Origin of the sequence: Qaidamihabitans albus, assembly GCF_016464705.1 — a bacterium.
Taxonomy (GTDB): domain Bacteria; phylum Actinomycetota; class Actinomycetes; order Mycobacteriales; family Pseudonocardiaceae; genus Qaidamihabitans; species Qaidamihabitans albus.
In genome coordinates, this window is the sequence record NZ_JAEHOB010000012.1 from 1 (window position 1) to 57671 (window position 57671).

Annotated in this window: 49 protein-coding genes and 1 pseudogene (1 of these 50 running past the window's edge); 26 read left to right on the plus strand and 24 right to left on the minus strand. The window is 69.9% G+C overall.

Annotated features, from left to right (window positions below; genetic code table 11):
* Positions 1–139: 139 nt before the first annotated feature.
* Entirely contained in the window at positions 140–1213 is a 1074-nt protein-coding gene (locus tag JAP66_RS21540) for an ABC transporter substrate-binding protein (RefSeq protein ID WP_199433635.1), read from the minus strand.
* Between the two features lie 448 nt (positions 1214–1661).
* Between JAP66_RS21540 and JAP66_RS21545 the strand changes: the two genes are divergently transcribed.
* From JAP66_RS21545 to JAP66_RS21565, 5 genes are read left to right on the plus strand one after another with little or no spacing between them, the layout of a single operon-like run.
* On the plus strand, positions 1662–2129 hold the full coding sequence (locus JAP66_RS21545) for a Rieske (2Fe-2S) protein (RefSeq protein ID WP_199433636.1): 468 nt from the start codon (positions 1662–1664) through the stop codon (positions 2127–2129).
* On the plus strand, positions 2126–3241 hold the full coding sequence (locus JAP66_RS21550; protein ID WP_199433637.1) for an amidohydrolase family protein: 1116 nt from the start codon (positions 2126–2128) through the stop codon (positions 3239–3241). The genes JAP66_RS21545 and JAP66_RS21550 overlap by 4 nt, the downstream gene beginning before the upstream one ends.
* Positions 3238–4317, plus strand: coding sequence for an amidohydrolase family protein (locus tag JAP66_RS21555; protein WP_199433638.1), 1080 nt, complete (start codon positions 3238–3240; stop codon positions 4315–4317). Before JAP66_RS21550 ends, JAP66_RS21555 begins: the two co-directional genes overlap by 4 nt.
* A gap of 29 nt (positions 4318–4346) precedes the next feature.
* Complete coding sequence (locus JAP66_RS21560; RefSeq protein WP_199433639.1) at positions 4347–5225, plus strand: alpha/beta fold hydrolase; 879 nt, start codon at positions 4347–4349, stop codon at positions 5223–5225.
* Positions 5226–5256: 31 nt separating this feature from the next.
* On the plus strand, positions 5257–6246 hold the full coding sequence (locus JAP66_RS21565; protein ID WP_199433640.1) for a LysR family transcriptional regulator: 990 nt from the start codon (positions 5257–5259) through the stop codon (positions 6244–6246).
* A 6-nt stretch (positions 6247–6252) separates the two neighbouring features.
* Here JAP66_RS21565 and JAP66_RS21570 read toward each other — a convergent pair whose 3' ends face one another.
* Positions 6253–6435: a hypothetical protein gene (locus JAP66_RS21570; protein WP_199433641.1), complete on the minus strand. Its 183-nt coding sequence runs from the start codon at positions 6433–6435 to the stop codon at positions 6253–6255.
* Between the two features lie 252 nt (positions 6436–6687).
* Between JAP66_RS21570 and JAP66_RS32985 the strand changes: the two are divergent.
* The 5 genes and pseudogenes from JAP66_RS32985 to JAP66_RS21585 all read left to right on the plus strand — a co-directional run.
* Positions 6688–6918 (plus strand): annotated as a pseudogene (locus JAP66_RS32985) (ATP-binding cassette domain-containing protein); the annotation flags it as partial.
* A 110-nt stretch (positions 6919–7028) separates the two neighbouring features.
* Positions 7029–7454 (plus strand): ABC transporter ATP-binding protein, encoded by a 426-nt coding sequence (locus tag JAP66_RS32990; RefSeq protein ID WP_307849664.1) that lies wholly within the window; start codon positions 7029–7031, stop codon positions 7452–7454.
* A 52-nt stretch (positions 7455–7506) separates the two neighbouring features.
* On the plus strand, positions 7507–8292 hold the full coding sequence (locus tag JAP66_RS21580; protein ID WP_235999231.1) for an ABC transporter substrate-binding protein: 786 nt from the start codon (positions 7507–7509) through the stop codon (positions 8290–8292).
* Positions 8240–8491 carry a TroA family protein gene (locus tag JAP66_RS32265; RefSeq protein WP_235999232.1) on the plus strand — a complete coding sequence of 84 codons (252 nt, stop codon included), beginning with the start codon at positions 8240–8242 and terminating at the stop codon, positions 8489–8491. The genes JAP66_RS21580 and JAP66_RS32265 overlap by 53 nt, the downstream gene beginning before the upstream one ends.
* Positions 8488–10620, plus strand: coding sequence for an iron ABC transporter permease (locus tag JAP66_RS21585; RefSeq protein WP_199433642.1), 2133 nt, complete (start codon positions 8488–8490; stop codon positions 10618–10620). Before JAP66_RS32265 ends, JAP66_RS21585 begins: the two co-directional genes overlap by 4 nt.
* 17 nt (positions 10621–10637) lie before the next feature.
* On the opposite strand, the gene JAP66_RS21590 is transcribed toward JAP66_RS21585, so the two are convergent.
* The 3 genes from JAP66_RS21590 to JAP66_RS21600 form a co-directional block, all read right to left on the minus strand.
* Complete coding sequence (locus tag JAP66_RS21590; RefSeq protein WP_199433643.1) at positions 10638–11324, minus strand: TetR/AcrR family transcriptional regulator; 687 nt, start codon at positions 11322–11324, stop codon at positions 10638–10640.
* 54 nt (positions 11325–11378) lie between these two features.
* Positions 11379–12374 carry an aldo/keto reductase gene (locus JAP66_RS21595; protein WP_199433644.1) on the minus strand — a complete coding sequence of 332 codons (996 nt, stop codon included), beginning with the start codon at positions 12372–12374 and terminating at the stop codon, positions 11379–11381.
* A 530-nt stretch (positions 12375–12904) separates the two neighbouring features.
* A complete protein-coding gene (locus JAP66_RS21600) occupies positions 12905–13066 on the minus strand; it encodes a hypothetical protein (protein ID WP_199433645.1) in 162 nt (53 codons plus the stop codon).
* Positions 13067–13818: 752 nt separating this feature from the next.
* Here JAP66_RS21600 and JAP66_RS21605 point away from each other — a divergent pair.
* On the plus strand, positions 13819–14403 hold the full coding sequence (locus JAP66_RS21605; protein ID WP_307849665.1) for a hypothetical protein: 585 nt from the start codon (positions 13819–13821) through the stop codon (positions 14401–14403).
* A gap of 27 nt (positions 14404–14430) precedes the next feature.
* On the opposite strand, the gene JAP66_RS21610 is transcribed toward JAP66_RS21605, so the two are convergent.
* The 3 genes from JAP66_RS21610 to JAP66_RS21620 form a co-directional block, all read right to left on the minus strand.
* Positions 14431–15966 (minus strand): acyl-CoA synthetase, encoded by a 1536-nt coding sequence (locus JAP66_RS21610; protein ID WP_199433646.1) that lies wholly within the window; start codon positions 15964–15966, stop codon positions 14431–14433.
* 78 nt (positions 15967–16044) lie between these two features.
* Positions 16045–17172 (minus strand): DUF5938 domain-containing protein, encoded by a 1128-nt coding sequence (locus JAP66_RS21615; RefSeq protein ID WP_307849666.1) that lies wholly within the window; start codon positions 17170–17172, stop codon positions 16045–16047.
* A gap of 31 nt (positions 17173–17203) precedes the next feature.
* Positions 17204–18007, minus strand: a complete 804-nt coding sequence (locus JAP66_RS21620) for an SDR family NAD(P)-dependent oxidoreductase (protein ID WP_199433648.1) — start codon at positions 18005–18007, stop codon at positions 17204–17206.
* Between the two features lie 208 nt (positions 18008–18215).
* Between JAP66_RS21620 and JAP66_RS21625 the strand changes: the two genes are divergently transcribed.
* Positions 18216–18881, plus strand: coding sequence for a TetR/AcrR family transcriptional regulator (locus JAP66_RS21625; protein WP_199433649.1), 666 nt, complete (start codon positions 18216–18218; stop codon positions 18879–18881).
* A gap of 50 nt (positions 18882–18931) precedes the next feature.
* Here the strand turns inward: JAP66_RS21625 and recD are convergent, their stop codons facing one another.
* The 3 genes from recD to recC are packed head-to-tail and all read right to left on the minus strand — an operon-like array spanning position 18932 to position 27284.
* Positions 18932–20743, minus strand: a complete 1812-nt coding sequence (gene recD / locus JAP66_RS21630) for an exodeoxyribonuclease V subunit alpha (protein ID WP_199433650.1) — start codon at positions 20741–20743, stop codon at positions 18932–18934.
* Positions 20740–24018 carry a UvrD-helicase domain-containing protein gene (locus JAP66_RS21635; protein ID WP_199433651.1) on the minus strand — a complete coding sequence of 1093 codons (3279 nt, stop codon included), beginning with the start codon at positions 24016–24018 and terminating at the stop codon, positions 20740–20742. Before JAP66_RS21635 ends, recD begins: the two co-directional genes overlap by 4 nt.
* A complete protein-coding gene (gene recC / locus JAP66_RS21640; protein ID WP_199433652.1) occupies positions 24015–27284 on the minus strand; it encodes an exodeoxyribonuclease V subunit gamma in 3270 nt (1089 codons plus the stop codon). Before recC ends, JAP66_RS21635 begins: the two co-directional genes overlap by 4 nt.
* A gap of 792 nt (positions 27285–28076) precedes the next feature.
* Between recC and hisS the strand changes: the two genes are divergently transcribed.
* A complete protein-coding gene (gene hisS / locus JAP66_RS21645; protein ID WP_199433653.1) occupies positions 28077–29363 on the plus strand; it encodes a histidine--tRNA ligase in 1287 nt (428 codons plus the stop codon).
* A 1276-nt stretch (positions 29364–30639) separates the two neighbouring features.
* Here hisS and JAP66_RS21650 read toward each other — a convergent pair.
* On the minus strand, positions 30640–31563 hold the full coding sequence (locus JAP66_RS21650) for a LysR family transcriptional regulator (RefSeq protein WP_235999233.1): 924 nt from the start codon (positions 31561–31563) through the stop codon (positions 30640–30642).
* A gap of 102 nt (positions 31564–31665) precedes the next feature.
* On the opposite strand from JAP66_RS21650, the gene JAP66_RS21655 reads away from it, so the two are divergent.
* From JAP66_RS21655 to JAP66_RS21675, 5 genes are all read left to right on the plus strand, one after another.
* Positions 31666–32832: a 2-methylaconitate cis-trans isomerase PrpF family protein gene (locus JAP66_RS21655; protein WP_199433655.1), complete on the plus strand. Its 1167-nt coding sequence runs from the start codon at positions 31666–31668 to the stop codon at positions 32830–32832.
* A gap of 13 nt (positions 32833–32845) precedes the next feature.
* Positions 32846–33973 carry a type 2 periplasmic-binding domain-containing protein gene (locus JAP66_RS21660; RefSeq protein ID WP_199433656.1) on the plus strand — a complete coding sequence of 376 codons (1128 nt, stop codon included), beginning with the start codon at positions 32846–32848 and terminating at the stop codon, positions 33971–33973.
* A gap of 105 nt (positions 33974–34078) precedes the next feature.
* A complete protein-coding gene (locus tag JAP66_RS21665) occupies positions 34079–36097 on the plus strand; it encodes a tripartite tricarboxylate transporter permease (protein WP_199433657.1) in 2019 nt (672 codons plus the stop codon).
* Between the two features lie 3 nt (positions 36098–36100).
* A complete protein-coding gene (locus tag JAP66_RS21670) occupies positions 36101–36640 on the plus strand; it encodes an AbrB family transcriptional regulator (protein WP_199433658.1) in 540 nt (179 codons plus the stop codon).
* Positions 36637–37155 carry an AbrB family transcriptional regulator gene (locus tag JAP66_RS21675; protein ID WP_199433659.1) on the plus strand — a complete coding sequence of 173 codons (519 nt, stop codon included), beginning with the start codon at positions 36637–36639 and terminating at the stop codon, positions 37153–37155. Before JAP66_RS21670 ends, JAP66_RS21675 begins: the two co-directional genes overlap by 4 nt.
* Positions 37156–37177: 22 nt before the next feature.
* Here the strand turns inward: JAP66_RS21675 and JAP66_RS21680 are convergent, their stop codons facing one another.
* Positions 37178–37876 (minus strand): GntR family transcriptional regulator, encoded by a 699-nt coding sequence (locus JAP66_RS21680; protein ID WP_199433660.1) that lies wholly within the window; start codon positions 37874–37876, stop codon positions 37178–37180.
* An 87-nt stretch (positions 37877–37963) separates the two neighbouring features.
* Here JAP66_RS21680 and tcuA point away from each other — a divergent pair, with 87 nt between their 5' ends.
* The 4 genes from tcuA (at position 37964) to argS (ending at position 43117) form a co-directional block, all read left to right on the plus strand.
* The gene (gene tcuA / locus JAP66_RS21685) at positions 37964–39442 is read left to right on the plus strand and encodes an FAD-dependent tricarballylate dehydrogenase TcuA (protein ID WP_199433661.1); all 1479 of its coding nucleotides are present in this window, start codon (positions 37964–37966) and stop codon (positions 39440–39442) included.
* Positions 39432–40511 (plus strand): isocitrate/isopropylmalate dehydrogenase family protein, encoded by a 1080-nt coding sequence (locus JAP66_RS21690; protein ID WP_199433662.1) that lies wholly within the window; start codon positions 39432–39434, stop codon positions 40509–40511. Before tcuA ends, JAP66_RS21690 begins: the two co-directional genes overlap by 11 nt.
* A gap of 80 nt (positions 40512–40591) precedes the next feature.
* Positions 40592–41236, plus strand: coding sequence for a dihydrofolate reductase family protein (locus JAP66_RS21695; protein ID WP_199433663.1), 645 nt, complete (start codon positions 40592–40594; stop codon positions 41234–41236).
* Between the two features lie 129 nt (positions 41237–41365).
* Complete coding sequence (argS, locus tag JAP66_RS21700) at positions 41366–43117, plus strand: arginine--tRNA ligase (RefSeq protein WP_199433664.1); 1752 nt, start codon at positions 41366–41368, stop codon at positions 43115–43117.
* A gap of 360 nt (positions 43118–43477) precedes the next feature.
* On the opposite strand, the gene JAP66_RS21705 is transcribed toward argS, so the two are convergent.
* Genes JAP66_RS21705 through JAP66_RS33240 form a run of 3 tightly spaced genes read right to left on the minus strand, consistent with a single transcriptional unit; the run spans position 43478 to position 44923 of the window.
* The gene (locus JAP66_RS21705; RefSeq protein WP_199433665.1) at positions 43478–43615 is read right to left on the minus strand and encodes a hypothetical protein; all 138 of its coding nucleotides are present in this window, start codon (positions 43613–43615) and stop codon (positions 43478–43480) included.
* Between the two features lie 45 nt (positions 43616–43660).
* Positions 43661–44116, minus strand: a complete 456-nt coding sequence (locus JAP66_RS21710) for an SRPBCC family protein (RefSeq protein WP_199433666.1) — start codon at positions 44114–44116, stop codon at positions 43661–43663.
* A gap of 3 nt (positions 44117–44119) precedes the next feature.
* Positions 44120–44923: a metalloregulator ArsR/SmtB family transcription factor gene (locus JAP66_RS33240; protein WP_372448998.1), complete on the minus strand. Its 804-nt coding sequence runs from the start codon at positions 44921–44923 to the stop codon at positions 44120–44122.
* 543 nt (positions 44924–45466) lie between these two features.
* On the opposite strand from JAP66_RS33240, the gene JAP66_RS21725 reads away from it, so the two are divergent.
* A complete protein-coding gene (locus JAP66_RS21725; protein WP_235999238.1) occupies positions 45467–47008 on the plus strand; it encodes a carboxylesterase/lipase family protein in 1542 nt (513 codons plus the stop codon).
* Between the two features lie 132 nt (positions 47009–47140).
* Positions 47141–47818, plus strand: a complete 678-nt coding sequence (locus JAP66_RS21730) for a TetR/AcrR family transcriptional regulator (RefSeq protein WP_199433668.1) — start codon at positions 47141–47143, stop codon at positions 47816–47818.
* A gap of 105 nt (positions 47819–47923) precedes the next feature.
* Here the strand turns inward: JAP66_RS21730 and JAP66_RS21735 are convergent, their stop codons facing one another.
* The 4 genes from JAP66_RS21735 to JAP66_RS21750 all read right to left on the minus strand — a co-directional run bounded on the left by JAP66_RS21735 (position 47924) and on the right by JAP66_RS21750 (position 51941).
* Positions 47924–48817 carry an SMP-30/gluconolactonase/LRE family protein gene (locus tag JAP66_RS21735; protein WP_199433669.1) on the minus strand — a complete coding sequence of 298 codons (894 nt, stop codon included), beginning with the start codon at positions 48815–48817 and terminating at the stop codon, positions 47924–47926.
* Positions 48818–48872: 55 nt separating this feature from the next.
* A complete protein-coding gene (locus tag JAP66_RS21740; protein WP_199433670.1) occupies positions 48873–49862 on the minus strand; it encodes an LLM class flavin-dependent oxidoreductase in 990 nt (329 codons plus the stop codon).
* Between the two features lie 132 nt (positions 49863–49994).
* Positions 49995–50402: a hypothetical protein gene (locus JAP66_RS21745; RefSeq protein WP_199433671.1), complete on the minus strand. Its 408-nt coding sequence runs from the start codon at positions 50400–50402 to the stop codon at positions 49995–49997.
* Positions 50403–50456: 54 nt separating this feature from the next.
* Positions 50457–51941 (minus strand): sodium:solute symporter family protein, encoded by a 1485-nt coding sequence (locus tag JAP66_RS21750; protein ID WP_199433672.1) that lies wholly within the window; start codon positions 51939–51941, stop codon positions 50457–50459.
* A 286-nt stretch (positions 51942–52227) separates the two neighbouring features.
* Between JAP66_RS21750 and JAP66_RS21755 the strand changes: the two genes are divergently transcribed.
* Positions 52228–52863 carry a TetR family transcriptional regulator gene (locus JAP66_RS21755; protein WP_235999239.1) on the plus strand — a complete coding sequence of 212 codons (636 nt, stop codon included), beginning with the start codon at positions 52228–52230 and terminating at the stop codon, positions 52861–52863.
* Here the strand turns inward: JAP66_RS21755 and JAP66_RS21760 are convergent, their stop codons facing one another.
* Both JAP66_RS21760 and JAP66_RS21765 read right to left on the minus strand, forming a co-directional pair.
* Positions 52864–54192: an SLC13 family permease gene (locus JAP66_RS21760; RefSeq protein ID WP_199433674.1), complete on the minus strand. Its 1329-nt coding sequence runs from the start codon at positions 54190–54192 to the stop codon at positions 52864–52866.
* 18 nt (positions 54193–54210) lie between these two features.
* Positions 54211–55398, minus strand: a complete 1188-nt coding sequence (locus tag JAP66_RS21765; RefSeq protein WP_199433675.1) for a CaiB/BaiF CoA transferase family protein — start codon at positions 55396–55398, stop codon at positions 54211–54213.
* Positions 55399–55530: 132 nt separating this feature from the next.
* Between JAP66_RS21765 and JAP66_RS21770 the strand changes: the two genes are divergently transcribed.
* Positions 55531–56466, plus strand: a complete 936-nt coding sequence (locus JAP66_RS21770; protein ID WP_199433676.1) for a LysR family transcriptional regulator — start codon at positions 55531–55533, stop codon at positions 56464–56466.
* Here JAP66_RS21770 and JAP66_RS21775 read toward each other — a convergent pair.
* Positions 56427–57305: a proline dehydrogenase family protein gene (locus JAP66_RS21775; RefSeq protein ID WP_199433677.1), complete on the minus strand. Its 879-nt coding sequence runs from the start codon at positions 57303–57305 to the stop codon at positions 56427–56429. The two genes, JAP66_RS21770 and JAP66_RS21775, sit on opposite strands and share 40 nt — an antisense overlap.
* 62 nt (positions 57306–57367) lie before the next feature.
* Positions 57368–57671, minus strand: partial view of an MFS transporter gene (locus JAP66_RS21780; protein ID WP_199433678.1) — the 3' portion only. The gene runs 1010 nt beyond the window's last position; only the last 304 of its 1314 coding nucleotides appear in the window; the start codon falls outside the window, past its right edge; its stop codon occupies positions 57368–57370.

Here is a 57671-nt window from a genome sequence, read left to right on the forward strand (position 1 = left end):
CTCACCCGCCGACCACGAAACTCCTTCCCCACACCGATGAGTTCCAGCTTCGGCGGCGTCGCGGGCCGTGCCTGGCCGGTGTTCGCGGCGGCAGGTTCGAACGTCTCGACATGTTGCGCGGACATGCGACTCCTTGAGCTCATGCTTTCGTCGTAGGCAGCAGGCTGTTGTCGAACCAGGACGCGGCGTCACCGCCCGGTTCGGCCTGTCCGGCGGCAGTCAGCTCCTCGTACCCCGCAAGCCACGCGGCCTCGTCGGTCACCAGCAACGGCTTGCTCGGATCGCCCCCGGTCCACAGCTCGCGCATCATCCCGAGGCTGGCGCGGGCGATCTTGTCGTCGTCGAGCGTGGCGAAGGAGTATTTCTCGCGCAGCGTCGCGATCGTCTTGTCGAAGTTCTCGTCGGCGACGAACTCGGTCAGCGCGTCGTGGATCCCCGCCATGAACGCCCTCAGCGTGTCCGGGTCCTTCCGGAGCACGTCCTTCGCGCTCACGTAGATCTGCGAGTCGGCCTTCACGACCGTGCCCGGGTCGAAGACACCCGCGTCCTCGTGCTGGGAGGTCACGATGTTGGCGGTGTCGATGCTGGCGGCATAGCCCGCGATACGCCCCTGCTGCACGAGGTTGAACGTGCCCGGGGTGAGCCCGGTGACCTGGCGGGGCGTCCTCTCCGGATCGAGCCCCGCGTTCGCCAGCACCAGCGAGACCACCTTGCTGCTGGTGCCCGCCTCAGAGGGAACACCGATCGTCTTGCCGAGGAAGTCCTCCGGCTTCTCCAGCGGGTTCTGCTTGCTGTAGACGATGCGCACGGAGGAGCCCCGGGACAGGGTGCCGATGTTCACCACCGGCTGCTGTGACTCCGCCGCCGCGGTCATCACGTCGATCTGGCCCAGTCGCGTCACCGGCCCGACGCCGGAGATCAGCGTCTGCATGGCCTGCGGCGAGCCCTTCACCGGTTGCAGCGTGACGTCGAGCCCGTGCCCGGCGAAGTGGCCACCGGCGACGGCGAGCAGTTCCGGTGACATCGAAAGGGTCTCCAGCGGAAGAAGGCTGAGAAAGGTCATCGACCCGGCGCCACCACCACCGGCCGCCGGCCCGGATCCACACGCCGAAAGCAGCGCGGGTCCGGTGGCCGCGATCGCCGTGGCCATGGCGGATCGTTTGAGAAAGTCCCTCCGGGACAGCGATGTCGGACCAAGCGAGTGAGTAGGCACGATCTAATCCCTCGTTCCTTTTACAGGCCACCACCCTGTGACCGGCTGGCAAGGAGATTGACCGAACCGGTTGCCCCGCGTCAAGTTTCGTCTCCGTCCACATTCGTCTCTTCCGCGAGCCGGGCTCTGCTGATCGACGGACACACACCGTCACGGAAAGTGCGGCGTGTCGGACCGGACCCACCCGGCTCCCACGGCTGGAACCCGGCACGTGAGACACGTTGCCGGAGCGGATTTATCCTGCTGAGCAGGCGATTACCGTGGTCCACGCCGCGCGGCGATCAGGTCGCCCGCGATCTTCCTTGCGCGGCACGGCTAAGACCGTCCACCGGGCCCGCGCGCACCGATTCGAAAGCGATCCCGGGTCGCCGGTATCGGTGTCGTCAATGCCGATCATCGGGAATTTCTCTTTCCGGGACGGCCGAGTCGGACTCTACTGTTCACATTCATGAGGATCGTGGTTTCCCGGCTCGATGAATTCCCGCCGGGAGAGCGCCGGATCGTCCAGGCGGGCCGGCGGTCGATTGGCGTTTTCCGGGTCGGAGACAAGTTCTACGCACTGAACAACCACTGCCCGCACCAGGGCGGTCCCCTGTGCCTCGGGGCGACCCAGCCCTGGGTGCGCTCCGGCGGCCCGGGTGAGTACGTGCTGGACGAAAGCGAGTCCCTGGTCGCCTGCCCGTGGCACGGCTGGGAGTACGACCTCGCGACCGGCCAGTCCTTCCTCGGCCCCGGCGAGCCTCCTGCCCGCACCTACGACGTCTCGGTCGAGGTGGGTGCGGGCGAGCCGAGGGGCGGGCGCATGCCGGGTCCGTACGTCGCCGAGACGTTTCCGGTGCACGTGGAGGACGCGTACGTGGTGGTGGACACCAGCGGCGGCACCCGGCGCACCGGAACTACGAGAGGTGAACGTTGAATAGCACTGCTGTCGCCGAGGCGCCCGGCCGCGCGCCGGGCACGCCCGGATACACGATCGTCGACACCGACATTCATCCGACCGCGCCGCCGGCGGACATCCGCTCGCGGCTGCCGGGGCGGTACCGGGCGCGCTGGGACATGTTCGGCAGCAGGGTGCCGGGGCCACCGGACATCTACCCACGGGTCCGCAACGCCGGATTCCGGCGGGACTCCTGGCCCGAGCAGGGGCCGCCCGGCAGCGACCTGCGACTGATCCGCGAGCAACTGCTCGACGAGTTCCACGTCGAGCACGGCATGCTGATCCCGTTGCAGGCGCACAGCTGGGGTGTGGAGGAGCCGGAGTACGCCGCCGCGCTGTGCCGCGCGCTCAACGACTGGCAGAAGGAGACGCTGCTCGACGCCGAGCCGAGGCTCCATGGCTCGATCGCGATCCCGATGGAGTCACCGGACCTTGCCGCCGAGGAGATCCGGCGGCGCGCGGGCGACCCGCGCTTCGCGCAGGTCCTGCTGTCGACGGGCAGCGAGATCGGTTTCGGCCGCAGGCGGTACTGGCCGATCTACGCCGCCGCCGCCGAGGCCGGGCTGCCCGTCGCCGCGCACACCGGCGGGCTGGAGCAGCACCGCGGCGCAGGCTGGCCGTCGTTCTACCTCGAGGAGCACGTGTGGAACGGCAACATGATGGCCGCCTTCGTCATCAGCATGCTCTGCGAGGGTGTCTTCGACCGGTACCCGGATCTGCAGGTGGTCTGCGTCGAGGGCGGGATCGCCTGGGCGGGCCCGCTGATGTGGGCTCTCGACGAGGCGTGGGAACAGCTCCGCACCGATGTGCCCCATCTGCGCAAGCCGCCCTCGGCCTACGTCCGGGAGCACTTCTGGTTCACCACCCAGCCGATCGAGGAGCCGGAGGACCCCGGGCAGCTCACGGTCGCGCTGGAGCACATCGGCATGAACGAGCGGATCATGTTCGCCTCCGACTATCCACATTGGGACTTCGACTCACCACGCCACGCTCCCCGGTTGTTCCCCGCGGACCTGCGTGACGGGGTGATGGGCGCGAACGCGTGCCGGCTCTACCACCTGACGGGGCACACGACGGAGGCGGCACGATGACCACAAGCACCGGCACCGCCGTCGGGAACGGCACGATCGATGCCGAGGTGCACTGCACGCCGGCCACGATCGCGGAGCTGGTTCCCTACCTCGACCCCTACTGGCGTACCTACGTCCTGGAGGGTGGCCTGACGATCTCCGCCGCACAGGGCGGGGCGTACCCTCCGCAGGCACCGACCAGTGCCACGCCCGCCGCGAGGTCGGCGGGGGCGTTTCCCGCCAGGGAGGCCGCCGACGTGCGTGCGCGGGTACTCGATCCGGGTAGGCTGCGGGCCGCCGTGCTAGTCTGCACCGCGTCGTTCACGAGCAACCGTAACCCCTACTACGAGGCCGCGCTGACGCGCGCGGTGAACGACTGGCTCATCGCGGAATGGCTGGACTCCGACGAGCGCCTGCGGGCGAGCATGGTGGTGCCGACGCTCGACACGGACGCCGCCGTCGCCGAGATCGAGCGGATCGGGGACCATCCCGGGATCGTCCAGGTGGTGCTGCCCGTCCGTACGGACGCACCGTGGGGGAACAAGCGGCACCGGGCCCTGCTCCGGGCCGCCGCCGAGCACGATCTGGTCGTCGGCCTGCACGCCTGGGGCCGTACCGGCAACGCCGCCACCCCCTCCGGGATCACGCACAGCTACCTCGAGGACTACCTGGCCAACTCGCAGATCATCGTGCAGGCGCAGGTGGCGAGCCTGGTCACCGAAGGCGTCTTCGCGGAACTCCCGCGGCTGCGGGTGGCCCTGCTGGAATGTGGCTTCTCCTGGCTGCCAGCGCTGATGTGGCGCTTCGACAAGGACTGGAAGGGGGTCTGGCGGGAGGTGCCGTGGCTCGACGCCAAGCCGTCGGACATCGTGCGCCGGCACGTCCGGCTGACCAGCACGCCCGCCCAGCTGCCGCGCGATCCGGTCCAGGTACGGCAGTTCCTCGACACGTTCGATGCCGGGGCCATGCTGATGTACGCCAGCGACCATCCGCACGACCACGGCAGCGGGCACGAGCGGCTCCTCTCGGCCCTGTCCCCCGCCGAGACGGAGGCGGTACTCGCCGGAAACGCCGCGGGCTGGTACGCGCTCGGCTGAGCGCCGCCGCACGGCAGGCAGGGAGCGAGATGCTCGACGGCTTCACCGAACAGGACGTGACCACCCCGGCCGGGGCCCGCATCCGGGCGCGCGTCGGCGGCAGCGGGCCGCCGGTACTCCTGCTGCACGGCTACCCGCAGACGTCGGTCATGTGGCAGCACGTCGCGCCGGAGCTGGCTCGCGAGCACACGGTGGTGACAGCGGATCTGCGCGGGTACGGCGGCAGCGTGCCGCCGCCGGGGACGGAGGACGACCCGGCCGCGTTCGGCAAGCGGGCGATGGCGCTCGATCAGGTGGCGGTGATGGCCGCGCTCGGCTTTCACCGGTTCGCCGTCGTGGGGCACGACCGGGGAGCGCGCTGCGCCTACCGTCTCGCGCTGGACCATCAGGAGGTGGTGACGGCCCTCGCCGTGCTGGACATCCTGCCGACCGCCGACGTCCTCGACCGCGTCGACGCCACGTTCGCCCTGGCGGCCTGGCACTGGTTCTTCCTCGCCCAGCGGGATGACCTGCCGGAACGGCTGATCTCCGCCGATCCGGACGGGTTCTTCCTGCGCGGGACCGAGGGGATCTTCACCGAGGAGGCGCGCGGGGCCTACCGTGCCGCCTTTCACCGGCCGTCGGTGATCCACGCGATGTGCCAGGACTACCGGGCGGGCGCCACCGTGGACCGGGCCGACGACGAGGCGGACCGCGGCCGCAGGTGGATCCGCTGCCCGGTACTCGTGCTGTGGGGCAGGCGCGGCCCGCTCGGCCGGGTCCGCGACGTAGTCGAGGTGTGGCGACGATGGGCTCCCTCGGCCGTGGGGCACTCGCTGGACTGCGGGCACTACCTCGCCGAGGAGGACCCGGACGGGACCTCGCGCGAGCTGCGCCGATTCCTTTCCGCCTCGCGGGCGCATCCTTGACAGCCGATCACGGCCGGCCGCTAATGGACGTATGGTTACGAGCGGGCGCGCGGCGACGCGGCGGTCGGCGTCCCTGGCGAGCCTGGATCTCAACCTGCTGGTGTTCCTCCGGGAGCTGCTCCGTGAGCGGAACGTGACGCGAGCGGCCGAGCGAGTGGGCGTCAGCCAGCCGACGGCGAGTGCGGCACTGTCGCGGCTGCGCCGCCACTTCGACGACCAGTTGCTCGTCCGGTCCCGCGGCTCCTATGTGCTGTCCCCGCTGGCGGCTCAGCTCGCCGGGCAGGTGGAGCCGCTGTGCACCGGACTGGAGCGGCTCTTCTCCACGACCTCGGCGTTCCACCCCGAGGAGTCGGAGCGCGAGTTCACGCTGCTGACGCCGGACTACGTGGTCGCGGCACTCGGTGAGCACATCTCGCGGGAGCTGTTCCTCGCGGCTCCGAACATCCGCCTGCACGTCCAGGTGGTGCGGGAGCGGCTGCCCACCGACATCCCGGAGACGCTGCGGCTCATCGACGGGATGATCTGCGCCGCCAAGGCCGAGCTGTACGCACCGGCCATCCACTCGCTCGAGCTGTTCCGCGACCGGTGGGTGTGCGTGGTCGCGCGGGACAATCCCGTCGGCGACCGGCTCGAACTGGCCGACCTCGAGAAGCTGCCCTGGGTGGTCCCGCACCATCCGGACGGTGGCTACCCGCCGAGCTCGCCGCTCGGCCCGCTGATGGCCCGGCTCTCCACCCAGCCGCACGTCGCCGTGCGCGTCGACAGCTACCAGGCGACGCCGCACTTCGTCGCGGGCACCGACCGGGTCGCGATCATGCAGGGCAGGATCGCACAGCACTTCGCAGGCCGTGCCGACCTGCGGCTGCTCGAATGCCCCGGCGATCCGCCACCGATCGTCGAGATCATGTGGTGGCACGAGCAGAAGGAGCACGACGAGGCGCACCGCTGGCTGCGGCGCATCGTCGAACGGGCGGCGCGCCGCTCCGACCGGTGCCCGGACGGCGTCGAGCCGGCGCGCTGAACGCTCCTACGAGCCCGCACCGGCCGGCCGGAAGAGATAGTTGTTGGCGTGCACGCACACCCGCTCGGCCACGTGCCAGCCGCGTTGCCACGCGTACATGACGTAGCCGCGGCGGGTGAGCCACTCGACGACGTCGTCCGGCGAGTACTCGTATCGCGCGGTGTGCCGCTCCTCGATCTCGATGAGCATCGTCGGCCGGACCCGTCTCGACCGCCTGGCCCACCAGGTCGAGGACGCGTCTCCCTAGCGAGCAGTGCCCGCCCGGACCGGACACAGATCACATCGACGTGACTGGACAGACCTCCGCCGAGTATTTAGGTTAGCCTCACTTTACTCATCGAGTGATTGAGGTACGCGGTGCAGGAGAGCGGCAACCAGGGCGACGGCGCGGCCACGGTCAGTGGCGCGCACCTGGACATCGGATACCACGGCGTCCGCGTGGTGCACGACGCCTCGCTCCGCCTGCACGCGGGCCGCGTCACGGCCCTGGTCGGCCCCAACGGCAGCGGCAAGTCGACGCTGCTGCGCGCGCTGGCGCGGTTGCACCGGCCCGAGCGGGGCGAGGTGCTGCTCGAGGACGGCACGCCGGCGTTCTCGTTGTCCACCAAGGAGTTCGCCCGCCACGTGACGCTGCTCGCGCAGAGCAGGCCGACGCCGAGTGGCGTGACCGTCGCCGATGTCGTGGCCTACGGCCGTCACCCCTACCGCGGGCGCTTCCGGGGCGAGGACCGGGACGGGCAACGCGCGATCGAGCACGCCATGCGGGTCACCGGCTGGCCGCGATGGCGGATCGCCCCGCGGACCGGCTCTCCGGCGGCGAGCTGCAGCGGGTGTGGCTGGCGACGTGCCTGGCGCAGGACACGCGCGTACTGCTGCTGGACGAGCCCACGACGTTCCTCGACCTGCGCTACCAGGTGGAGACCCTCGACCTGGTTCGCGAGCTGGCCGACGACCACGGCGTCGCGGTCGGTGTGGTGCTGCACGACCTGAACCAGGCGGCCGCGATCGGCGACCACGTCGTCCTGCTGCACCAGGGCGAGGTGTGCGCAGGCGGACCTCCGGACGAGGTACTCACCGGCGAGAACCTCACGCGGGTCTACGGCATCCGGATCGAGGTCGGCGTCGACCCGGCCACCGGCACGCTCACCGCCCGGCCGATCGGCCGGCACACCCGGCAGCCGAGCGAGCTGCTGCCGCGAACCCGGTAGTCCGAACGGCCTTCTCCCCCGAACGATCCATCGACAGCAACGGAGTTCTGCCATGCCCAGAAACCGCCTCACCGCGCTCATGGCCGGTGCGCTCGTACTGCTCAGCGCGTGCGGCACCACGGAGCGGGCCGCCGACGGCACGGCACCGTCCAGCGCTTCGGGCGACGGCCCGGTAGCCGTCACCGACAGCCGGGGTCAGGAGGTCCGGCTCGACGCTCCGGCGCGGCGAGTGGTGGCCTTGGAGTGGGCCGAGGCGGAGATGCTCACCACCCTCGATGTCATGCCGGTGGGCGTCAGCCAGGTCGAGGACTACGGCAACTGGGTGACCGCGGCGGAACTCGATGGCAGCGTGCGGGAGGTCGGCACGCGCGCCGAGCCCAACGTGGAGTCGATCGTCGCACTCGAGCCCGACCTCGTGGTGATGGAGGGCTACCGCAGCGCACCACTTGTCAAGCAGCTCGAGGAGTACGTGCCGGTCCTGGTGACCAAGGGCAGCGACGCCGGCGACAACCTGCAGCGGATGCGCGACGACTTCACCATGATCGCCAAGGCGGTCGGCAGGGAGGAGAAGGCGGCGGAGGCGCTCGCCGGGTTCGACGGTGTGCTCGCGGACGCCAGGCGGAAGATCGCCCAAGCCGGTGCCGCCGGTGAGTCCTTCGTGATCGCCGACGGCTGGCAGGAGGGCAACGCGATCGCGATCCGCCCGTACGGCGGGGGGGGCACTGGCCTCCCAGCTCGCCATCGCCGCCGGGCTGCGCAACGCCTGGCCCGGGAAGGTGGACGGCGTGTGGGGACTCGGCCAGACCGATGTGGAGGGTCTGACCACCATCACCGATGACAACGTGCGGTTCCTGTACAGCGCGTCCGACGGCACCGACGTGTTCGCCGACGGCCTCAGGGACAATCCCATCTGGAAGTCGCTGCCGTCCGTGCGAGCTGGTCACGTGCACCGGATGACCGACGGCATCTGGACGTTCGGCGGGCCGGCCTCCTCCGAGCAGTTCCTCGACGAGCTCGTCTCGGTGTTCACCTCGTGAGTCCGCACACCACGTCCCGGCTCGCGGGAAGGTCCGAACCGGACACTCGCGCGAATCCCACGGTTCGCCTGGTCCCGGCCGCGGTCGCACTCGTGCTCGGCGGCGTGTCCGTACTGCTGCTGTCGTCGGTCCACCTCACTCAGGGCACCGCCGACGTGGGTACGCTCGACCTGGTCCGGCTCGCCTTGGGCGGCGGCGACGAGGGCGTGGCACGGGTGCTGGTCGCGTCGAGGCTGCCCCGGCTGCTCGCCGGAATCACGGTCGGTGTCGCGCTCGGCGTGGCCGGGGCGGTGCTGCAGTCGATCGCCCGCAACTCGCTGGCGTCGCCCGACACCCTCGCGGTCAACGCGGGAGCACACCTGGCGGTGGTGCTCTCCGCCGCGTTCGGGCTGTCACTCGCGACCGGGTTGCCGTTGCTCGACGGCATCGGCACGCTCAGCGTGGCGTTCACCGGAGGGCTCGCCGCGGCCGGCCTGGTACTGCTGCTCTCCGCCGGCGGGGACGCTGCTCCGACGCGGCTGATCCTCGCCGGTGCCGCGATCGCGCTGTCCCTCAACGCGCTCACGATGCTGTTCCTCGTGCTCAAGGAGCAGGAGACGGTCGGGCTGTTCGCCTGGGGCAGCGGCTCGCTGGTGCAGATCGATCTCGACGCGGTGACGCGGACGGCGCCCGTGATCACGCTCGCGGTCGCCGGTTGTCTCCTGCTCGCCCGCCGGCTGGACATCCTCACCCTCGGCGACGACACCGCCTCGGTGCTCGGCGTGCCCGTGCGCCGCACCCGGCTGCTCGCGACCCTCCTCGCGGTGCTGCTGGCCACCTCGGCGGTCACCCTGGCCGGCCCTATCGGCTTCGTCGGGCTGTGCGCTCCCGCGATCGTCCGGTTGCTGGGTGCCCGCATCCCGCATCTGCACCGCCACCGGCTGCTGTTGCCCCTGTCCGCACTCGCGGGGGTGCTCGTCGTGCTCGCGGCCGACATCGCCGTCCGCGCCGTCATGGGCGGTCAGGCCGGTGTGGACATCCCGACCGGAGTGATCACCACCATCGCCGGGGCGGTACTGCTGGTATGGCTGGCGCGCGGTTACCGCGACTCCGCACCGGCGCGGCAGCCGCCCGCGACCCACGCGGGCACGGTCCGGGGGCGGCGCGCCGTCGCTGTCGTGATCACCGTCCTGTCCGCGCTCCTCGGCGGTGCGTTCGTCGCCGCGATGCTGCTCGGCGACACGAGCGTGCTCACGGGCGACATCGTGAACTGGCTGCGCGGCAGCACCGGCCCCAGCCTGACCTTCGTGCTCGACCAGCGCTACCCCCGCGTGCTCGCGGCGCTGCTCGCCGGCACGGCGCTGGCCGTCGCCGGCTCCGCCGTGCAGGCGGTCTGCCGCAACCCGCTGGCCGAACCCGGCCTGCTCGGCATCACCGCGGGCGCCGGTGTCGGCGCCGTCGCCCTCATCACCCTGATCCCGCTCGCAGGGGTCTGGACCATGTCCGGCGTCGCGGGCGGCTGCGCGCTGCTGACCTTCGCCGCCGTGTACGGGATGGCCTGGCGAGGCGGTCTCGACTCCCACCGGCTGGTGCTGATCGGCATCGGAATCTGGATGGGCGGGAACGGCGTGATCACGTTCCTCATCGTCGCCTTCGACCCCTGGAACACGGCCAAGGCACTCACCTGGCTCTCCGGCTCCACGTACGGCCGTACCCCCGCCCATCTCGTACCCGTCGCGATCGCGCTCGTCCTGCTGGTTCCGCTGATCGCGCTCGCTCACCGGGAGCTCGATCTGCTCGGCCTCGACGACGACACTCCTCGGGTACTCGGCGTCCGGCTGGAACGCACCCGGCTCGTCGTTCTCGGCGCCACCGCACTGCTCACCGCCGCGGCGGTCGCCGCCGTGGGCGTGATCGGCTTCGTCGGACTCGTCGCGCCGCACATGGCACGCGCCCTCGTCGGCAGCCGCCACTCCCGTGCGATTCCCGTCGCGGCTCTGCTCGGCGCGCTGCTGATCTCGCTGGCCGACACCCTCGGGCGCACGGTGATCGCCCCCGCCCAGGTACCCGCCGGACTGCTCACCGCCATGATCGGCACCCCGTACTTCGTCTGGCTGCTGTGGCGCTCCCGGGCCCGTGCCGCGGGCTGAGCGGGGAGATGCGCCCTTCAGCCGTCGGTGGCGATGCGGTCCAGCCATTCGGCCAGAAGGCTTCGCTCCGCCGCGGTCAGGGCGGTCGCCTGGGGCAGGACGGCTCGCATGGCCACCGCCGTGGACACCGGTCCCGGCGCGGCGCCGGGTGATGCGTCCGTGGTGATGGTGGCGATGATCGATTCACGAGCCATCGTGGACAGTGACGGATCGCGTCGGTCCTCGGGTAGCGAGATCAGCGTGAGGGTCGTGCCGCGGCCGGTGGCGTGAACCAGGTGGGCCGCGCGCTGCTCGGTCACCCGCAGCCGCCCGGCCTCGGCGATGCGGTGGATCATCGCGGCGAGGATCTCCGCTGCCTGGCGCGCCGCAGGCGGTTCCCGGCCGGGGCGCTGGTCACCGTAGATCAGGGTGTAGAGCACCGGATTGGCCAGACCGAACCCGACGTGCAGGTCCCAGCCGCGGCGCAGATCCGCCACCGGGTCGTCGGTGGCCGGGTTGGCCTTCTTGTCGCCCAGGTAGGTTTCGAAGCCATGGCTGGCCACGGCGTCCAGCAGGCCCTGCTTGTCGCCGAAGATCCGGTAGATCGCGGGCGCCTGCACGCCGGCCGCCACGCTCACGGCACGGGTCGACACGGCGTCGCGCCCACCCTCGGCGAGCAGGGTCGTTGCCGCGTCGATGATCCGGTCCCGGGTCGACTTCTCCATGTTTCCAAGGATAACATGGGCCAGTTAACATTGTTACCTGACGCGGTGGCTCGCTCAGCGCTCGCTGTCGAGGTGCGCCATCATCGGCGCGGCATAGCGTTCGCCCGCGGCGGCATCGGCGGGCACGGCGTGCTCGATAGCCGCCAGGTCCTCCTCGCCGAGGTCGACGCCGGTCGCGCCGAGGGACTCGGCGAGCCGGGTCCGGTTACGCGCGCCGACCAGCGGCACGATGTCCTCGCCCTGCCGGGCCACCCAGGCGATGGCGACCTGCGCCACGCTGACCCCCTGCCGCGTGGCGACGCCACGCAGCGCCTCCACCAGCGCCAGGTTGCGCTGCAGGTTCTCCCCCTGGAAACGCGGGCTGCGGGCGCGGAAGTCGCCCGCGGTGAGGTTCCGGTCCGGTGTCCAGTGCCCGCTGAGCAGACCGCGGGAGAGCACCGCGTAAGCGGTGATGCCGACACCCAGCTCCCGCGCGGCGGGCAGGATCTCCGTCTCGATTCCCCGGGACAGCAGGGAGTACTCGATCTGCAGATCGGCGATCGGGTGCACGGCGGCGGCCCGGCGCAGCGTCTCGGCACCCACCTCGGACAGGCCGATGTGCCGGACGTGCCCGGCCTCGACCAGCTCGGCAAGGGCACCGACGGTGTCCTCGATGGGCACCTCCGGGTCCAGGCGGGCGGGCCGGTAGATGTCGATGTGGTCGGTGCCCAGCCTGCGCAGGCTGTAGGCGACGAAGTTCTTTACCGCCGCGGGGCGGGCGTCGAAGCCGAGCCAGTCACCGTCCGGGCCACGCATCGCACCGAACTTCACGCTGATCGTCACCCTGTCCCGGTCGACGCCGCGCAAAGCGTCGCGAAGCAGCAGCTCATTGTGCCCCATGCCGTAGAAGTCGCCGGTGTCCAGCAAGGTGACACCCGCGTCGAGCGCCGCCTGGACAGTGGCGACCGACTCCTCCTCGTCGGCCGGCCCGTACAGGTCCGACATGCCCATCAGGCCAAGACCGAGAGCGGAGACGGTGGGACCGCCGACACCGAGGGCGCGCTTGTTCATGAAGGTCCTCCCTGTGTGTTTCCAACGATAACACTCGCACGATATCAATGACTTGCTATCGGCGCCACCGGTTCGCTGTTAGCGATGATAACGGCGCTCGCAAGATCAGCAACAGGCGTAGGTAGGACCACGGGCCGGGGACCATGCCGGGTGCGGGGTGCGAGAACTCGCTGCCGACCAGCAGCGTCACCCGACCCGGATGGCGGGTCCGCAGGTGCTCGGCCGCTGCGGCGGTCCGCTCGAGGTGTGCCAGCAGCTTGGACCAGCGCTGATTCGGGAAGTGCGGTCGTACGTAGGCTTCCAGCCCAGTTCAACTGCGACCTCGGCCGCTCCGATCAGCTGCTCGGTATCGGTGCCGATCAGCATCACGGCGGTGCAGTGCAGGTTCTCTCGGTCACGCCCAGGTCCCGACGCACGACCTCGGCGGGAGCGCCTTCAACGAGGTAGGAGATGCCTCGCACGGTCAGCATTCGATTGGCTCCGGATTCGATTGGCTCCGGAATTCGCCGGCACGTCGGCACCCGCGACCACTATCTGCGCCGGGCCAACATTCCGGCCGCCAGCCATGCCAGTCCGGCCGCGAGCCCGGCGATGAGGCCGGCCACCGGTTCGACAGCGAACCCCACGCCCCAGCCCATCACCAGCGCCGAGATCGCGGCGCCGCCGTACCGGAACGTGTTGTCAGTGGCCATGGTCGAATGCTAGAAGAGATCGTCGGCCTCGGCAGCACAGACAGCACCGGGTGGCGTCGCGATCCAGAGGTGACCGGCGGAGCCGCGACCGGTTCGGCATTCCTCGCGTGGCCGAGGCGCTGACCGGCACCAGCTGCGGAACATGTGGCGGTAGGCGTCCGGAGGACCACGACGACACTCCGCCGACCCTGGAGTGGCCCTTTCCGCCCCGCTGGGCACCAGGACCGTCATCGGCGAGTTCACGATGACCGATATCGTCACGATCCCCAGCCACCTGTCCATCCCTGACATGAGCACGTACACGGCGGCCGACGCGGCCAGGGACGTCTCGGCCCCGGACACCTCGACACCGACCGCGGTCGACGAGCGCGGCCGGTCCGCGCAGACGTTCCTCGTCGACGTCATCGTGCGCTCCGGCGGCACGCAACGACGCGCTGTCGCGAGCGGCCAGGACATCTACGCCGTCACCGCGCCCGCTCGCCGTGGAAGGGGTCCACCGCGTTCTCACCGGACGGACCAAGACAGCCGGAGTCGCGTCTGCCGCCGAGATCTTCGACGCGCCCGACCTCCGCGCGCTCTCCGCGCACATTTCGCTCACACCGCGCGCCAGTCCGGCTCCCGACGTGCGGCGCGCATAACCCGATCGCGGCCAACAGCGCGGGGTGTGCCGGGGAGTTGCTGTCGAACAGATGCTGGGCACGGCCAGGATTCAAGCCGGCCACGCGGCGGATTCGGTTCGCTACACTCCGGTCGTGGACGGGTTCGCCCGGCCCGGGACGGGGGCGCACGTGCAGCGACAGCCGAACATCATCAGGCTGCCGGCTGAGCTGGTCGGGCAGCCGGGGAACCTCCCGTCGTCCTGCACGCGTCATGGCCGCCCCGCGGTGCGGCTGGCCGACTTCACCCTGCAGTCCAAGGTGCGGATCGAGGGCAGCCGGCTGCACCAGGTGGGCTTTCGCGGCGCCCTCGGTATGGCCGAACGTCTGGGTCAGCACGCGCAGAAGGTGCGGGTCACCCACGTCAACGGCTGGCCGTTGTGCGATGTCTGCGCTCGTACCAGAGCGGTTTGGCTCACCGTCTCCTGTGTCATGTTCTTCGGCGGACTGCTGGCGTTCGCCGGATCGCTCATCGCCGCGATCCTCGCCGAGAGGGGCACCGTGCAGCCGCTCGCCGGAGTGGCGGTGGCCGGGCTGGTGGCGATGATTCTCGCGGCGTTCCCGTTCGCCCGGGGCGGCATGGCGCGGGTCATCGGTGCGAGTACCGCTCCGGAAGGTGGAGCCGTGCTGGTCGTGAACCCCAGCCGGGCATTCGTCGCCGAACTCGGGCGCAACGCGTAGCCCTCGTTGTTGTGCCGGTACCAGCCCCTAGCCTTCGGCCAGCCGGTCCTTGATCTCCGGCTTCAGCACCTTGCCGATCTTCGAGCGCGGAAGGTCGGGCCAGATCTCGACCTGTTTCGGCGCCTTCACGCTGCCGAGCCGGGCCTTCACGAATGTGGTCAGCTCGTCCGGCGTCGTCCCGTGCGCGGGACGCAGCTGGACCACAGCCGTTACCCGTTCGCCCCACTTGTCGTCGGGCAGGCCGACCACCGCGCTGTCCTGCACCGCGGGATGTGCCATCAGAGCCTGCTCCACCTCCGCCGAGTACACGTTGAACCCGCCGGTGATGATCATGTCCTTGGCCCGGTCGACGATGTAGAGATAGTTCTCCTCATCGAGGTAACCGACGTCTCCCGTGTGGTGCCAGCCGTGCCTGCTCACCGCCGCCGTGGCTTCGGGGTCCTCGTGGTAACCAGCCATGACCAGCGGGCCGCGCACCACGATCTCGCCGGGCTCGCCTCTCGGCAGCACGGTGCCGGCATCGTTCATCACCGCGACCTGAGTCAGCGGGGTGGGCCGTCCGGCGGAGGAAAGCCGTTCGACGGCGATCGATCCGTCCGCACGGAAATGGTCGGCAGGGGCGAGCGTCGAGATCATGTTCGGCGCCTCCGTCTGGCCGAACAGCTGCCCGAGCACCGGACCGATCCTGCTCAGCGCCTCCTCCAGCCGCGTCGGCGACATCGGCGCGGCGCCGTACCACAGGCAGCGCAGCGACCCCAGGTTCGTCGAGTCGAGATCGGGGTGTTCGAGCAACCCGTAGATGACGGTCGGCGGCAGAAAGGCGTGCGTGATGCGGTGCCGCTCGATCAGTCGGAGGAACTCACCGAGGTCCGGGCTCGGCATGATGACCACCTCGCCGCCGAGGGTCATGACCGGGAACGTGAGGACGCCTGCGGAGTGGGTCAGCGGAGCGAGGGCGAGGTAGCGGGGTCGCTCGCCGAACGGGTAGCTCATCAGCGTCGACGCGGTCGCCGCCTCCAGGTTGTGCCCGGTCAGCCGTACCCCTTTCGGCCTCCCGGTGGTGCCGCCGGTTCCGGCGAGCACGCACAGGTCGTCGTCGGCGGGCGAGACCGCGTCCGGCACCCGATGGTCGTGCTCGACCCACTCGGCGAACGTCGTGGCGCCTTCCACCGAGCCGTTCAGGCACACCAGCGTGGTCAGCTCGGGAAGCTCACCGCGTATCCGCTGCACCAGCTCGGCGAACTTCTCCTGGAAGAACAGGCAACGGCAGCCGAACAGATCGAGTAGCTGCCGGTTCTCCGCGGCCTCGTTGCGTGGATTGACCGGACACCACACCGCACCGGCGCGGGAGATGCCGAACACGCAGGTCAGGGCGAGCGCATCGTTCGCCGAGAGCACCGCGACCCGGTCGCCGCGAGCGATGCCGGAGCCGTGCAGGGCCCCGGCGATCCGCCAGGACAGCCGCTGCACCTCGGCGTAGGTGAGCGACTCCCCGTTCGTGGTCAGGCAAGGGAGATCGCCGCCGAGGGAGGCGCCCTTGTCCAGATAGTCGGCCAGCTGCACTGCTACCTCGCTGTCGGGTTCGGAGACTGTCGGGTTCGCAGCCGCGCCGGCCGCCCCCTGCGGCGGCCGGCGCGGTGCTCAGTGGTGGGTTTCCAGGATCGGCTCAAGCACGAGGCCGAACGACCGGAGCGTGCCGAGCAGTTCACGGTGCCCGAAGGCCTGGCAGCTGGACGCGAAGCCGGCCTTCCTCGGCGGCTCCTGCAACAGGTGAGCCGCCGCGTGGGCGTTCAGCAGGGCGGTCTGCTTGTAGTTGCAGTTGCCGTGGATGACGCAGTGGGCACGGCCGAGCGGGCCGGAGGCGTACACCGAGTCGAGCGAGGTGTTGACGCGAGGGTTCTCCCTCGGCGGCATCTCGCTGCGCACCTGCGCCGACACCTCGTCGATGACCCGGTACTTCTCCTCCTGCGCGAGGCCCTCCATCTGCTTGAGGGCAGCTTCGACGATCTGCGGTACGCCCAGCATCAGCGGCCGGTTGAACACGCCACCGAGCGCACGCGCGTTGGCCACCCTCGGGTCCTTCCTGAACCACACGGGATGCGACGTGCCGCCCCAGGGAAGAGCGAGGCCGAGCTCGTGCTGTCCCGGCACGACCAGCTCGTAGAGCCCGGCGTCCGGCGGCCATTCCACGTACTCGTTCTGCTCCAGGTAGTACGCCTTGGCGAACGCGGCGTTGGTCAGGATCGTGTTCGTGGAGGCGACGGTCGGGTATCCCTTCCAGAACACCTCGATGTCGAGAGTGTCCAGGCCGGGCTTCTCCAGGCAGAGGTTGGCCGCGATCTCGCCGATCGTGTACATCTGCGCCAGGCCGGGGGAAAGCACGAGCCCCTGCGCGGCGAACTCCGCTCCGTAGCGGTCCTCGGCTTCGATCATCCAGTTCTGCTCGCCGTTGGTGTCGGTGTAGTGCGCGCCGACGTTCAGGCACGCCTGCACCACCTCGTGGCCGTAGCGGGCGAAGGGGCCGACCGTGTTCAGCACCACCGTGGCGCCACGGAACTGCTCGGTCAGCGCGGCCACGCCGTGCTCGACCTCGACCACTTCGTGCTCGACGGTCTCCACTCCGGGGACGGCGTCGACGGCCTCCTTCACACGCTTGTGGTCCCGGCCCGCCGCCAGGAACGGGATGTTGTACTCGCGCAGGTACTCGCAGATGAGCCGCCCGGTGTAGCCGGAGGCTCCGTAGACGACGACAGGCTTGTCAGTGGTCACGACAGTTTCTTCCTTTCCTGTGGAAAGCCGGTCACATGCCCATGCCGCCATCGACCGGGAGCCCTGCCCCGGTGATGTACTTGGCGGCGTCGGAGGCCAGGAAGACCACGGCGTCGGCCATGTCGTCGACCTGCCCGAGGCGTCCCTGCGGAGTCAGCTCCACGACGGCCTTCGCGGCTTCCTCGGGCGAGGGGAAGAGGCCGAGCTCCGCACAGTCCACGGCAAGCTGGTTGCCCATCGCGGTCGGCGTCAGGCCCGGGTAGATGCAGTTGACCCGCACGCCGTAGCCGAGCTTGCCCGACTCGGCCGCGGCGACCCTGGTGAGCCGGTCGATGCCGGACTTCGTCGCCGAGTAGCCCGCGATGCCGGGGAACGCGATCGTCGCGGCGACGGAGGCGATGTTGACGACGGCGCCGCCGTTGCCGGCCGGGCCTCCAGGGCGCATGGTGCGGAAGGCGTGCTTGAGCCCGAGCGCGGTACCGAGCACGTTGACGTCGAGCATCTTCCGCACGTCGGCGGGATCGAGGTCGACGATCAGGCTGGTGATCTCCACGCCCGCGTTGTTGACGAGCAGGTCCAGCCCGCCGAGTGCGTTCACCACGTTCGGGATCGCCTCGGCCCAGCTCGCGTCCTCGGTGACATCCAGTGCGATGAACTCCGCCGTGGCGCCCCCGTCACGCAGCGACTGCGCGGTCTCCTTGCCGACGTCCTCCAGCACGTCACCGACGGCGACGGCGGCGCCTGCCTTGGCCAGCGCCTCGGCCATCCCGGCGCCGAGCCCACGCGCTCCCCCAGTGACCAGCGCTTTTCGGCCGGTCAGGTCATAACTCGTCATCCGGAATCTCCTCCTTGAGATCGCTGATCCGCGGCTTCGCCGCGCTCGTCGGTGAGGACGGAGCTGCGGTGTGGGTCACACACTAGCGAGATTTGGACAGTCGTCAAGAATTTCTTTGACAGTTGTCCAACCAAGCTGGTCGCGCCGGACGATAGACTCGGCCCCGGCCCGCACGCCGCGAGCCACAGCCACCCGACAGGACGCACACGTGACCGAGGCCGTCGAAACCAAGCAGGACCGGATCGCTCGCCGCCAGGTCGACAAGTTCGAGGGGCGACGTACGCAGCTCGCGGTCGCCACCCTCCACACGCTGGCGGAGCTGGGCTACGCCCGTACCAGCCTGCGCGAGATCGCCCAGAACTCGGAGTTCTCACACGGCGTCCTGCACTACTACTTCACCGACAAGCGCGACCTGATCACCCAGGCGGTACGCCAGTACGAGGCCGTGTGCGTCACCCGCTACGACGACGTGGTGGCGGGCTCGACCACGGCGGAGCAACTGCGGCGCGACTTCGTCAACACGTTCTTCGCCACGCTGAAGGCCGACGCCCCGCTGCACAGACTCTGGTACGACCTGCGCAACCAGAGCCTGTTCGACGAGTCCTTCCGCGAGGACGTGCTGGAGATCGACGAGCATCGCGAGGCCATGATCTGGCGGGTGATCAGCCGCTACGCGGAGCTCTCCGGTGGTGAACCGGCGACCTCGCCCGTCGCGTCGTACGTCATGCTCGACGGGATTTTCCAGCGTGCGCTGCTGAGTTCACTGTCCGGAATGGACGCGCAGGTGGCGCAGCTGGAGGAGGAACTTCCGCGCGTGCTCGACCTGCTCGTCTCCGGTGGGACACAGTTTCCGCAGGCCACCGGTCGTGAGTGAGGAGCCGCGTTCCAACTCGCGTGCGCCCTCACGAGGGTGACCAGCCGTCGTCACCGCCCCAGGCCGGAGGCGCGCAGCGCCTGGCGCCCCACGGCGGCCCGCACGGCGGCCTCGCTGCCGATGATCCGCACGCGGCGGCGGGCCCGCGTGATCGCCGTGTACAGCAGTTGCCGGGTGAGGATTGCGGAGGTCTCCTCCGGCAGCACCACGGACACCGTCTCGTACTGGCTGCCCTGGCTGCGGTGCACCGTCATGGCGTAGACGGGCTGGACGGCGGCGAGCCTGCTGGGGTGGACCAGCAGCGGTGTCGCACCGCGGTCGAACACCGCCAGGTGGCCGTCGCCCCGCTCGACGACGACGCCGGTGTCACCGTTGCTGAGCCCGGCGTCGTAGTCGGTTTCGGTGACCAGCAACGGCTGGCCCGGATACCGGCGGTCCGGATCGAGAACGCGCCCGCACGCCTCGCCGGTCCACGTGAGCGCCTGGCGGGACCAGCGGCCCACGCCGTAGGCACCCCCACGATGCGCGCACAGCAGCCGGTGCGCGTTGAGCGCGTCGAGCGCGGCCGGGATGTCACCGCGTTCGGCGGCGTCGATGAGCGCGAGGCCGGTCGCGGTCACGTCGGCGCGTACCTCGTCGACGTCCTCGGGGTCGTGGAGGGTGACGCTGCCGTCGCCCGAGCGAAGGACGGCCACGGCCTCGTCGGCGGCGCCGCGGCGGACGGCATCGGCGAGCTCGGCGATGGAGCCGGTGAACCGGTGGCCGTCGCGCAGGCGGACCACCGCGCGGCCCAGTTGCTCACGTTCGATCCCGGCCGGTGGCACCAGCCGGGCGAGATCCGGGTTGGCGGGACGAGCCGACGGGCGGGCGACCAGGTCCGCCAGCACGGCGCCCGCGTCCACCGACGCGAGCTGGTCGGGGTCACCGAGGAGGACCAGCCGGGTCTCGGGACGCAACGCCTCCACCAGGCGCGCCATCATCGTCAGCGACACCATCGAGGTCTCGTCGACCACCACGACGTCGTGGGGCAGCCAGTTGTGCTCATCGTGGGTGAACCGGCTCCGGCTGTCGCGCCGCGGTCCGAGGAGGCGGTGCAGCGTGGTGGCCTCCAGCCCGTCCGGCAGCCCGAGCTCACCCGCCTGCTCGGTGATCGACTCCTGCAGCCGGGAGGCGGCCTTCCCGGTCGGCGCGGCCAGCGCGATCCGCAGTGTGGGCCCGTGCAGCGCGTACAGCAGCGCGAGGATGCGCGCCGCCGTGTGGGTCTTGCCGGTCCCGGGACCGCCGGCGACGATCGTCGTCCACTCGGTGGCGGCGAGCGCGGCGGCGACGCGCTGCCGGTCCGGTCTCCGGCCGCCGCCGGGGAAGAGGGCGCCGAGCACGTCCGCCGCGATGTCGAGGTCCACGGCAGGGCGCCTGCGTTCCCGCTCGGCCAGCACGGCGCGGACCGTATCCTCCTGCCGGTGGTAGCGGGTCAGGAACAGCAGTGGCCCGTCCTGACCGTCCACCAGGGTGAGCGGCGTGAGGGGGCCTGCGGCGCCGCCCGTCACGAGCGGGCTCCGGCGCAGGTCGCCGGCCAGCCGCGCCGGGTCCGGCCACGGCAGGCTGTCGGCACTGTTTTCGGCACTGCTGTCGGCACTGCTGTCGGCGGCCAGGTCGGGCAGCCGGTCCAGCTCGACGCACACGGAGCCGAGCCGCAGCGCCCGCACGGTGAGCGCCACCGCCAGCAACACCATCTCGTCGCCCTCACCGGCGAGCTTCCCGAGCCGGTAGGCGACGTGCACGTCCGCCGGGGCGAGCACCCCCGCGTCTTCGAAGGTGCGCAACGCGCCGGTCGCCCGCAGGGTGGTCAGCGGCTCGGTCATGAGCCCGCCAGCAGTTCGGACAGTTCCGTGACGAGCGCGGGTGGCGGCCGCCACGCGAACACCCCACAGCCGGGCGGGGTCTGCGGGCCGATCATGCCGCGCACGAACAGGTATCGGGCACCGCCGAGGTGCCGGTGCGGGTCGTAACCGGGCAGGCGCCACCGCAGATACCGATGCAGCGCCACGAGATACAGCAATGCCTGTAGCGGATAGTGGGCGCGCGACATCTCCGCGGCCATCGCCTGCTGGCCGTAGTGCGCCGCGTCGAGGGGTCCGGCACCGAGCCTGTTCGTCTTGTAGTCGACGACGGTGAACTCGGGGCCCTCCGGCCCCTGGCGGCGCACCACGGCGTCGATGCTGCCGGTGAGGAAACCCCGCAGCGGCGGCGGGGTCAGCATGGCGAGCTGGTCGGGATAACCGGCGAGCGGATCGTCGGCGGGCAGGTGCCCGCGAACCAGCTCCGCCATGCCGGACACGGTCACGTGCGTCGCCACCCCGAACTCGAAGTCGAGCTCGGCGAGCCGATCGGCCGGGGCGACGTCGGCGAGCGTGCCGCCACCGAAGGGAGTGCGCAACACCGCGGTCAGCGCGGCCGCCAGCGCCTCAACGTCCACACCGGACAGACGCCGGACAGTGGCCTCGGCGGCCTCGGCGCAGCGCCGTCGCACCTCGGCGGCCAGGTCGGCGGCGGAGGTGTCGACGTGTTCCAGGATCGTGTGCACCAGCGTGCCGAACTCCGGACCGGAGGGCAGCTCGTTCATCAACGACGCCGTCACGCTCCCGGGCCGCGGCTCACCCGCTGCCACCGGTGGTGTCTCCGGCTCGTCGACGGTGACCTTCTCCTCCACCTCGCTGGCGGCCCCCGGCGTCACGTGCGCGGCCGCGGTGAGCGCGCTGTAGGAAGCGCGGCGCCAGCTCAGGTCGAGAGAACGGGTGAAGGGCGCGACGGCCAGCTCCCGCTGTGGTTCGCCCGGCTGCTGCCGGCGGCGCCGGGCGGGCGTGGCCGGGACGGGCTCCACCGCGATCGTGCCGTCCGCCGGCCTGGCCCACTCCGCGAACCGTCCGGCCAGGTCCGCGTCGCCGGGGACCGGTGCCGTGCCGGGCGGTTCGGCATGGCCGCCGTCGCGGCCGAAGAGCAGCCGGTGCAGCGGGCCGCCCTTGGTGTTCACCGTCGGCGCCCACCACGCGACCACCCGGCACATCGCACGAGTCAGTGCGACATACAGCAATCGCAGGTCCTCGCCCGCCTCCTCCACCTGGTGCCGCACCTTGCGCTCGGCGTACCCGGCTCCACCGCGCCCCCCGACGTCGCGCACGCGCCGGCGGTTCTCGTGCAGGAGCAAGGACTCCACATCGGACGGTTTGCCGCCGTCCCAGCCGAACGGCAGGTACACCACCGGATACTCCAGCCCCTTCGAGGCGTGGATGGTCACGATGTGCACCGCCGCACTGTCGCGGTCGAGCATCCGGCTGCGATCGGCCGAGGTGACGCGCTGCTCCTCGGTCGTCCGCGCCGACAGCCAGCGGATCAGTGCGGTCAGGCCGAGCGACTGTGTCGCCGCCGCGCGGTTGAGCAGCTGCGCGAGGTGCCGGATGTCGGTGAGCATCCGCCCGCCGCCGTCCACGCCCAGGATCCGCTCGTCCAGCCGGGTCCGGCCGGCGAGGCGTTCCGTCATGGCCGCCACGCCCGCCTGTGCGAAGGTGCCCGCGAGCTCGCGCAGCAGCCCGGCCAGCTCGGCGACCATCTCATCACCGCCCGTGTCGAGCTCCGCCGCGGTCGTCCCGATCAGCGGGGTGAGCGCGGCCAGCCGGACGCGGGCCGGGCGGTGCGGGTGTTCGAGTCCTTGCAGCAGCCGCAGCCAGGCGTCCGCGGCGGGGGTCGCGAACACGCTCGTACCGCCCGCCAGCACACAGGCCACACCGGCGTCGTGCAGCGCGTCGCGGACCAGGGCGACCTGGGTGCGGTTGCGCACGAGCACCGCGATGTCGCTGGGCGCCAGCTGGCGCTGCGTGCCGTCGGCAGCCAGCGCGGGGCGGCTCTCCAGCAGGGTGACGACGTCGTCGGCGAGGTCGGCCGCGATCCGGCGGCGCACGGCGCCGACGGCAGGGAACCCGGCCTTGTTCCGCGGCCCGCAGCCGGTGCGGTCCAGGTAGCGCAGCCGCAGCGGCGCCGCGCCCGGCAGTCGTTCGCCGGGACCGGCGGGCGCCACCGGTTTGGCGACGATCTCGGGATGGCCGAGCGCCGCGCCCGCGTACACCCGCTCCAGCGCGGTGAGCAGGCCGCCGTCGCTGCGCCAGTTGACCTCCAGTGCCAGCCGGTGATCGGCCGTCCGCACGGCGTCGAGGTAGGCAAGCACCTCGGCGCCGCGGAAAGCGTAGATGGCCTGCTTGGGGTCGCCGACCAGGATCATGGTGACGCTGCCGTGGAAGGCCAGCCGCAGCACCTCCCACTGGACGGGGTCGGTGTCCTGGAACTCGTCGACCAGCACCACGCGGTAGCGCTCGCGGATCCGGCGGCACGCGGCCGGGCCGTGCACCGGGTGCGCGAGGGTGTCCCGGAGCAGCACGAGCAGGTCGTCGAAGTCGCGGACCCCGCGCAGGCGTTTGCGCCGCCGCACCTCGGCGCGGGCGGCTTCGGCGAAGGCGACCCGCCGGCCCGCCACCGTGCCCGCCCCGGCTTCGGCCGGCGCCAGGCGCGCCTGGCCGTCCCTGATCGCGGCCAGCGCCGCATCCCGCGCCTGCGGCAGCGGCAACTGCGCCTCATCGGCGTCGCGATACCGCTCCAGGTAGAGGTCGGAGATCACCTCCTCGGCGATGTCGTCCACCGACTCGACGACCACCGCGTCGGGCTCGCGCTCCCCGGCGATGCCGAGGCTGTCGAGCATCCGCTGGCAGAAGCCGTGCGTGGTGGCGATGGTGGCCGCGTCGAAGTCCGACACCGCGCGCAGCAGCCGAAGCCGCCGCGCCCGCACGGTCTCCTCGTCCCCACGGGCCAGCCACGCCACGAGCTCATCGTCGTCGCCGCGGGCCCGTCCGGGATCGGCGAGGGCGGCCGCGGTGGCCACCAGGCGGGCGCGGGTGCGTTCGCGCAGTTCGCGGGTGGCGGCGCGGCCGAAGGTGACCAGCATCAGCTGCGGCAGCTCTGCCACGCCCTCGGCGAGGTAGCGGGTGGCCAGTCCCGCGATGGCGTAGGTCTTGCCGGTGCCCGCGCTGGCCTCGATCACCGTGCTGCCCGTCGGCAACGGCCCGGTCAGGTCGAACCGCGCGGCGTTCACAGCGGCCTCACCTCCTCGGCAGCCAGCAGCGGGTCCCACACGCGGCGGGCGAGCGCGCCGAACCGGGACGTCTCCCCGGACCACCGCTCGCCGGCGCGGGGCGGGGCCTCCCACATCCGCTCGAACGGAACCTGGTCGCCGCGCACGAAACGGACGGCGTCGTCGGCGTCGTCCCCGGGCACCGTCGCCGAGCCTGCCCACACCGCCGCCGCGTCGGTGCGCGCCTCCTCGGCCTCCATCCCGGCGAGGCGGCGGCTCGCGTAGCACTCGGACGTCTTCGGAGCCAGCGGCAGCGGCTCGGTCATCCCCCGGTCGTAGACGTCCACGAGCTGCGCCAGCACCGCCCGCGGGTCCGCGGGCGCCGTGAGGGTCGAGCCTCGCGCGGTCGGCGCCTCCGTCTTGGCAGGACCGATCGTGACCGCCCGCCACCCCGGGTCGCCGGTGGAGGCGGCGACCGCGAGCAGCCGCGCCCACGCGGCGAGCCGCTGCCGCGGTGACAACGCCGAGTACGAGGCGTTGAGCAGCACCGTGCCACGCACCCCCGGGGCCGTGCCCGTGAGGCGACGGCCGCCACCGAGGTCGACCGAGACGTCGGTGGTCCCCGCGCTCTCCGTCAGATACGGGGCCGCGGCGTCCCGGACCACCTCGACGCCGCGCGCGATGGTGTTCACGGTGCCGGCGCCGAGCCGCCCCGCGGGCAGCGTGCCGCGGCGCAGTTCGGCCTGGCAGAGGTCCGGGATGGCGGCGCCGGCCAGTGCGGCCGACAGCATGCGGTTGCCGATGTCCCAGCGGGTGAGCCCGTCGATCCGCAGCGGCAGCGCGTCGTCGATCTCGTCGGCAGGGCCGGGCAGCGTGACGCCCAGACGCTGCCGCAGGAACGCCCTTGCCGGGTTGCTCAGGAACGCGACCAGGGCATCCAGCTCGACATCGGTCCGGTCGAGGGCGGGTAGCGGTGCGGGAAGGAACGGCGGCCGCGGTCGCGGATTCCGGGCGGCCCGCGCGGCCGCGAACGCGTGGGGGTCGAAGCTGAACGGGCCGGGGGCGGCGAAGTTGGCCTGGTCGAAGGGTTGCAGCGGCTGCCGGGTCACCACCGCGGCGGGCTCGGTGACGGTCGCCTCCACGGCGTCGATGAGCTCGGCAAGGGGCGCCGCGGGCGGGCGGGTGGCGCCGGTGACCGGGTCCGCGCCCGTGTAGCAGACGAGGAGGTGGTCGGTGGCTGCCAGGACGGCGTCGAGCAGCAGCTGCCGGTCCTCGCTGCGTGGGTCGCGTTCCCCGAGGCAGGGGTCGCGGGCCAGGATGTCGTCCCCGCCCGCGCGCCCCGCGCGGGGATAGGTGTCGTCGTCCAGGCCGAGCAGCGCGACCACCCGGTGCGGCACCGACCGCATCGGCACCAGCGTGCACACCGTCGCCTCGCCGGTGCGGAAGTTCGCTCGGGTGGGTCGAGCGTCCAGGCGCCGGGCCAGCAGGGACCGGACGTCCGCCAGCCGCAGCCGCGCCTCGCCGGCGTGCTCGGTGGCCGTGGCCAACTCCCTGCCCGCCTGCATCCGCTGCCAGGCCGCGTCCGGCGGGACGTCGGTGAGCAGGTCGAGCGCTCTGCCGAGCACCGACGTCCACTCCCCCGCGGGCTGCTGCCCGGTGAGCCGGGCCAGCACCGAGGCGAGGCGGTCGACGAACTCGGCGAACCGGCCGGCCAGGTCCACGTCGCTCGAGTCCACGTCGTCCAGCGGCAACGCCAGGCCGAGCCATTCGAGGCCGGTCTCGTCCGCGGCCACACCCAGCAGCAGCCGGTCCAGTGCGGTGGCGAAGGTGTTCTGCCGGACCTGCCCGAGGCCGTGCGCGGCGCGCTGCCGCTCACCCAGACCCCAGCGGGCCCCTGCGGTGACGGTCCACGTCCGCACCGTCTCCAGGGAGTCGCCGGTGAAGCCGAACCGCCGGGCCACCGGCTCGCTCGCCGCCAGGTCCAGCACCTCGCTGGCCGTCACCCGCCCGTCCGCCAGGCGCAGCAGCGTCGCCACGGTCTCCAGCAGCGGGTTGGTGCGGGCCAGGCCGCGGTCGGCGAGCCGGACCCGCAGCCGGTGCCCGGGATGCTCGCCGCCGTCCGGCTGCCCGAACGCCGCCGTGATCAGCGGGGCGAAGCTGTCCACGTCCGGGCACATGACGATGATGTCGCGCGGCTGCAGGGTCTCGTCCTCGGCGAGCAGCCGCAGCAACGCCTCGCGAAGCACCTCCACCTGCCGGGCCGGGCCGTGGCAGGCGTGGACCGTGATGCTGCCGTCGTGCGGAACCTTGCCCGTCACGCCCGGACTGCGCTCCTCGGCGATGTCGGCCCGAACGGCCGCGAGCGTTCCCTTTCCGGGGCTCGGACCGGGATGGTGCACGGGGGTGCAGCGGTTCCGCAGCCGGTGCTGCAGCTCCCGGACGTCGCGGGACAGCCCGGCCAGCAGTGGGTTCCGCAGCTGGAGGGCGCTGTCGTCGCCGGCGCGCCGCGGCGGGGCGGGACGCTCGGCGAGGCTGTCCCACATCGCCGGGCTCGGATGGGTGAGCCACAGGTGGACGTCGCGGTGGACGGCGAGCGCGTCGAGCACCTCGAGTTGCGCCTGGGGCAGCCGGGTGGCCCCGAACAGCGACACCCGCTCGGGCAGGTCCACCAGCCCGGGCTCGGCGGCCAGCCGCCGGCAGGTCACGCCCAGACGTTCGGCGGGGCTCGGTGTTCCGACGCGCTCGCGCAGTCGTCGCCAGAGCTCGACCTGCCACGCCAGGTCGCCGTCGACGGGGGTGCCCGCGCCGTCGGAGTCGCCACCGGCCGCCCAGTCGGCGAGCATGGCGGGGCGGTTCTCGCCGTAGTCGGCGAACAGGCGGGCCAGCGCCTCGGCGGTGCTGTACCGGCGCCCGCGGCGGTGCGAGTCCGCCGCCTCCCCCGCCCCGAGATGGTGCGCCAGCATCGCGCACCACGGCTCGCCGAGGGATTCGTCGATGACGTCCAGCAGCGTCCAGACCAGCCGCCCCTGCGCCCACGGGTCGTCCTCGGGGTCGAGGCCCTGTGCCATGGCGAGCGTGTCGGCGACCAGCCGGTTCGGATGCGGGAACGCGATGTTCGCGGCGATGCCGAGGGATGCCGACAACCGCTGCGCGAGCCACCGCTCGACGCCTCTCGCCGGCACGGCGACGACGTCCGGAACGAACGGGTCCGCCGGGACCGCGCGCAGCACGCCGGCCAAAGCGTCGACCAGGGCGTCGGCGCTCTCCGCGCGGTGCAGCGTGAACACCGCTCACCTCCGCTCGCGTCACGACCTCTGTCAGGTGCTCCGGAAGCCGCCCGTGTCCCGGTCCAGGCCCACGGCGAACGCCGGCTCACGGGCCGGCCCGGCTGGGCGATCGACGCGTGACACTACCGTCGGCTCCGGCCGGCAGCTCGGACGGTTCGCCCACCCACGAGCCCTAGAGGCGCTTCCGCGCTCCGGAACCCGACACATGCAGCAGGCTGCGCTCCCGCGCCCAGGAAGGCGCGGGCATCGTGCCTGGTCACCCCTCGTGAGTGCGCACACGAGTTAGAACACTGTTACGCACTCACGACCGGTGACCTGCGGAAACAGTGCGTCGTGGTCCGTCCCGGCAGGTTCGAAGACCGCCTCCCACGCGTGGAGTCACCGGCATTCCCGAGCGTCGGCAGACCGCCGGGCACGGTTCGGACGCTGCGCTCGGGTTGTGAGTCATGGCCGTTCGTTCGGCCGCGAAGTCCACCGGGTTTCCGCCGAATCGTGCCATGACCGGTGCAGCTCTCGGCTTCAGCATTCGGTGGGTACGTGGGCCGCCCGGATTCGCGGGCTGAGCCGTGCGGAGATGGGTGATGGTGTCGAGAGCGCGTGTATCTCCGCGGGGACCTGGCAGCCGCGGCAGTCCCCTCGTCGCCCTGGTGGGGTATCGCTCCGGTTTCCCGTCGTGCGGAACTGCTCTCCGGCCATCCCATCCGGTCTCGGCTGACCGTCGTCCCGGTGGTCCTCGCGTGACGACTACTGTGGGGTGTTCCGATACCCGACAGTCATCGAAGGACCTCCGCCGTGGGCAAGTACCTGCCGACTGAACCGTACCGAGGCACCCGCGACTTCTTGCCAGAGGAGATCTCGGTCCGGCAGCAGGTCTTCCATCGGCTGTACGAGGTCATCGAGGTCTTCGGCTATCAACGGTATGACGGGCCGATCCTCGAGCCCACGGACATCTATGAGGCGAAGAGCAGCCGGGAGATCGTCGAGCAGCAGCTGTACACGTTGACCGACCGGGGCGGTCGGCGGCTCGCGCTGCGCCCCGAGATGACACCCTCGGTGGCGCGCATGATCGCGGGCAACCTTGGGCGGTTGACGTTCCCGGTGCGCTGGTACTCCCACCCGAACTGCTTCCGCTACGAACGCCCCCAGCGTGGGCGGTTACGCGAACACTGGCAGATCAACGTCGACCTGTTCGGCTCCCCCTCCAGCGCTGTCGAGATCGAGTTCATCGAGCTGATCCACGCCATGATGGCCGCGTTGGGCGCGACGCCGGACATGTACGTGCTCAGGATGAGCGACCGCGTGCTGCTCAACGCCATCTTCACCGAGATCCTCCGGATCCCCGCCGACCAGACCCGTCCCGTGGCCGGCCTGCTCGACCGGTGGGAAAAGTACCCCGAGGACAAACTGCGAGCCGACGCGGCAGAGATCGGCCTGACCGATGTGCAGTTCACCAGGCTGGGTGAAGTCGTGCAGGCCGGCGAGGCGATCGTGGCGGAGCTTTCCGATGAGGCTCGCGCCGGCTCGAAGCTGGTCGAGGTCATGAACACTCCCGCCCACGACCTGATCAAGGTCGACCCGCTGATCGTCCGCGGATTCGACTACTACACCTCGACCGTGTTCGAGGTTTTCGACGCAAGCCCGGACAACCGGCGCAGCCTGTTCGGCGGCGGCCGGTACGACAACCTCGTGGGCCTGTATTCCTCCCAGCCGGTCGCCGGGTTCGGATTCGGCATGGGCGACGTCACCCTGATGGACTTCCTGACCACGCACGGCCTCCTGCCGGAGCCTGCCAACAAGGTCGACGCCGTGGTGATCCCCACAGCCGAGGCGCTGTTCGAACCTGCCCGCACCGCGGCCGCCGAACTGCGCGCAGCGGGCGTGCGCACCACGACACCACTGGAGTCCGCGAAACTCGGCAAAGAGATCGGGCGCGCCGACAAAGCGGGCGCACGGGTCGTCGTGATCATCGGTGAACAGGACTACGCCGAAGGCATGGCGACCGTCCGTGACCTTCTCACCGGCGACCAGGAACGCGTACCACTCGACGAGGTGACCAACGCGGTGAAAAAGACGCTCTGAGAGGCACCGGCCATAGCCGGGACCATCCACCTTGAGCGGATGCCGTCCGCATGCCCACCCGATACTTTGCGAGTAGCCGAGCACAACGCTGACGAGAAGGCGGGAACCTGGGGACAACAGGCACACAGTTCATCCAGGGCGTGGCGGAACGCGGAATCCCGGACCAGTGGCAGCGCCTCGGCTGGGTCCTGGCCTACGACGGCGCCATCTCGACACACATCGTGCGAGCGGTCAAAGAAGCACACGAATCCGACAGCGCGGAAGCCCGCGAACTGGTGTTTCGACTGTGCGACGAGAAGCTGGACAACCTCGCCGAAGCGCGCCAACTGATCGCCACCAAGATGGCCGAACACGACAACACCGGCAAGTGGGTCAGACTCGACACCGTCGTCAGGCAGGCGAACGTCGAGCAGTTCATCGAAGAACTACGACCCCATTTCGGCTTCCACCCGTTTCCGATTGTCCTGGAATCCTTCAGATTCAACATCAACTACATCAAGGACAACGGGTTCCGATCCTTCTACAGGATGACTGACGACTACCTCGCGCACATCGAAGGGCTTACCCGCAGCGGCCGGGCCTCGTTTGAAGCACGCGAGGGAACAGAACACTTCCCGCCATTCTGGCTGTTCAACTCGACCTCAACAGCATCGAGGTTCCCACCCACTGCGATGTCTGCCGGATCGTCATCACCTACGCGGAACGCCCCCTGGAAAGTACACAGTAGAGCCACCGGAGCGGGCGGGTGGTCGTGGACGCCAAACGTGCGGTCACTGCCGCTAGTCGGCCTGCAGCGCCGCTCCGATGGCTCCGGGTCTACGGGCCTCGCGATCCCCGCCACTGACTCCGCGGGCAGATTGGGGCTCTGGCAACTCGGGCGGTATGAGAGGCACGGCAGATCTTCAATGCCTTGGCTCTGCGAGTACGGCGAGGGCACCCCGCCGTGTCCAAGGGGGGAGTGCGTTTGCCCAGCGCCCGCCCGGGCAGACCAGCGTGATGCCCGCTGCCTGCACTCAGTGAGATCGGCTACCCCGAGATCGCCGCGCGGATGGCTCCGTGGACGCGGCCGGACGTTTCTCCATCGCGCGATCCGCCGGAGTTTTGCACAATGTGACCGGCCCGAGCCGGCTCGGGCCGGACGAGTGCCGCGTAGACACGACGGCCGATGCCTCCAGCCGACACCGTCGGTCCCGCACGACCCTCGACCTGGTGCGGCAGCCGAAACGTACGCACAGCACCCCTGCCCTGCACCGCCGTCAGGTGAACGTCGGCTCGCTCACACGCCGGCCCGCCCGCTGCGGCCGAGGTCGAGGATGACGTCCGCCATCGCCTGCTCGGCCGGGGTCTGCGCGCGCGAAGCCAGCCGGGCGAGCAGGATGCGACGGCTCGGCGCGTAGCCGTCGAGCCGCAGCACCCGCACGTCGGCACGTAGGTTCGCCAGCGCCAGCCTCGGCGCAAGCGCGATGCCCATGCCGACGGCGACCATCGCCTGGGCCTCCTGGTAGTCGTTGGCCTCGAAGGCGACCGACGGTTCGAAACCGGCGGCGTGCGCGGTGCGGGAGAGCACCTCGGCCACCGGGTGGTTGTCGCCCCGGATGATCCAGCTCTCCTCGGCCAGCTCACTCACGTCCACCGAGATCCGGCCCGCGAGCCGGTGCGACGCGGCCACCACGAGCGCGGTCGGGTCCTCGGTCACGATCTTCAGTTCGAGCGAGTCCGTGGTGACGCGCGACCACTCGTACTCCCACAGGAACGCCAGCTCCACGCTGCGCCGGTCGAGCAGGTCGAGCAGCTGGCTCAGCCGCGCGCTGTGCACCGACAGCCGCACCCCCGGGTACGCGCGGCGGTACCCGGTGACCGCGAGCGGCAGCAGCGACGAGGCGACCGTCGGAAACGTGCCCAGCCGCAGCGACCCCTCGCGCAGGCCCGCGATGTCGTCGAGCCGCACCTGCAGCGCCTCGAGATTGCGTTCAATGGCCAGCGTGTGCTCCACGATGACCCGGCCGGCCTCGGTGAGGCTCACACCCCGATGGTGCCGGTCGACCAGCGGTTGCCCGACGTCACTCTCCAGCCGGCGGATCTGCTGGGAGATCGCCGACGGCGTGTAGGCGAGCGCCGCCGCCGCCGAGGTCATGGACCCGTGACGGGACACCTCGGCGAGCAGCCGCAGCCGGGTCAGGTCGAGAGCTGCGTTAAGCATGGCTTCATTCTGCATGTACGAATTGGCGCTTGTGCTTACCCCAGCGCCTGGACACTATGGGCACGCAAAACGCGTTCAAATTGTATTCAATGTGAGGTAGCCGTGCGTGTTCCTGCAGTGCTGATGCGGGGAGGAACCAGCCGTGGCCTGTTCTTCCACGACCGAGACCTCCCGGCCGAGAGAGCCGTGCGCGACGCCTTCATCCTCGCCGCCTACGGCAGCCCCGACACCGACCGTCGGCAGGTGGACGGGATCGGCGGGGCGACGTCGAGCACCAGCAAGGTCGCCGTCATCTCCGACGGCACCCAGCAGGGCGTCGACATCCTCTACGAGTTCGGGCAGGTGGCCATCGACCGGGCACTCATCGACCGCCGCGGCAACTGCGGCAACCTCTCGTCGGGAGTGGGCCCCTTCGCGGTGGACGAAGGGCTGGTCGAGCCCACGGAGCCGGTCACGCACGTGCGGATCCTCAACGTCAACACGGGTAAGGTCATCGTCGCGCACGTGCCCACCCGGGGTGGGCGGTTCGACCCGGTCGGGGACTTCGCCGTCCCCGGCGTGCCCGGCACCGGCTCACGGATCCGGCTGGACTACGAAGATCCGGCGGGCGCGGTCACCGGCTCGCTGCTGCCCACGGGCAGCGAACACGACGAGCTGACCGTTCCCGAGCTGGGCACGATCCCGGTGTCGCTGGTGGACGCCGCCAATCCGCTGCTGTTCGTGCGGTGGGACTCCCTCGGTCTGAAAGGGACGGAGAGCCCCGACGAGATCGACTCCGACCCGGCGCTGCTCGCCCGCATCGAGGCGGTGCGCTCGCACGGGGCGGTGCTCGCCGGGATCGCGGAAACACCGGAGGAGGCGACCGCGCACGCGCCGTCGGTGCCCAAGCTGACGTTCGTCGGCGCGCCGCGCGACTACCTGCTCGCCGACGGTGCCCTGCAGAACGCCGGAGACACGACCGTTCGGGCCGCGATGATGTCGATGGGTAGGGTGCATCGGTCGTATGCGCTCACGGGTGGCATCTGCACGGCTGTCGCGGCCTGCATCCCCGGAACGCTGGTCGCCGAGGCGGCCGGTGGCCCGAGCGGCGAGTGCCACATCGGACACCCTGCCGGCGTGCTGCCGCTGAGCGCCGACGTGCGACGGGAGGACCGCGGGTGGCGGGTGGCTTCGGTGACCGGGTATCGCACCGCCCGGCGGCTCATGGAGGGCACCGTACTGGTGCCCGGCCCGTGGCTGGACAACCAGCTCGATGTCGTGACGCAATAAGGAGGCACAGAGCATGAAACGGACAACGATGTTCGGATCTCGGGCCAAGGCCGTCGTGGCGACGATGGCCGCGCTCGGGCTCGCCGCCGGATGCGCGAACCCGCAGGGACTGGGTAGCGGCGGAAGCGAGTCCTCGTCGGAGATGCCGGCCAGGACCGAGCTCGTCATTCCCTATTCCGAGGGCGGCGGTACCGACACCTGGGCCCGGTTCCTGGCCCCGTACCTGGAGAAGCACGTCGAGGGCAACCCGGCCTTCACGCCGAAGAACGTGCCGGGAGGCGAGAGCATCACCGGCTCCAACCAGTTCGTGCAGAGCGGTGGCACCGACGGCAGCCAGGTGCTGGTCACCTCCGGCACCACGTACTTCCAGGCACTGCTGGGCCGCAGCGAGGTGCAGTTCGACTTCACCAGGCTGCGCCCGCTGATCCTCAACGGCACCGGCGGCGTCATCTACGCGTCGCCGAGCACCGGCATCCGGTCGGCCGGGGACCTGGCCGACCTGAAAAAGCCGCTGACCTACGGCGGCATCAGCGCCACGGGCCTCGACCTGACGATGCTGCAGGCCTTCGACGTGCTCGGCACCAAGCTCGACGCCACGTTCGGCTTCGAGGGCCGCGGCCCGGCGCGACTGGCGTTCGAGCGCGGTGAGGTCAATGTGGACTACCAGACCACATCGGCCTACCTGACGCAGGTCAAGCCGCTCGTCGACGACGGCAAGGCAGTGCCGCTGATGTCGTTCGGCATGTTGAAGGACGGCGAGATCGTGCGCGACCCCAACGTGCCCGACCTGCCGACCGTGGAGGAGGTCTACCGGCAGTTGCACGGCAAGGCGCCGAGCGGCGAGGCATACGAGGCGTACCGGGCGTTCCTCGTTCCGGGCTACGTGTACCAGAAGGGCCTGTGGGCCAACGAGGGCACGCCCGATCCGATCGTCCAGTCCTACCGGGACGCCGCCGACAAGATCAGCAAGGATCCGAAGTTCGCCTCCTCCAGTGAGGAGGTGCTCGGTGGCTACCCGCTGTACTCCGGCGAGGAGGCCGAGGAGGAGTTGCAGGAGGCCTTCCGGATCAAGCCGGAGGTCCGCGAGTACACGTTGGACATGCTGAAGAAGTCGTACGACGTCACGCTCGAAGGCAACTGACGCTCCGCCACCGCTGCCGGTGAGCGGCGCCGCGGGCAGCCGCCCGCCCGCCGCCCGCCGGCGGTGGTGCGCGAAAGCGCCCTGCCTCCCGGTAAAGGACACTCCATGCTCGACGCGGCACTGAGCGCGCTCGGCGCTCTGCTCGACCCGACAACGCTGGCCTTCCTGGTCGCCGGCGTGCTGGCCGGCCTGGTCATCGGCATCATCCCGGGACTCGGCGGCACCGGGGCGGTGGCCATCCTGCTCCCGTTCGTCTTCATCATCGAGCCGCAGCAGGCGCTCGCCCTGATCATCGGTGCGGTGGCGGTGGTGCACACTTCCGACACGATCTCGTCGGTGCTCATCGGCATACCCGGATCGGCGTCGGCGACCGTGCTCATGCTCGACGGCCACGAGATGGCCAAACGCGGACAGGGCGCCCGCGCGCTGTCCATCGCGTTCCTGGCCTCGATGGCGGGCGGTCTGCTGGGCGCCGTCGGGCTGACGCTGTCGATCCCGCTGGCCCGCCCGCTGGTGCTGAACTTCGGCTCGCCCGAACTGTTCATGCTGACGGTGCTCGGCATCTCGCTCGCGGCGCTGCTGTCCAGGGGCAACATGCTCAAGGGCCTGATCGCCGGCGCGTTCGGCCTGTTGCTGGGCGAGATCGGTGCGGCACCCGCGGCCGCCGACTACCGGTTCACCTTCGGCACCCTGTTCCTCAACGAGGGCCTGGACCTCGTGGCGGTGGCGCTCGGGATCTTCGGCATCGCCGAGGTGGTGTCCCTCGTGGCTCGCAAGACCAGCATCGCGTCCGGATCCGGCATCGGCTCCGGCTGGGGCACGGGCCTGCGCGACGTGCTGCGGCACTGGACGCACGTGCTCCGCGGTGCCTTCGTCGGCATCTGGGCGGGTGTGCTGCCCGGTGTCGGCGCGACGGCCGGCACGTGGATGGCCTACGGCCAGGCTCGTGCCACCGCCCGCAGGAAGGGCAAGAACAAATTCGGCAAGGGCGATCCGCGGGGCATCATCGCGCCGGAGAGCGCCAACAACAGCGTCGAGGCGGGCGATCTGATCCCCACGCTGTTGTTCGGCATCCCCGGTGGCGCGCCCGCGGCACTGCTGCTCGGGGCGCTGCTGGTTTTCGGCATCGAGCCGGGCCCGCGCATCATCACCGACCACCTCGACATCATCTACACCATCGTCTGGTCCTTCGCGCTGGCGAGCGTCATCGGTGCGGCGCTGTGCTTCCTCCTCAGTTTCCCGCTGGCCAAGCTCAGCTTCGTGCGGTTCCCCGTGCTCGCGGGCGGCCTCGTCGTGATCCTGTTCACCAGCGGGTTCCAGGAGTCGCAGCAGATCGCGGTGCTGCAGGTCATGCTGCTGCTCGGCGCCATCGGCTGGGCCATGAAGTCGACCGGCTTCCCGCGCGCGCCGTTCCTCATCGGCTTCGTGCTGAGCGTGCCGCTGGAGCGCTACTACTACCTCACCGCGAACCTGTACTCGTTCTCGGAATGGGCGCTGCGGCCGGGTGTGCTCGTGATGGCCGCCGTGCTGGTGATCCCGCTGGTGCTGGCCGCCGTGCGCTGGGCGAGGGCCCGCGCCGCGCGGACCGGTGCGGAGCCCGTGGCTGGCGCGGCCGGGGACACGCCCGCGGACGAGGACGACGGCGAGCCCGAAGGCACGCAGGCGCCCCCCGCGTGGACGCTGGCCGTCACCGGCGGGTTTCTCGTGGTGTTCGCCGGTGGGTTCCTGCTCGCCCAGGGCTACAGCGAGAAGGCGCGGCTGGTGCCGACGCTGGTCTGCCTGCTCGGGGCGGCGCTCGCGGCACTCGCGCTCGCGGTCCAGGTGTACACGCGGCGCCGCGCATCCTCCGACGAGGTGCGGGTCACGGCGTGGCGGGAGGAGCTCGGCTGGGTCACGCGCGCGTTCGCGTGGCTGGTCGCGTTCATCGCACTCGTCTACGTGCTCGGCCTGGTGCTGGCCGCGCTGGTGTTCGTGCCGGTGTTCCTGTGGAGGGTCGCCCAGATGCGGCCCCACGCGATCGCCACCTACACGGTCGTGCTGCTCGGCGTGCTGCTGCTGTTGCAGCGCTTCGCCGACATCGCCCTGCCCGTCGGGTACCTGACACCCGCGATACTGGTGGCGTAGCCGGTGAACCGTTCCGCAGGACACGGCTGGTGGGCGGACGCCGGCCGGCTCGCGCAGCTGCTGGCCGGTGCGGTCGCCGGAGCCGCGGTGTTCACCCTGCTGCGCATCCCTGCGGCCGTGCTCGTCGGCTCGGTCGTGGGCAGCGCTGTCGCCAACCGGGTCCGCGCGGGCGCGTTCCAGCACCGGGCGGTCGGCAAGGGCATCCGCACGGTGGCGCTCGTCGTACTCGGCTCCGTGGCGGGCGCGCGGCTCGACGCCGCCACGATGCACACGATCGGCCATCTCCTGCTGCCGCTGGCCGCCGGGATCGCGCTGCTGCTCGTGCTGGAGGCCGGGCTCGCGGCGCTGCTCATCACCCGCTACCGCATGGACCCGGTGACCGCGGTGCTGGCGTGCGCACCGGGCGGGGTCAGCGAGATCGCGCTGACGGGCGCGGACCTCGGCGCGCGCATGGGCGTCGTGCTCGCCGTGCACGTGACGCGCGTGCTGGCCGTGGTGCTGGTGGTGCTGCCCGTTCTGGTCGCCTGGTCGGGCTCGTCGTGAACGCCGGTGTGGTGATCGTGCTGGTGTGCGGCGCGGCGGGTGCCACGCTGGCTTGCCTGCTGCGCCTGCCGTTCTGGCCGCTGATCGGGTCGATCGGCGGGGCCGCGACGGCCCGGCTTGTCGCCGGTGTGGAGCTCGACGTGCCGGTCCCGTGGCAGGTCGCCGCACAACTGCTCGCGGGCACGGTCGTCGGCCTGGCGATCGAACCGGGGATGCTGCGGGAGCTGCGGACCGTCCTGGCGCCCGGGCTGATCGTGGTGCTCGCGGTGATCGGCCTCGGCGTCGGCTGGGGTGTCCTCATCGGACACCTCGGCACGGCCGACGTTGCCACGGCCGTCTTCGGCATGGTGCCCGGCGGTGTCGGCGAGATGCTCGCGTCGGCGACGGCCGTGGGAGCGGACACGGCCGTGGTGGCGGCCATGCACATCGCGAGGCTGGTGGTGGTGCTGTCCTGCCTTCCGCTGCTGATCCGGTTCGCGCGGGCCTTCGCGAGGCGGTGGGACGATGCCGGCTGAAACGACCGTGTGGCGCTCGCCGTCACTCTCCGAGCATCACCGCGAGGCGGATCTCCCGCGCGCGCCGCATGTGTGCCTTGGCCACCTGCTCGGCGCCCGCGCCGTCGCGCCGCTCGATGGCGCGGACCACGGCATCGTGCTCGGACAGGACCTCCTCGGCCCGGCCGGGGTGGCCGAGCGTGGACGCGGGCAGCCTGCGCACCGCGTGCTCCACCTGGCCGAGGAACCGGCCGAGGTAGGAGTTGCCGGTGGCGTCTCGCAGTGCGCGGTGCCACTCCAGGTTCAGCCGGGACAGCCGCGGCGTGTCGGCCTCGGCGGCCGCGGCCTTCATCCGGGAGCCGATCTCGTCGAGCCGCTCGACCAGCCCCGACGGGCAGCGGACGGCGGCCAGCCGCGCGGCGAGCCCCTCCAGATTCTCCCTCACCACGTACAGCGCGAGGACGTCCTCCAGCGACAGCGGCGCCACCGTGGTGCCGTGGTGGACGGTCTTGATGACCAGGCCCTCGTCGGCGAGCCTGCGCATCGCCTCACGGACCGGGGTGCGGCTCACCTCGAACGCGCCGGCGATCTCGTCCTCGCGCAGCCACGTCGTCGGGGTGAGGAAGCCGTCGAGGATGGCCTCGCGCAGCGCGTCCGTGACCGCGTCGGTCGTTCGCCCCCGTTGCGTTCCCGGCACGAGGTAGCGCCGGAGGTCCTTGCCGTGGTTACGCGCCGTGGTCACGGCGCACACGATACCTGCGGCTCGCCGGTCGTCGGCAACTTGAGTACGAAGTATCCAATATTGAATGCAATCTGAATGCGAGGAGTCATGCAGTCTCGGAAGGTGATCGTCGTCGGGGCCGGTAACGCGGCGCTCTGCGCGGCTCTCGCGGCGCGAGAGCAGGGAGCGGAGGTGCTCGTGCTGGAGCGGGCGCCCAAGCCGCTACGCGGCGGCAACACCGCTTTCACGGCGGGCGCGATGCGAGTCGCCTACGACGGCGTCGAGGACCTCCGCCGTTTGATGCCCGATCTCACCGACGAGGAGATCGCCAGGACCGACTTCGGGGCCTACCCCGCCGAGTCCTTTCTGGACGATCTGGCCCGGGTGACCGAGTACCGCACCGATCCGGACCTGGCGGCGCTGCTCGTCGAACAGAGCATGCCCACCCTGCGCTGGATGGCGGGCAAGGGGGTGCGGTTCGTTCCCATCTACGGCAGGCAGGCCTTCAAGGTCGACGGCAGGTTCACTTTCTGGGGCGGGCTGACGGTCGAGGCCTCCGGCGGCGGGCCCGGGTTGGTGGAGGCGCTGACCAGGGCCGCCGAGCGCGAGGGCGTGCGTGTCGAGTACGGCGCCAGGGCGGTGTCGCTGCTGCACGACAGCGGTGGCGTGCACGGCGTCACGATCCGGCAGAACGGGCAGATCCGCGACGAGCGAGCCGATGCGGTGGTGCTGGCCAGCGGCGGCTTCCAGGCCAACACGGAGATGCGCACCAAGTATCTCGGGCCGGCGTGGGACCTGGCGAAGGTGCGCGGCACCAAGTTCAACACCGGTGACGGCATCCGCATGGCGCTGGAGGCCGGGGCCAGCCCGGTCGGCAACTGGTCCGGCTGCCACGCCGTCGGATGGGAGCTGAACGCGCCCGAGTTCGGTGACCTTTCGGTCGGCGACCACTTCCAGAAACACAGCTATCCGTGGGGCATCATGGTCAACGCCGACGGCAGGCGCTTCGTGGACGAGGGCGCCGACTTCCGCAACTACACCTACGCCAAGTACGGGCGGCGCATCCTGGAGCAGCCGGGGCATTTCGCATGGCAGGTCTTCGACCAGCAGGTGAGCCACCTGCTGCGCGACGAGTACCGCATCCGCCAGGTCACCAAGGTCACCGCGCCCACGCTGGAGGAGCTGGCCCGCAAACTCGACGGCGTCGACGTCGAGGGCTTCCTCGCGGAACTGGCCGCCTACAACGCCGCCGTCGGCACGGACACCCCGTTCAACCCCAACGTCAGGGACGGGCGGCGCACCCACGGGCTCACGGTCGACAAGACCAACTGGGCCAACCGGATCGAGCAGGGCCCGTTCGAGGCGTACGCGGTGACGTGCGGGATTACGTTCACCTTCGGCGGTGTGCGGATCAACACCGGCGCCGAGGTGCTCGACACCGACCTCTCCCCCATTCCCGGGCTGTACGCGGCGGGAGAGCTCGTCGGCGGCATCTTCTACTTCAACTATCCCGGCGGCAGCGGCCTCACCAACGGTTCGGTGTTCGGCCGGATCGCGGGCACGGGGGCCGGTGCGCATGGCGCCTGAACAGTCCGGCCGCGAGCTGAGCCTCGCCGTGATCCCCGGTGACGGCATCGGCCCCGAACTCGTGGAGAGCGCGCTGACGGTGCTGCGCGCCGTGGCGCAGCGCCACGGGATCACCCTCGACGTCCGCGAGGAGCCCGCGGGGGCGGAGCACTACCGGCGCACGGGCCGGGCCGTCGATCCGGGCGCCCTCGACCGGCTGGCCGCCGCGGACGGAGTGCTCAAGGGCCCGGTGGGCCTTCCGGATGTCCGCCGGCCGGACGGCACCGAGGCCGGGCTCCTCGGCGGCGTGCTGCGCACGGGGCTCGACACGTTCGCCAACATCCGGCCCGTGCGGCTGCTTCCCGGCGTTCGCAGCGCGACCCGGCACGAGCCGGGCGACATCGACTACGTCCTCGTCCGGGAGAACACCGAGGGTCTGTACGCGTCGCGGGGCGCCGGCGTGGTGGCCCGCGACGCCGCCGCCGACCAGCTCCTGGTGACCAGGACCGGGACACGGCGGGTCGTGCGGCACGCGTTCGAGCTGGCCCGGGGGCGAGCGGCGGGCCGTAGGGAGGCGCGGCCGCAGGTGACTTGCGTGGACAAGAGCAACGTGCTGCGCAGCTTCGCGCTGTTCCGCTCGGTGTTCGACGAGGTGGCCGCAGGCTACCCGGACGTCACCGCCGGTCACCTCTACGCCGACGCGGCCGCGCACGAGCTGGTCGCCCGTCCGGAGCGGTTCGACGTGCTGGTGATGGAGAACTTCCTTGGCGACATCCTCAGCGACCTGGCCGCCGCAACCGTGGGCGGGCTCGGCATGTGCGGTTCGGCCAACATCGGCGAGCGGGCCGCCTACTTCGAGCCCATCCACGGCAGCGCCCCGTCCCTGGCCGGGCAGGGGCTGGCGAACCCGACGTCGCAGCTGCTCAGCCTCGTCCTGCTGCTCGAGCACACGGGCCACGACGCCGCCGCGGCGGCCGTGCGCACCGCCGTCGAGCGCGCCTACGCGGACGGAGCGATCGAGCTCACCGCCACCGGCTCACCGGCGGCGGGCACCGCCTCGGTCACCGCTGCCGTGCTCGACCGGTTGTGAAGCTTGGTCACGGATGGCAGCGATGAGTTCTTCCGGCCCGGCGAGTCTTACCATCGTCATCGAAAGCACAGGAGGAACACGTGGGTCAGCTGCTGAAAGTCCAGAACTTCAACGTCTCCAGCGACGGGATCGGCGCCGGTGAGGACCAGAGCCTCGAAAAGCCGTTCGGCCACGTCAATCCCGGGAACCTGTTCGCCTGGGCGGGCGCCACGGCGAGCTGGCCCAACCGCACCGACCCCGGGGGCACCCGCGGCCTCGACGACTACTTCACGCGGGACTTCGCGCACAACATCGGCGCCGAGATCATGGGGCGCAACAAGTTCGGGCCCCAGCGCGGGCCCTGGAAGGACCACGAGTGGCGCGGCTGGTGGGGTGAGGAACCCCCGTTCCACACCCCGGTGTTCGTCATGACCCACCACACGCGTCCTTCGTTCACGCTCTCCGACACCACGTTCCATTTCGTCGAGGGCGACCCGGCCACGGTCCTCGAGCAGGCGCGGGAGGCGGCGCAGGGCAAGGACGTCCGGCTCGGCGGCGGGGTCACCACCATCCGGCAGTTCCTCGACGCCGACCTCGTCGACACCATGCATGTGGCGGTGTCGCCGGTGGAGCTCGGGTCCGGGCTGCGCCTCTGGGAGTCGCCCGACGAGCTGCTCGACCGGTTCCACCTCGAGGTCGTGCCCAGCCCGAGCGGCGTGACACACCATCTGTTCTGGCGAAAGTGACAGGAGGGCCGGCGGCGGTGGTTCGCCGGTTCCCACTGGCTGCGAAACTGGAAGCGAGCACGCATGTCCGTAGAAGGACATAGCCAGTACATCGCAATGCGTTGCGCCGGGAGCATGGAGGTCAGGTAGGTGCTGCACGGGGATGTGAGTGTCGAGCTGGGGCGCCGGGTCGCCACCGCGCTCAAGACGGCGCTGGATGTCGACATCACCCCCGCCGAGGCACTGGTTCGACCGTCGAACCGGAGCGGAACCGACTACCAGTGCGACGTGGCGATGAGCCTGGGCAAGCGACTCGGCCGGGCGCCGCGGGAGGTCGCGACCGACATCGTGACCCATCTCGACGCCGGGGATCTCGTCGAGACGTCCGAGATCGCCGGCCCCGGCTTCATCAACCTGGTCCTCCAGCGCACCTGGCTGGAACAGCACGCCACCGCATTGCTGGGCGACGACCGGCTCGGCGTCGCACGGACCGAGCGGCCCCGCCGGTTCGCGATCGACTACAGCAGCCCGAACGTGGCCAAGGAGATGCATGTCGGGCACCTGCGCTCCTCGATCATCGGCGACGCGATCGCCCGCCTGCTGCGGTTCGAGGGTCACGAGGTCGTCCCGCACAACCATCTCGGCGACTGGGGCACCCCGTTCGGGATGCTGATCGAGCATCTCGTCGACGAAGGCTGGACCGCCGCAGCCGGTCACGATGGACACACGATCAGCGACCTCAACGGCTTCTACCAGGAGGCGCGCAAGAAGTTCGACGCCGACCCGGACTTCGCCACCCGCGCCCGCGGGCGCGTCGTGCTGTTGCAGGGCGGGGACGAGCAGACCCTTGCGTTGTGGCAGCAGCTGGTGGACGAGTCGACCCGCCACTTCGACAAGGTCTACGAACTGCTGGGCATCGACCTCACCCACGAGGACATCCACGGCGAGAGCTTCTACAACCCCTACCTGGCCGAGGTCATCGACGAACTCGAGGCCAAGGAACTCACCGAGATCAGCGATGGCGCGGTCTGCGTGTTCCCGCCCGGCTTCACCAACCGTGACGGCGACCGCCTGCCGCTGATCATCCGCAAGAGCGACGGCGGGTACGGCTATGCCACCACCGACCTGGCCACCGTCCGCTACTGGACCCGCGAGCGCGGTGTTACCGACCTGCTGTACGTGGTCGGCACTCCGCAGGCCCAGCACTTCGCGATGATCTTCACGGCCTCGCGGCAGGCCGGCTGGCTCACCAACGAACACCGCGCCGAGCACATCGGCTTCGGATCGATCCTTGGTGAGGACGGCAAGACCATCCGTACCCGCGCCGGTGGCTCCGTCAAGCTCGTCGAGCTGCTGACCGAGGCGATCGACCGGGCAGCTGCGATCGTCGCCGATCGCAGCGAGCTCGGCGACGAGGAACGTCACGCGGTCGCCCGCGCGGTCGGGATCGGCGCGGTCAAGTACGCGGACCTCTCCGGCGACCGGGAGCGGGACTACACCTTCGACTGGGACCGCATGCTCGCCATGGACGGCAACACCGCCGTCTACCTCCAGTACGCCAACGCGCGCATCCTGTCCGTCCTGCGCAAGGCCGGCGAAGCCCCCGCCCCCGGCACCCCGGTGACCCTGGTGGAAGCGGCGGAACGCGACCTGCTGCTCAAACTCCTGCAACTGCCCGCCGCGGTCACGTCGGCCACGGAAACCTACCTGCCGCACCGCCTGTGCACGTATCTGTACGAGACCGCCACCGCGTTCACCGCCTTCTACGAGCGCTGCCCCATCCTCGCCGACACCACACCCGAGGACCTCCGGCGTTCGCGCCTGGTGCTGGCACAGCTCACCTCGAAGGTCCTGACCCTGGGGTTGTCCCTGCTCGGCATCGGCACCCCCCAGCGGCTGTAGCCGCTCGCGGCCCCCGGGGGCAGGTGCGAAGAACGTGCGGTGTCCACAGCGAACCACCGACGTCGACGCGCGCGAGTCCCTCGACCACGGCGATGACCATGATGTCCGCAACCAATGCCCAGTCGACCCACCGCCGTTCGCCCAGCCACCCTGCGAGTGCGGGACCAAGCGTGTATCGGTCCAATGTAGGGAGGCAACGGGCGGATACGGACGCGCAGCCGACAACCGCCGTCCCGAGGCCACCGCGACACGGCACGGCGCCGATGAGGCTCAGCAGCCCTGCTGCGCGACGCGCCGTCCCGGTGACAAGCCGCCGGGAACGCCGTGATCGTGTCGGTGGCAGCGATCAGGAGGCGAGTGTCATGCGGGCTCGTTGATTTGGTGCCGGAGGAACGGCACCTGCGCGGTCTCCCATTGCTTGAGCACATCCGCGTTCGTCATCGTCGAGCACCGGCGGGCCCGGCATCGGCTGCCCGAGCAGGCGACGATTCTGTTCATGGCGCTGGGGTATCGGCCGGTCCGCCCGTCTTCCTCCCGAATGCTCTAATGGCCGCCCTGCCCGCCGTTCTCGAGGCGTTCCTTCACAGCACGAAGGTTCGTCGGCATCTCGTTGCGCGCTTGCCGACGCACGGCGAGCGGCACCAGCAGCTTGCCGATGCCGTGGCCTTCGAAGTCGACATCGATGGTCAACTGTGATCGACGCTGCTCAACCGGCTCCACGGTCACGTTCACGACCGCCCGGACAGGGCCGTCAATCCCGCGCACACCCCACCTGCGGGGCGGGGAGATGTGGGTGACCTCGGAAGTGACCGCCCGCTCGGCGAAACCGATCCGTCGGGTGGTCAGGCATTTCGTACCGGCCGTGGTCGGACCATCCGTGTCCATGTGTCCGCCGACGACGTTGCGTTGCCATTCGAAGAAACGTGCAGGGTCGGTAACGTAGGCGAACACTTCCTCCGGTGGCCGGTCGACCTCGATGGTGGTGCTGATCGGAGCCACGGGTCATTCCTCTCGGCCCAGCAGCTCGGCGAAGCGCTGCAGATACAGCGGCCAGCCGCCCTCGCCTCCGACGCCCTCACTGATCCCCTGCCAGCCTTCGCCGTGCCGGTCGATGTGGCGGTGTTCGAGTTCCACCCGTGTCCGCCGAGGGGTCTCCGCGACGAATCGCACCTCGACCTCGCTGGTTCTGTCCGGGTTCGATTCGACCTGCCAACGGAGGTCGAGGTCCCAGCTGAATATCACGCGATGAGGGGGGTCGTAGGCAAGTACGCGCGCCCACCGGCACTCGCTGCCGTCGACCGCGCGGTCATAGATGTGACCGCCCACCCGTGGCTCGAACACCGTCTCGGCCAGTTCCACGCCGATAATGTTGTGCTCCGGTGGCTTGAAATCACCGAACCGCTCGGTGAACACCGAGAATGCACGTTCGATACCCACCTCGACGATGATCTGCCTCCGGACCGAGGCCTGTTCTGTCCGTGTCGTCATGACCTTTCCCTCCTCGTCGCGCTCGGCGGCCTGCTTGTAGCCCGCCAACGTCCGTGTCCAGAACCTGTCGAGTTGCCCCCGAAGCGCCGCGACTCCTTCCGGGTCGACCCGGTAGACCCGGCGGTTGCCGACCGGTTCGTCCGATACAAGGCCGGCGTTCTTGAGCACCTTGAGGTGCTGCGATACCGCAGGCCGACTGATGGGAAGGCCTGCGGCCAACTCGCCGACCGTCTGAGCACGGTCGGCCAGGCGCTCGAAGATCGTGCGCCGTGTCCGATCACCGAGCACACTCCACTCGTCGGGTTCGTAAGTCTCCACTAACGGTCAGTCTGTACTTACCAACGAGCGCTGTCAACATGCTGGCGAGCTCGGAGTGGCACCGCGCTGTGTGCGCGTCGCGCCCTACAGCGGGAGGTGCATGTGGCAGGTCCGGGGCCAGCACCCGCCTCCGCTCGCGATGAACGACGAAACGCCCAGCCGGGGCACTCCGGCCTTGCCCTGGAAAGGCAGATGTGAAACAGTGCGTTGGCACTGGGTGACATGGCACTGTCATTCAGTGCCATACCGCCAGCGTCGGGGGTCACCGTGAGCCAGCGAGCAAGTCTCTCTGCACGGACTCGTCAAGAGCCCGCTCCGGATGTTTCCGCAGGTCACCGGTCGTGAGTGAAGAGCCGTGTTCTAACTCGGCCAAACACTCACGAGAGGTGACCAGGCACGACACCGCGCCTGCCGGGGATCAAGGACAGGCTCTCGGAGAATGGAGTGAGCATGCGGCGTCGCTTCGTCATCGTTCTGCTTCAGGTTGTTCTGCTGGCCGGCGTGGTGAGCGCGGTAGCGCCTGCGCACGCACGAGACGGCCACATGATCCGAAACACGAGCCTCGGGCTCGTCGAAGGCACCGACCAGAGCCGCTCGACCGGAACCTTCGCGTGGCTGGGTGTTCCCTATGCCGAGCCCCCGGTCGGTCGGTTGCGCTGGCGCGCCCCGGTGCCGCACCGGCCATGGCACGGCGTCCGGGATGCCCAGCAGTTCGGGCAAGGCTGCATCCAGGAAGGGCGGATGTTCAGCCCGGCGCCGAGCGGTCCGCATTACGGGCTGGACATCCGGGACGGCCTGAAGAAGCCGGTCGGCTCGGAGGATTGCCTGACGCTCAACATCTACCGCCCGTCGACACAGGAGCGGAACCTGCCGGTGATCGTCTTCATCCACGGCGGGAGCAACATGGTCGGCTACTCCGCGGATCCCATGTACGACGGACGAGCCCTGGCCCGTAAGGCCAACGCGGTCGTGGTCACGGTCAACTACCGGCTCGGCGTCCTCGGCTGGCTCGACCTGCCCGGACTCAAGACCGGCGACCCGCACAACGACTCGGGCAACTTCGGGACACTGGACCAGGTCGAATCGCTGCGCTTCGTCAACCGGAACGCACGGGCCTTCGGCGGAGATCCCTCGAACGTCACCGTGATGGGTGAGTCCGCCGGCGCGGTCAACGTATGGGCGCTCATGGTCTCACCATTGAGCAAGGGCTTGATCGACAAGGCGATCCCGCTCAGCGGCGGCCTGCAGTTCTCGACACCCTCGTCGGCGCGAACCTATGCCGAGGCCTTCGCCGACGAAGCAGCGGGGCCGGCCGGCACGGGAGACGATGCCGTGCGCCGCCTCAGGTCGATGTCGGCCGACGAGATCATCCGTGCGCAGGTACGCCGTGGTGAGACGGCCGGCAACCCGCCCAGGGTCATCGCGGACGGCGTGGTGCTGCCCGAGGACTACCATGCCGCGATCGCGGCAGGGAACTACCGCGACGTCCCGGTCCTGGCCGGTAACACGCTGGAGGAGGGCAAGCTCTTCGGATCGGCGATCGGCGCGTTCCGCCCGACCGACTACCAGCGCTTCACCTGGCAGTACCAGTTCGATCCCGACCGGCCCTCTCGATTGAAGGTCCGCGACTTCATCGTCGACCGGTATCTCCCGGCCAAGCGCCCCGGCGGGTGGAACGACGCGGCCGACGGGTTGACCGACAGCATCTTCACCGGCCTGATCCACGACTCCATGAACTCGTTGCGGGCCGCCGGACACGACAACCTCTTCTACTACCAGTTCGGCTGGAACCAGCAACCCGCCCCGTTCGACACCGTCTACGGCGCCGTCCACGCCATCGATCTGCCCTTCCTCTTCCACACCTTCGACGAAGGGTTCTTCTCCTTCTCATTCAGTCACAAGAACAAGCCTGGACGACTGCAGTTGTCCGATCTCATGATCGACAGTGTTGACGCCTTCGTCCGCACCGGACGGCCCCAGCACCCGGAGCTGGGAGAGAAGTGGGATCAGTGGCCACGTAGCATGATGTTCGACGCCGGGAATCGGAAAGCGACCGTCCGCCCGGGCTCGGTCGAAGGGCAGTAGCGCCCGCCTTGTCCGCAGTGGAACCGCATGGTGCACCGCTTTCGCTGGTGCACCATGCGGTTCGTGGTGCCGGCCCGAGTAGCTCGACGATCGCCGCATCCGCGGTCCGGTGCCGGAAAGAGGGAGGGAACCTTGGCTGTCGATCGGGCGCTGGAGACCAAGTACCGCATCGCGGAGACGGCAATGGCGCTGTTCCTGGCGCAGGGCTACGAAAGCGTCACCGTCGAGGCGGTCGCCGACGCCGCGCAGGTGTCCCGGCGGACGGTGTTCCGCCATTTCGACGGCAAGGACGAGCTGGCGTTCCCGGACCACTCCGCACGACTGGACCTGCTGGCACACCACCTGGTGAAACCGACCGACGGCAGGCCGGCTGTGGACGTCGTCATCGCCGCCACCGAAGCGGTCATGCTCGACTTCCTCAGCCGGCCTGAACTGGTTCTCCGGCGCTACAAGCTGACGCGACTCGTGCCCGAACTGCGCAGCCGCGAGGTGCTCGAACACGAACGCTACCTCGCGCTGACCACCGCCTACCTCCGTGAACACCTGCCCGCGGACAGCCCCTCGTTCCTGCCGGTGGCCCTCGCCGCACTGATCGACGCGATACACCGGTCGGCACTCGGCGACTTCGCGCGCAACGACGGGACGGTGGACGCCTATGCCGAACTGAAGGAAGGCATGGAATGGATTCGCCGCATCCTGGCCGCTGACCAGGGCGAGGACAACCCCCTGCTACTCGCCGTCCTGCCCGACACCGCCGCCGTGCGGCGGTCCCTGGCCGCACTGCGCGAGCAAGCGCACGAGCTGCTCTGACCAGGCGCCGGCGAGCTCAGCCGGGCCTTCCCGGGTTCGCTGTCCTGCATGGTGCTCAACACGCTCGGCTCCTTCAACCTGCGGGCGCAGGTCGCGAGGACGGCGTCAGGGCCTGCCTGCGCGAGGCACGTCGACCCGTGCTGTCAGGAGACTTCCTTCACGGGCGTTCTTGCGGGCTTCCTCGTGGAAGTCGGGTGCGGCGCACATGAACAGCGTGCGCCCGTCGGCGCCGCCGAGCATGCAGGCGAAGACCCCGGTTCCGGCGGGTATCTCCTCGCTGATCTCGCCCCCTTCGTGGACGCGCAGGATCCGGCCGCCAACAGCATCGGCGATCCACAGTGCTCCCTCGGCGTCGAGGCAACATCCGTCCGAAGCGACGACGACCTGCCGAAGCAGGTTCTCCAGATCCTTCTCCGTGGGCAACCCTCCGAACTCGGCCCAGGTGCGGCGGTTGACGAGGGCACCGCCGTCGGTGATGTCGAATGCCGTCACGCGGTTGCCGAACGTCTCGCAGACCAGGAGTACACCGTCGTCGGTGATCACGCTGCCGTTGGGGAACCAGAGGTCCTCCGCGACCGTGGTGACAGCTCCGTCGGGGTCCACGCGCAGCAGGACGGCGGGCTCCAGCGACTCTCCGCCCATCAGGTCGAAGCCGAACTCGCCGATGAACGCCCTGCCCCGGGCGTCGACGACCATGTCGTTCGGGTGACCCCTGACCTTGCCGGAAAGGTCGGCATGGGTCACCAGTGCTCCGCCAGGCTCACGACGCAACACCCTGGTGTCGCGCATCGAGACCACCAGGAGCCGGTTGTCCGGCAGCCAGCCCAGCCCGGACGGCTGCTGGGAGACTTCGGCCTCGACTCGGAGTTCGCCGCCGTCCTCAGCGGCCGAGTACACCCGGTGCGTATAGAAGTCGGCGAACCATATCCGCTGATCGTGCCAGCGAGGACACTCCAGGTAGGCGAGTCCTTCGATGGCAGTGCTGATTTCACGACTCATGATCTCTCCATCGGGCTGTGGATACGGGGGCGGTGCAGGCCGCACGCGGGCGTGCTCAGCGGGTGGCAGCCTCGAGAAACCGCTCCAGTTCCGCTTCGACGTCGGGCCCGCAGGGTTGGAAGACGATCTCGGTGACGCCGCGGGAACGGTAGTCATCGAGTCTGCGCCGGATCTGCTCGCGTGTCCCGCTCAGCGTGACGTCCCTGAGCGTGCTGCTTCCGCCGGCATGCCAGGCTGCTTCGTCCGCGGCATTCAGCTGGACACAGTGGCCGGAGTGGACAGCAAGGTGCCGATGGTTCTCCGGCGAAGCTTCCACGACCTCGAGCCACTCCTGCCCTCCCGGAAGCGCCCGTACGGCGTCCGGTCCACCGAACTCGTAGGCTCCGTGGAACGACAGGGCCCAGCCCGGGCCCGCCGCCACGCGGGCATGGTCGGAATCGTCGTCCTCGTCGTCATCGAGGACGGTGCCCCACTCGAGATAGGCGACCCAGGAATGCTCGGCCATGAAGTCCGGCGGCTGGAGGGTGGCGACGAGTCCGTCACCGAGTTCCCGCGCCACCTTGTTGCCTTTCGGCCCCAGCGCACCGACGAGGACGGGGACGTCGACCGGGCGATCCGGGGCATGACCGTCGGGGTGCAGCATGCGCATCTGCGCGCCGTCCCATTCCACGGTCTCGCCGCGGAGCAGGCCCCGGTAGGCACGAATGTAGGACTCCATGAAAGACCATCGGACGGCTCCGTAGCCCATGGCCCTGCGGCCCGTGAACCCGGTACCGAAGGCCACCGCCACCCGCCCTGGCGCGAGCGCGGCGAGCGTGGCGGTCGCCGCCGCGTTGACCATCGGGTGACGCAGGCTGGGAACGAGCACCCCCGGGCCGAGTCCGATGCGCTCGGTGCGCTCTGCGGCGAGCGCCAGGGTCATCCACACGTCGGGGCTCTGCTGAGGGGTGTCATAGACCCACGCGCGGTGATAGCCCAGCCGTTCGGCCAGTGCGATGTTGTCCGGAGAGTCCAGAGCGGTTGGAAAAGCGCAAGACACATCCATGTGTCCTCCTCCGATCGATGCGATCACTCCTTCGTACGCGCGGCAGCGAGCTGTGCGGTCCCCTGCCGCAGGAGAACGGCACGTTGCGGGCGTGACGGCCACCCCGCACGCAGCGCCATCGTCCACAGGGGACTATGACACCACGGACCCCGTCTCAGCATCCTCAACGTCGTGGCGCAACCACTTGTGGTACGCCCAGGCGAACAGGAGGGGTGCCGCCACCGTGGTAACCGGCCAGATCGCATACAGAAACACCGCTGTCGCCACAGGCAGTCCACCGATCCGGCCATCGGTATGCAGCGCCACGTTTCCGGCCACGAACAGAGTGAGCATCACGCCACCGAACACGGCGACGCCGACGACCACCGGCCTGGACCACTCCTCCCGCCTGTTGAGGGCGGCCATGAGCATGAAGAGCGCCGTCAGTACCGGAATGGAGTAGTAGACGAGCTGCCAGTAGTCGAAGGCCATTCCCACGATGGCGACGGTCGTAGTTGTGAAGCAGAACAGAACCAGGCGGTCGACGCGATCGACACCCATCCCATCACCCTTCGATCGACTTCACTTGCGATGTGCACTCAGCAACGAGCGTGCCTACACCAGGTCCACGTTCTTGCTGCCGCGCGGTCGGTTCATGTCCACGAACTTCTCGAGCGACTCGCGTGAGGGCACGGCGACCGAGACGACGATGAACAGCACGATCCCGAGGCACGTGATGAGGCCACCGGTCTGGATGTATGCCGGCAACGTGATCACCTCCTGAGCGGTAAGGATGGTCGCGGCAAGGTTCGACAAGACGCCGAAGGCGATGGCCACCGTGGTCGCCAACCCCGTCGCACGCCGCCAGTACAGTCCCAGGACGAGTGGCCCGAAGATGGCGGCCGCGAACGCCGCCCATCCGATGGCTCCGAGCAGGAACACCACCTGAGACAGGTAGAGGGCGAAGATCAAGGCACAGAAGACGACGAAGACGCTGGCAAGGCGCGCCCACCTGACCTCGTTCCGGACCGTGATGCCCAGCGCACTCGTCAGGTCCCGCATCAACGACGACGCTCCGACCGCGATGAACGAGTTAGCACTGGACATGATCGCCGCAAGCAGACCGGCGAGGACGAACCCGGCGAAGACCGGCGACACCATGTTGTCGAAGAACCAGGTGGTGGTGTTGTCGATGTTCTCGAGCTCGGGCGCCCGGCCTTCGATGGTGAGTGCGCGCATCGAAAGACCGATACTGAGCGCGAACAGCGTCGTGACCCCGTACGCGAGCGAGGCGACCAGCGCCCCCCACTTCAGCTCCGATGAAGAACGGAGCATCAGGAACTTGGTGATCAGCTGGGGCTGCGCCACGGTGCCCAGTACCGCCATGACGATGAACGTGTAGACGTAGGTCAGTGGCTGTGAGGCGTCCAGGCGGAGGAAGTCGATGTCGTGGCTGGCGATCGTCTCGAGCATGGTGCTCCAGCCGCCGACCGTGTTGGTCGCCACGAAGAACGTCCCGATGGACATGACGACCATCAGTAGTCCCTGCAGGAAATCCGTCCAGGCGCCGGCCAGCATTCCGCCGGCGACGGTGTAGAGCGCCACCACCCCGGATCCGATGATGGCGCCGACGGTGACCGAGGTCCCGAATATGAGACTCATGATCACACCGGTCGCGGTGACCTGTGCGGTCATGTACGCCACGGAACCGACGAACATGGCCACCGACATAGACAGGTGCGCCCATCGGCCGGGATACCGGATGCGAATGACATCGGGGATCGAGTACACGTCGTACTTCCGTGCCAGCCTGTACAACCGCGATCCGAGCAGGAACCACGAGACGGCGAATGCCAACGGGACCAGAAAGGCCGCCGACACCACGGCTTGCACACCCCAGGAATAGGTGTTGGCGGTGTGGCCGATCATGCCGAAACCACTCTGGATCGACGAGAACGTGCCGATCGCCATCACGAAGAAGCCCAGCGTCTGACCCGCGACAAGGAAGTCCCTGGACGACTTCATCCGGGACTTCGCCCAGTAGCCGACTCCGAACATGATGACGAAGTAGACCAGCACGATGACAACGACAGGTGTCATGCTCAATCCCTTGCGACGGAGGTGGGAGATACGGAGGCAGGCCTGGTCACGCCGCTGCAGAACCGGGACCGCTCTATCCAGATCCCCCATGGGCAGTTTCGCGCCGCGGGCAGTCGGGGCCGGCGACGTTGCCAGAAGAGTTCACGAACACAGTAGAAGCCTCTCATCAGCGATACTACCGAGTATTATGTGAACGCGGGCACTCGAAGTCAACCGTCCGATGTGACCGACGCGGACCAGCCGCGGTGCCATGATGGTGCCGGCACCCTGATCGATGGAGGCACAGTTGAGTACAGGTCCCGGTGTGGACACCGGCACCAGGGAGCGCATTCTGGACGCCGCCGCGGAGGCGTTCCAGCTCCAGGGTTTCGGGAGCGCGACGATCGACGACGTCGCCGAGCAGGTCGGCGCGACCAAGGGTCTTATCTACTACCACTTTCGATCGAAGTTCGACCTCTTCCTCGCTGTGTACGAGGAAGGCATGCGACGCGTCAGGGCGAAGGTCGAGCCGCACGCCCGTGGCGACGGAACCGGCTGCGAGCGGTTGGTGGCGATGTCCGTTGCCCACGTGACGAACCTGATGACGGATCTCGCCTACCACCATGTTGTTCACGAGGGTGTGCGCGCTCAATCGTCGACGGCACTGAAAGACCGGCAACGTGAGGCGCTGAGATCGCTCAACAAGCTCAGGCGCGACTACGAGCACATGTTCCACCGGGTGGTTTCCGAGGGCATCGCCGACGGTTCATTGCGGGCGCCCGACTCGGCACTCGCCACCCGCACACTGCTCAGCAGCCTCAACGCCGTCGACATGTGGTACAGGAAGATCGACGACCAGCCGGACGACGCTGTCAGCGACCTGGCCGGCGAGATCGTCGATCTCCTCATCGGTGGCATCGCCACGCGACCGGAAGCTGACTGATCACCAGGAGCCGAAGGCCGCCCAGGCCGCCAGGGGCGCGACGGCGACCGAGACGAGGCCGTAGCTGAGGAGCTGGCGGAACAGGCGGGGCCGGGCTGACGGTTCGGCGGCACCGAGGATCAGTCCGCCGGTGATGCCGAGCGGGTTGATGTCGACGAGCACGGAGGCCAGGGCGAGGGCGAGCACACCACCGACCGGGGAGATGCCGGCCTCCACCAGTGGGGGCAGCAGGGGCATGGCGGTCACGAACACCGCGATCGAGCTGGCGGCGAACGAGGTGACACCGGCGATGTAGCACAGCACCAGCAGGCTCAGCATGGGCGATCCGTCGACCCGAAGCAGCTCGCTGATTCGCTCGAACGCACCCAGATGCTGCATCAGGCCGACGTAGGTGAGCAGACCGCCGATCAGCAACACCACTCCCCACGGGATCCTCGACACGATGGCGCTGGGCTCCAGCCGGAACACCACCTGCTGGATCATCGCCGCCGTCAGGCCGAGGTAGCCCACGTTCATGTCGAAGCCGACCGAGAGAACCACGACGGCGAGCAGGCACAAGACCGTGACGGTGCGGGTTTTCCTGTCCCCGGCAGTAGCTGCGGCCGCGGTGGCGGCGACCGTCGCGGACTGTGCCTTTCCCGCGGTGCCGGGCCCGGCGACTGTGTCCGGTGGTTCCGTGGCCTGGCGTGCCGGCCCGCCGAGGGGGACGCGGCCCCGTGGCACGGCACCGATACGCGTGCCGACCAGCAGGCAGGCCGCGCACACGAGCAGTCCGGTGAGCAGTCCACCGAGGAGGAACGTCACGGACGCCGAACTGGGCAGCGGGAGGCCGAGTCTGTCGCTCAGCTCCCGGGCCGTGACACCGTAGACGGCCAGCGGCGACAGCAGCCCGCTGATGATTCCGGTGATGCCGAGGATCGCTGCCACGAGCGGCGAAATCCCGTGGCGCGCGGCGAGGCTCAGTGCGATCGGGGCGACGATCGCGGTCGCGGCGGCGGGCAGGGTGCCGATGGCGGTCAGCACGGCCCCGACCACGAACGGGACCAGAGCGACCAGCAACAGGCGGCCACGAACCAGCCGGAGGAGCAGGTCGAGCAGCCAGTCGAGGGTTCCGTTGAGCTGGGCCGTGGCGAACAGGGCCGTCACGCCGACGATCAGCACGAAGAAGTCGGCCGGAAAGAACCCCGTCACCTCTTCTGCCGGGACCCCGGCCGCGAGTCCGAGGACGAACGCCGCGGAAAGGGTGGCCAATCCGAGGTCGAATGCCGGCAGCAGGGTCGCCGCGAACAAGAAGACCAGGACGATGATGGATATGTAGGCCATCGTCATTGATGGGTCCCTTTCTCGTCAGACCACGCTACGACGGCGCAGGTCGTCGATCTCCGAATCCGGTAGCCCGGCAAGCTCCCGCAGCACTTCGGTGGTGTGTTCGCCGAGGACCGGCGCCGGGCGGTTGATGGAGCCGTCGAAACCGGAGAACCGGCCGGCGGGCGCCTGCATGAGATACGAGCGTCCCCCGCCTTCGTCGGCCACCTCCACCACCGACCCTCGGGCCCGGATGTGCGGGTCGGCGCAGATGTCCGCCGCCGAGTTCACCGGTCCGGCCGCGATTCCGGCGTCGAGGAGCCGCGACATCAGCGGTTCCAGGTCGTGCGCGGCCACGAAGGCCGCGACACGTGCCTCGATCTCCTCGCGGTGCTCCAGCCGGGCGGTCATGGAGTCGTGGACCGCGAGGTCCGCAGCGTCCATGACCTTGACCAGCCGTCGCCACATCTGCTCGGTCGAGGCGGGCAGTGCGAGCCAGTGCCCATCACGGGTGAGATACAGGTTGTTGGGGCTGATGTGCGGATTGCGATTTCCCTGCCGCTCACGGCTCTCACCGGTGGCGCCGTAGTCGGCGATGAAGTCCTCCATCATCCGCAGCAACGGCTCGTAGAGCGGGATGTCGGCGAGCTGGGCCTGGCCTGTGCGATCGCGCTGGCGGAGCGCGAGCAGGGCGGCGAACGCGGCGTAGATCCCGGTGACGCCGTCGGCGACGGGATAGCCGGCGAAGACCGGGGGCCGGTCGGGGTCGCCCGTACGGTAAGTCAGACCGGCGAAGGCTTCCGCCACGCGGGCGAAGCCCGGACGGTCGGCATAAGGGCCGGTGCGCCCGTACGCGCTGACGTGAACCATCACCAGATCCGGCCGGTACGCCCGGAGATCGTCGAAGTCGATCCGGAAGCGGCGCAGCGTTGCCGGGCGGAAGTTGGTCACGACGACATCCGCCGCCGTGACCAGCCGGCCGACGAGGCCGGCCGCGTCCGGGTGGTGCAGGTCGATCGTGACGCTTCGCTTGTTGCGGCCGAGCATCGCCCAGCCTGCGGACACGCCGTCCTCCAGCGGCGGATAGTGCCGCGCCGGGTCGCCCTCGTCGGGATGCTCGACCTTGATCACCTCGGCGCCGAACTCACCGAGCAGTGAGGACGCCAGCGGACCGGCCAGGATGGTCGACACATCCAGCACACGCACCCCGCTCAATGGACCGTCGGTCACCACATTTTCCTTTCACGATCGGAGTCGTCGAACGCGCCGTGACGACGCCTGATCACGGTGCCCTGCGACGCAGGCTCCGGGAAGATGGCGACACAGCTCATCGGTGAAAGGTTTTTCCTTTATCTTTGGCCGATGCGGGTGGAACGAGCGCGGTACTTCCTGGCTGCCGTCGAGACCGGATCGCTACGGTCGGCGGCCGACCGGTGCGGTGTCAGCCAGCCCACGATCGGCCAGCAGCTCACGCTGCTCGAGGAGGAACTCGATGTCGTACTGCTGACCCGCAGCCGCCACGGCGTGCGGCCGACGGCAGCCGGTCAGGCCCTGCTCGAGCCACTCCACCGGCTGGTCCAGGCGGAGGATGGCGTCCGCGAGGCGGCGATGGAGTCAAGCGGCTCGTACCGGGGGCGGGTGCAGATCGGCGGCGTCTCGGTCACCGCGGAGATGATCATCGCGCCGGTCGTGGGGCGTCTTCGCAAACACCATCCCGGCCTGCGGTTCACTGTCCGTGAAGGAGCTTCGACCGAGCTCGAAGCCGCTGTGCTGGCGGGCGAGCTGGACTTCGGGGTGATCACCATGCCGGCAAGCCCGGCATCGGAAGGACTGCAGCGCGTGCCCCTGCTCACGGCACCACTCGGCGTGTACCTGCGCGCCGACCACCCACTCGCCGGCAGGGACCACGTCAACTGGCGAGACCTCGCGACCTGGCCCATCGTCACCATGCGCAGCGGGACGGTGATGTGGGAAATCCTGCACCAGCACCTGCAAAGTCCTGATGTCGTCGTCCAGGCCATGTCGGCACGGACAGTCAAAGTGATGGTCGGCCAAGGAGTCGGGCCGGGAATTCTCGCCCGGCTCGACACCTCCGCCGACATCACCGGCCTGACCTGGATCCCCCTGCGCGACGCGCACCCGATCCACCTGTGTCTGACCCAGCGTCAGGGCAGCCAGCCCTCCCGGCCCGCCCGCATCGTCCGCCGGCTCATCCGGGACACGGCGCAGGAACTCGCACCGCGTCCCGGATCGACGGCTCAGGCGCCGCGTGACTCGGCGACGCGGCGCATCCAGTAGCGGAACCAGTTGTGGCCGAAGGGCACGTACACGCGAACGGGTACGTCACGGGCCACGAGGTCGGTCACCACGTCCGGGCGCACGCCGAGCAGTTGCTCGACGGGTACCGGACCGTGTGCGGCTATCAGTGCCTCGCGGAGGACACCGTCGTGGGTGGCCAGTGCGAATGGCGCCTTGGCCTCCGCAAGCTGGTGTGCCAGCCGCAGGAAGGCGACGTCGGTGGGCTCGCCATAGGGATAGGCCCGGTCGGATGGCTCGACGTAGGCGCCTTTGACCAGCCGGATGTGCACGCCGGCATCCAGCAGACACCGCGCATCGTCCGGCGTGCGATGGAGGTTCGCCTGGACGGTGGCGCCGAGCCGGCCGGCCAGTCCCCTGCCCGCGGCGGTGAGCACACAGGACAGGACGGCGTCCGCACGCACATGGTCCTCGGCGCCCACCTGCACACGCCGCCCCTCGGGCAGCGCTTGCGCGATCGCGGCGAGATTGTCGGCGCAGCGTGCCGGATCGACGTCAAGCCCGAGGTGGGAAAGGTCGATCGCCAGCCACGTGTCCTCCGGTAGGTGGGCGAGTTCGGTGGCCAGGCTCACGTAGTCGTCGGCTACGCGCCGCGCGACCGCCGGATCACCGACCAGCTCGCCGAACTGATCGATACTGCCGGCCACACCCTGTCCGTGGAACTCCCGGACCAGCCGGACAGCCTCGGCGACCGACGTGCCCGCGACGTAGCGCGATGCCGCTCGCCACGCCAGATCCTGCCCGCGCGGCACGGACCGCATGACCCGCTCCAAGCGGGTACTGGTGGCCAGGCGGAACAGGATGTCGCGATCAATCGACATGGCCACATCCTGGCAGATCCGGCGAGCTGCGATGATCGAATTCCTGCCCACTCGCCCGGCTGTCAGCGGGCACCGCTCGCGGCCCGCCGCCGGGTCAGGTACGCGAGGCACACGAGCGTCAGCGCCGCCATTCCGGCGAGGTAGGCGCTGACCGGGGTGGTGGAGTTCGCGCTCACGTAGAGGGCGGTCGCGACCGTGGGAGCGAGCCCGCCGCCGATGATCGAGCCGACCTGGTAGCCGAGGGACGCCCCGCTGTAGCGGACCTCGGGGGAGAACAGCTCGGCGAACAGGGCTGCCAGCGGCCCGTAGACGATCGCGAGGAACGTCGCCATGCCGATCATGGCGACCAGCACGAGCGCGGGGCTC

Excerpts from the sequence above, each read along its gene's own strand:
- JAP66_RS21545 (WP_199433636.1), top strand. The coding sequence starts at position 1,662 with ATGAGGATCGTGGTTTCCCGGCTCGATGAATTCCCGCCGGGAGAGCGC.
- JAP66_RS21555 (WP_199433638.1), top strand. The coding sequence starts at position 3,238 with ATGACCACAAGCACCGGCACCGCCGTCGGGAACGGCACGATCGATGCC.
- JAP66_RS21560 (WP_199433639.1), top strand. The coding sequence starts at position 4,347 with ATGCTCGACGGCTTCACCGAACAGGACGTGACCACCCCGGCCGGGGCC.
- JAP66_RS21565 (WP_199433640.1), top strand. The coding sequence starts at position 5,257 with ATGGTTACGAGCGGGCGCGCGGCGACGCGGCGGTCGGCGTCCCTGGCG.
- JAP66_RS21570 (WP_199433641.1), bottom strand. The coding sequence starts at position 6,435 with ATGCTCATCGAGATCGAGGAGCGGCACACCGCGCGATACGAGTACTCG.
- JAP66_RS32990 (WP_307849664.1), top strand. The coding sequence starts at position 7,029 with ATGGCGGATCGCCCCGCGGACCGGCTCTCCGGCGGCGAGCTGCAGCGG.
- JAP66_RS21580 (WP_235999231.1), top strand. The coding sequence starts at position 7,507 with ATGCCCAGAAACCGCCTCACCGCGCTCATGGCCGGTGCGCTCGTACTG.
- JAP66_RS21590 (WP_199433643.1), bottom strand. The coding sequence starts at position 11,324 with ATGGAGAAGTCGACCCGGGACCGGATCATCGACGCGGCAACGACCCTG.
- JAP66_RS21595 (WP_199433644.1), bottom strand. The coding sequence starts at position 12,374 with ATGAACAAGCGCGCCCTCGGTGTCGGCGGTCCCACCGTCTCCGCTCTC.
- JAP66_RS21600 (WP_199433645.1), bottom strand. The coding sequence starts at position 13,066 with ATGGCCACTGACAACACGTTCCGGTACGGCGGCGCCGCGATCTCGGCG.
- JAP66_RS21620 (WP_199433648.1), bottom strand. The coding sequence starts at position 18,007 with ATGACGAGTTATGACCTGACCGGCCGAAAAGCGCTGGTCACTGGGGGA.
- recD (WP_199433650.1), bottom strand. The coding sequence starts at position 20,743 with ATGACCGAGCCGCTGACCACCCTGCGGGCGACCGGCGCGTTGCGCACC.
- JAP66_RS21650 (WP_235999233.1), bottom strand. The coding sequence starts at position 31,563 with ATGCTTAACGCAGCTCTCGACCTGACCCGGCTGCGGCTGCTCGCCGAG.
- JAP66_RS21660 (WP_199433656.1), top strand. The coding sequence starts at position 32,846 with ATGAAACGGACAACGATGTTCGGATCTCGGGCCAAGGCCGTCGTGGCG.
- JAP66_RS21665 (WP_199433657.1), top strand. The coding sequence starts at position 34,079 with ATGCTCGACGCGGCACTGAGCGCGCTCGGCGCTCTGCTCGACCCGACA.
- tcuA (WP_199433661.1), top strand. The coding sequence starts at position 37,964 with ATGCAGTCTCGGAAGGTGATCGTCGTCGGGGCCGGTAACGCGGCGCTC.
- JAP66_RS21690 (WP_199433662.1), top strand. The coding sequence starts at position 39,432 with ATGGCGCCTGAACAGTCCGGCCGCGAGCTGAGCCTCGCCGTGATCCCC.
- JAP66_RS21705 (WP_199433665.1), bottom strand. The coding sequence starts at position 43,615 with ATGAACAGAATCGTCGCCTGCTCGGGCAGCCGATGCCGGGCCCGCCGG.
- JAP66_RS21725 (WP_235999238.1), top strand. The coding sequence starts at position 45,467 with ATGATCCGAAACACGAGCCTCGGGCTCGTCGAAGGCACCGACCAGAGC.
- JAP66_RS21735 (WP_199433669.1), bottom strand. The coding sequence starts at position 48,817 with ATGAGTCGTGAAATCAGCACTGCCATCGAAGGACTCGCCTACCTGGAG.
- JAP66_RS21740 (WP_199433670.1), bottom strand. The coding sequence starts at position 49,862 with ATGGATGTGTCTTGCGCTTTTCCAACCGCTCTGGACTCTCCGGACAAC.
- JAP66_RS21745 (WP_199433671.1), bottom strand. The coding sequence starts at position 50,402 with ATGGGTGTCGATCGCGTCGACCGCCTGGTTCTGTTCTGCTTCACAACT.
- JAP66_RS21750 (WP_199433672.1), bottom strand. The coding sequence starts at position 51,941 with ATGACACCTGTCGTTGTCATCGTGCTGGTCTACTTCGTCATCATGTTC.
- JAP66_RS21760 (WP_199433674.1), bottom strand. The coding sequence starts at position 54,192 with ATGACGATGGCCTACATATCCATCATCGTCCTGGTCTTCTTGTTCGCG.
- JAP66_RS21770 (WP_199433676.1), top strand. The coding sequence starts at position 55,531 with ATGCGGGTGGAACGAGCGCGGTACTTCCTGGCTGCCGTCGAGACCGGA.
- JAP66_RS21775 (WP_199433677.1), bottom strand. The coding sequence starts at position 57,305 with ATGTCGATTGATCGCGACATCCTGTTCCGCCTGGCCACCAGTACCCGC.